At 72.6% G+C, this 56,146-nt stretch carries 55 protein-coding genes and 1 pseudogene (1 of these 56 running past the window's edge); 17 read left to right on the top strand and 39 right to left on the bottom strand.

Annotation, left to right across the window (positions count from 1 at the left end; translation table 11 throughout):
* Window positions 1–17: 17 nt before the first annotated feature.
* Window positions 18–920, bottom strand: a complete 903-nt coding sequence (locus AB0C01_RS30590) for an SDR family oxidoreductase (protein ID WP_357572783.1) — start codon at window positions 918–920, stop codon at window positions 18–20.
* Between the two features lie 185 nt (window positions 921–1,105).
* Here AB0C01_RS30590 and AB0C01_RS30585 point away from each other — a divergent pair, with 185 nt between their 5' ends.
* Window positions 1,106–2,896, top strand: a complete 1,791-nt coding sequence (locus AB0C01_RS30585; RefSeq protein ID WP_357572782.1) for a 5'-nucleotidase C-terminal domain-containing protein — start codon at window positions 1,106–1,108, stop codon at window positions 2,894–2,896.
* Between the two features lie 55 nt (window positions 2,897–2,951).
* Here the strand turns inward: AB0C01_RS30585 and AB0C01_RS30580 are convergent, their stop codons facing one another.
* Together AB0C01_RS30580 and AB0C01_RS30575 are read right to left on the bottom strand one after the other, a co-directional pair.
* On the bottom strand, window positions 2,952–3,122 hold the full coding sequence (locus tag AB0C01_RS30580; protein ID WP_357572781.1) for a hypothetical protein: 171 nt from the start codon (window positions 3,120–3,122) through the stop codon (window positions 2,952–2,954).
* Window positions 3,123–3,203: 81 nt separating this feature from the next.
* Entirely contained in the window at window positions 3,204–4,364 is a 1,161-nt protein-coding gene (locus tag AB0C01_RS30575) for a geranylgeranyl reductase family protein (protein WP_357572780.1), read from the bottom strand.
* Between the two features lie 141 nt (window positions 4,365–4,505).
* On the opposite strand from AB0C01_RS30575, the gene AB0C01_RS30570 reads away from it, so the two are divergent.
* The 3 genes from AB0C01_RS30570 to AB0C01_RS30560 all read left to right on the top strand — a co-directional run bounded on the left by AB0C01_RS30570 (window position 4,506) and on the right by AB0C01_RS30560 (window position 6,853).
* Window positions 4,506–4,682, top strand: coding sequence for an ATP-binding cassette domain-containing protein (locus AB0C01_RS30570; protein WP_357249101.1), 177 nt, complete (start codon window positions 4,506–4,508; stop codon window positions 4,680–4,682).
* 409 nt (window positions 4,683–5,091) lie between these two features.
* Window positions 5,092–5,328 (top strand): hypothetical protein, encoded by a 237-nt coding sequence (locus tag AB0C01_RS30565; RefSeq protein WP_030491902.1) that lies wholly within the window; start codon window positions 5,092–5,094, stop codon window positions 5,326–5,328.
* Window positions 5,329–5,383: 55 nt separating this feature from the next.
* A complete protein-coding gene (locus tag AB0C01_RS30560; RefSeq protein ID WP_357249095.1) occupies window positions 5,384–6,853 on the top strand; it encodes an MFS transporter in 1,470 nt (489 codons plus the stop codon).
* Between the two features lie 81 nt (window positions 6,854–6,934).
* On the opposite strand, the gene AB0C01_RS30555 is transcribed toward AB0C01_RS30560, so the two are convergent.
* The 4 genes from AB0C01_RS30555 to AB0C01_RS30540 form a co-directional block, all read right to left on the bottom strand.
* Entirely contained in the window at window positions 6,935–7,498 is a 564-nt protein-coding gene (locus tag AB0C01_RS30555) for a hypothetical protein (protein WP_357572779.1), read from the bottom strand.
* A gap of 741 nt (window positions 7,499–8,239) precedes the next feature.
* Window positions 8,240–8,878 (bottom strand): hypothetical protein, encoded by a 639-nt coding sequence (locus tag AB0C01_RS30550; RefSeq protein WP_357249087.1) that lies wholly within the window; start codon window positions 8,876–8,878, stop codon window positions 8,240–8,242.
* 13 nt (window positions 8,879–8,891) lie between these two features.
* Window positions 8,892–10,676, bottom strand: coding sequence for a DUF4012 domain-containing protein (locus AB0C01_RS30545; RefSeq protein ID WP_357249084.1), 1,785 nt, complete (start codon window positions 10,674–10,676; stop codon window positions 8,892–8,894).
* Between the two features lie 97 nt (window positions 10,677–10,773).
* The gene (locus AB0C01_RS30540; protein ID WP_357249081.1) at window positions 10,774–12,021 is read right to left on the bottom strand and encodes a glycosyltransferase family 4 protein; all 1,248 of its coding nucleotides are present in this window, start codon (window positions 12,019–12,021) and stop codon (window positions 10,774–10,776) included.
* A gap of 168 nt (window positions 12,022–12,189) precedes the next feature.
* Between AB0C01_RS30540 and AB0C01_RS30535 the strand changes: the two genes are divergently transcribed.
* Window positions 12,190–12,741, top strand: a complete 552-nt coding sequence (locus AB0C01_RS30535; protein WP_357249078.1) for a low molecular weight phosphatase family protein — start codon at window positions 12,190–12,192, stop codon at window positions 12,739–12,741.
* On the opposite strand, the gene AB0C01_RS30530 is transcribed toward AB0C01_RS30535, so the two are convergent.
* Window positions 12,722–14,185: a polysaccharide biosynthesis tyrosine autokinase gene (locus tag AB0C01_RS30530; protein WP_357249075.1), complete on the bottom strand. Its 1,464-nt coding sequence runs from the start codon at window positions 14,183–14,185 to the stop codon at window positions 12,722–12,724. The two genes, AB0C01_RS30535 and AB0C01_RS30530, sit on opposite strands and share 20 nt — an antisense overlap.
* A 264-nt stretch (window positions 14,186–14,449) precedes the next feature.
* Between AB0C01_RS30530 and nhaA the strand changes: the two are divergent.
* Window positions 14,450–15,691 (top strand): annotated as a pseudogene (nhaA, locus tag AB0C01_RS30525) (Na+/H+ antiporter NhaA); the annotation flags it as partial.
* 27 nt (window positions 15,692–15,718) lie between these two features.
* On the opposite strand, the gene AB0C01_RS30520 reads toward nhaA, so the two are convergent.
* The 10 genes from AB0C01_RS30520 to AB0C01_RS30475 all read right to left on the bottom strand — a co-directional run bounded on the left by AB0C01_RS30520 (window position 15,719) and on the right by AB0C01_RS30475 (window position 23,464).
* Window positions 15,719–15,916, bottom strand: a complete 198-nt coding sequence (locus AB0C01_RS30520; RefSeq protein WP_357249072.1) for a hypothetical protein — start codon at window positions 15,914–15,916, stop codon at window positions 15,719–15,721.
* Complete coding sequence (locus AB0C01_RS30515; RefSeq protein ID WP_357572778.1) at window positions 15,913–16,233, bottom strand: hypothetical protein; 321 nt, start codon at window positions 16,231–16,233, stop codon at window positions 15,913–15,915. The genes AB0C01_RS30520 and AB0C01_RS30515 overlap by 4 nt, the downstream gene beginning before the upstream one ends.
* Window positions 16,227–16,601: a DUF1622 domain-containing protein gene (locus AB0C01_RS30510; RefSeq protein WP_357572777.1), complete on the bottom strand. Its 375-nt coding sequence runs from the start codon at window positions 16,599–16,601 to the stop codon at window positions 16,227–16,229. Before AB0C01_RS30510 ends, AB0C01_RS30515 begins: the two co-directional genes overlap by 7 nt.
* 39 nt (window positions 16,602–16,640) lie before the next feature.
* Window positions 16,641–17,228 carry a TMEM165/GDT1 family protein gene (locus tag AB0C01_RS30505; protein WP_357572776.1) on the bottom strand — a complete coding sequence of 196 codons (588 nt, stop codon included), beginning with the start codon at window positions 17,226–17,228 and terminating at the stop codon, window positions 16,641–16,643.
* A gap of 218 nt (window positions 17,229–17,446) precedes the next feature.
* On the bottom strand, window positions 17,447–18,412 hold the full coding sequence (gene egtD, locus AB0C01_RS30500) for an L-histidine N(alpha)-methyltransferase (RefSeq protein ID WP_357249064.1): 966 nt from the start codon (window positions 18,410–18,412) through the stop codon (window positions 17,447–17,449).
* Between the two features lie 49 nt (window positions 18,413–18,461).
* Complete coding sequence (egtC, locus tag AB0C01_RS30495; protein ID WP_357249061.1) at window positions 18,462–19,208, bottom strand: ergothioneine biosynthesis protein EgtC; 747 nt, start codon at window positions 19,206–19,208, stop codon at window positions 18,462–18,464.
* A 40-nt stretch (window positions 19,209–19,248) separates the two neighbouring features.
* Window positions 19,249–20,586 carry an ergothioneine biosynthesis protein EgtB gene (gene egtB / locus AB0C01_RS30490; protein ID WP_357572775.1) on the bottom strand — a complete coding sequence of 446 codons (1,338 nt, stop codon included), beginning with the start codon at window positions 20,584–20,586 and terminating at the stop codon, window positions 19,249–19,251.
* A 41-nt stretch (window positions 20,587–20,627) separates the two neighbouring features.
* A complete protein-coding gene (gene egtA / locus AB0C01_RS30485; protein ID WP_357572774.1) occupies window positions 20,628–21,866 on the bottom strand; it encodes an ergothioneine biosynthesis glutamate--cysteine ligase EgtA in 1,239 nt (412 codons plus the stop codon).
* A gap of 157 nt (window positions 21,867–22,023) precedes the next feature.
* Complete coding sequence (locus tag AB0C01_RS30480) at window positions 22,024–22,815, bottom strand: hypothetical protein (RefSeq protein WP_357572773.1); 792 nt, start codon at window positions 22,813–22,815, stop codon at window positions 22,024–22,026.
* Window positions 22,816–22,831: 16 nt separating this feature from the next.
* Window positions 22,832–23,464, bottom strand: a complete 633-nt coding sequence (locus tag AB0C01_RS30475) for an RNA polymerase sigma factor (RefSeq protein ID WP_357249049.1) — start codon at window positions 23,462–23,464, stop codon at window positions 22,832–22,834.
* Window positions 23,465–24,004: 540 nt separating this feature from the next.
* Between AB0C01_RS30475 and AB0C01_RS30470 the strand changes: the two genes are divergently transcribed.
* Both AB0C01_RS30470 and AB0C01_RS30465 read left to right on the top strand, forming a co-directional pair.
* Window positions 24,005–25,378, top strand: a complete 1,374-nt coding sequence (locus AB0C01_RS30470) for a serine/threonine-protein kinase (protein WP_357249046.1) — start codon at window positions 24,005–24,007, stop codon at window positions 25,376–25,378.
* A 126-nt stretch (window positions 25,379–25,504) separates the two neighbouring features.
* Complete coding sequence (locus tag AB0C01_RS30465) at window positions 25,505–26,767, top strand: nucleotide sugar dehydrogenase (RefSeq protein ID WP_357249044.1); 1,263 nt, start codon at window positions 25,505–25,507, stop codon at window positions 26,765–26,767.
* A 172-nt stretch (window positions 26,768–26,939) separates the two neighbouring features.
* Here AB0C01_RS30465 and AB0C01_RS30460 read toward each other — a convergent pair whose 3' ends face one another.
* The 4 genes from AB0C01_RS30460 to AB0C01_RS30445 form a co-directional block, all read right to left on the bottom strand.
* Window positions 26,940–29,414 carry an FtsX-like permease family protein gene (locus AB0C01_RS30460; protein WP_357572772.1) on the bottom strand — a complete coding sequence of 825 codons (2,475 nt, stop codon included), beginning with the start codon at window positions 29,412–29,414 and terminating at the stop codon, window positions 26,940–26,942.
* A gap of 147 nt (window positions 29,415–29,561) precedes the next feature.
* On the bottom strand, window positions 29,562–30,227 hold the full coding sequence (locus AB0C01_RS30455) for a response regulator transcription factor (protein WP_357249038.1): 666 nt from the start codon (window positions 30,225–30,227) through the stop codon (window positions 29,562–29,564).
* Window positions 30,224–31,435 (bottom strand): sensor histidine kinase, encoded by a 1,212-nt coding sequence (locus AB0C01_RS30450; RefSeq protein ID WP_357572771.1) that lies wholly within the window; start codon window positions 31,433–31,435, stop codon window positions 30,224–30,226. Before AB0C01_RS30450 ends, AB0C01_RS30455 begins: the two co-directional genes overlap by 4 nt.
* 69 nt (window positions 31,436–31,504) lie before the next feature.
* A complete protein-coding gene (locus AB0C01_RS30445) occupies window positions 31,505–32,209 on the bottom strand; it encodes a DUF305 domain-containing protein (protein WP_357249033.1) in 705 nt (234 codons plus the stop codon).
* A gap of 138 nt (window positions 32,210–32,347) precedes the next feature.
* Between AB0C01_RS30445 and AB0C01_RS30440 the strand changes: the two genes are divergently transcribed.
* A complete protein-coding gene (locus AB0C01_RS30440; RefSeq protein WP_357572770.1) occupies window positions 32,348–33,784 on the top strand; it encodes a hypothetical protein in 1,437 nt (478 codons plus the stop codon).
* A gap of 76 nt (window positions 33,785–33,860) precedes the next feature.
* Here AB0C01_RS30440 and AB0C01_RS30435 read toward each other — a convergent pair whose 3' ends face one another.
* Complete coding sequence (locus AB0C01_RS30435; protein WP_357572769.1) at window positions 33,861–34,859, bottom strand: linear amide C-N hydrolase; 999 nt, start codon at window positions 34,857–34,859, stop codon at window positions 33,861–33,863.
* A 205-nt stretch (window positions 34,860–35,064) separates the two neighbouring features.
* Between AB0C01_RS30435 and AB0C01_RS30430 the strand changes: the two genes are divergently transcribed.
* The 6 genes from AB0C01_RS30430 (at window position 35,065) to AB0C01_RS30405 (ending at window position 39,491) form a co-directional block, all read left to right on the top strand.
* Window positions 35,065–36,276 carry an SLC13 family permease gene (locus AB0C01_RS30430; RefSeq protein WP_357572768.1) on the top strand — a complete coding sequence of 404 codons (1,212 nt, stop codon included), beginning with the start codon at window positions 35,065–35,067 and terminating at the stop codon, window positions 36,274–36,276.
* Between the two features lie 118 nt (window positions 36,277–36,394).
* A complete protein-coding gene (locus AB0C01_RS30425; RefSeq protein ID WP_357572767.1) occupies window positions 36,395–36,550 on the top strand; it encodes a lasso RiPP family leader peptide-containing protein in 156 nt (51 codons plus the stop codon).
* 19 nt (window positions 36,551–36,569) lie between these two features.
* Entirely contained in the window at window positions 36,570–37,199 is a 630-nt protein-coding gene (locus AB0C01_RS30420) for an ATP-binding cassette domain-containing protein (RefSeq protein ID WP_357572766.1), read from the top strand.
* Window positions 37,196–38,065 (top strand): ABC transporter permease, encoded by an 870-nt coding sequence (locus AB0C01_RS30415; RefSeq protein ID WP_357572765.1) that lies wholly within the window; start codon window positions 37,196–37,198, stop codon window positions 38,063–38,065. Before AB0C01_RS30420 ends, AB0C01_RS30415 begins: the two co-directional genes overlap by 4 nt.
* 8 nt (window positions 38,066–38,073) lie before the next feature.
* On the top strand, window positions 38,074–39,213 hold the full coding sequence (locus AB0C01_RS30410; protein ID WP_357572764.1) for an asparagine synthase-related protein: 1,140 nt from the start codon (window positions 38,074–38,076) through the stop codon (window positions 39,211–39,213).
* The gene (locus AB0C01_RS30405) at window positions 39,210–39,491 is read left to right on the top strand and encodes a PqqD family protein (RefSeq protein ID WP_357572763.1); all 282 of its coding nucleotides are present in this window, start codon (window positions 39,210–39,212) and stop codon (window positions 39,489–39,491) included. Before AB0C01_RS30410 ends, AB0C01_RS30405 begins: the two co-directional genes overlap by 4 nt.
* Window positions 39,492–39,557: 66 nt before the next feature.
* Here the strand turns inward: AB0C01_RS30405 and AB0C01_RS30400 are convergent, their stop codons facing one another.
* The 6 genes from AB0C01_RS30400 to AB0C01_RS30375 all read right to left on the bottom strand — a co-directional run bounded on the left by AB0C01_RS30400 (window position 39,558) and on the right by AB0C01_RS30375 (window position 47,875).
* On the bottom strand, window positions 39,558–40,484 hold the full coding sequence (locus AB0C01_RS30400; RefSeq protein WP_357572762.1) for a nucleotidyltransferase family protein: 927 nt from the start codon (window positions 40,482–40,484) through the stop codon (window positions 39,558–39,560).
* Window positions 40,481–41,359, bottom strand: a complete 879-nt coding sequence (locus AB0C01_RS30395; protein ID WP_357572761.1) for a hypothetical protein — start codon at window positions 41,357–41,359, stop codon at window positions 40,481–40,483. Before AB0C01_RS30395 ends, AB0C01_RS30400 begins: the two co-directional genes overlap by 4 nt.
* A 65-nt stretch (window positions 41,360–41,424) precedes the next feature.
* Window positions 41,425–44,118 (bottom strand): fibronectin type III domain-containing protein, encoded by a 2,694-nt coding sequence (locus tag AB0C01_RS30390; RefSeq protein WP_357572760.1) that lies wholly within the window; start codon window positions 44,116–44,118, stop codon window positions 41,425–41,427.
* Window positions 44,119–44,421: 303 nt separating this feature from the next.
* On the bottom strand, window positions 44,422–45,252 hold the full coding sequence (locus AB0C01_RS30385; RefSeq protein ID WP_357572759.1) for a MerR family transcriptional regulator: 831 nt from the start codon (window positions 45,250–45,252) through the stop codon (window positions 44,422–44,424).
* Between the two features lie 48 nt (window positions 45,253–45,300).
* Window positions 45,301–46,902, bottom strand: coding sequence for an asparagine synthase-related protein (locus AB0C01_RS30380; RefSeq protein ID WP_357248995.1), 1,602 nt, complete (start codon window positions 46,900–46,902; stop codon window positions 45,301–45,303).
* 4 nt (window positions 46,903–46,906) lie between these two features.
* A complete protein-coding gene (locus AB0C01_RS30375; RefSeq protein ID WP_357248992.1) occupies window positions 46,907–47,875 on the bottom strand; it encodes a DUF5715 family protein in 969 nt (322 codons plus the stop codon).
* Window positions 47,876–48,073: 198 nt separating this feature from the next.
* Between AB0C01_RS30375 and AB0C01_RS30370 the strand changes: the two genes are divergently transcribed.
* Window positions 48,074–48,787 carry a PIG-L family deacetylase gene (locus AB0C01_RS30370; RefSeq protein WP_357248989.1) on the top strand — a complete coding sequence of 238 codons (714 nt, stop codon included), beginning with the start codon at window positions 48,074–48,076 and terminating at the stop codon, window positions 48,785–48,787.
* Here AB0C01_RS30370 and AB0C01_RS30365 read toward each other — a convergent pair.
* The 3 genes from AB0C01_RS30365 to AB0C01_RS30355 all read right to left on the bottom strand — a co-directional run bounded on the left by AB0C01_RS30365 (window position 48,784) and on the right by AB0C01_RS30355 (window position 51,437).
* A complete protein-coding gene (locus AB0C01_RS30365; protein WP_357572758.1) occupies window positions 48,784–49,587 on the bottom strand; it encodes an isocitrate lyase/phosphoenolpyruvate mutase family protein in 804 nt (267 codons plus the stop codon). The genes AB0C01_RS30370 and AB0C01_RS30365 overlap by 4 nt on opposite strands.
* Window positions 49,584–50,618: a cytochrome P450 gene (locus tag AB0C01_RS30360; RefSeq protein WP_357572757.1), complete on the bottom strand. Its 1,035-nt coding sequence runs from the start codon at window positions 50,616–50,618 to the stop codon at window positions 49,584–49,586. The genes AB0C01_RS30365 and AB0C01_RS30360 overlap by 4 nt, the downstream gene beginning before the upstream one ends.
* Window positions 50,619–50,693: 75 nt before the next feature.
* Entirely contained in the window at window positions 50,694–51,437 is a 744-nt protein-coding gene (locus tag AB0C01_RS30355; RefSeq protein WP_357572756.1) for a winged helix-turn-helix domain-containing protein, read from the bottom strand.
* Between the two features lie 176 nt (window positions 51,438–51,613).
* On the opposite strand from AB0C01_RS30355, the gene AB0C01_RS30350 reads away from it, so the two are divergent.
* On the top strand, window positions 51,614–52,300 hold the full coding sequence (locus tag AB0C01_RS30350) for a hypothetical protein (protein ID WP_357248977.1): 687 nt from the start codon (window positions 51,614–51,616) through the stop codon (window positions 52,298–52,300).
* A 73-nt stretch (window positions 52,301–52,373) separates the two neighbouring features.
* On the opposite strand, the gene AB0C01_RS30345 is transcribed toward AB0C01_RS30350, so the two are convergent.
* The 7 genes from AB0C01_RS30345 to AB0C01_RS30315 all read right to left on the bottom strand — a co-directional run.
* Entirely contained in the window at window positions 52,374–52,577 is a 204-nt protein-coding gene (locus AB0C01_RS30345; RefSeq protein WP_357248974.1) for a hypothetical protein, read from the bottom strand.
* Between the two features lie 218 nt (window positions 52,578–52,795).
* On the bottom strand, window positions 52,796–53,497 hold the full coding sequence (locus AB0C01_RS30340; protein WP_357572755.1) for a hypothetical protein: 702 nt from the start codon (window positions 53,495–53,497) through the stop codon (window positions 52,796–52,798).
* Between the two features lie 64 nt (window positions 53,498–53,561).
* Window positions 53,562–54,080, bottom strand: a complete 519-nt coding sequence (locus AB0C01_RS30335; RefSeq protein WP_357572754.1) for a 2'-5' RNA ligase family protein — start codon at window positions 54,078–54,080, stop codon at window positions 53,562–53,564.
* 78 nt (window positions 54,081–54,158) lie between these two features.
* Complete coding sequence (locus AB0C01_RS30330; RefSeq protein WP_357572753.1) at window positions 54,159–54,614, bottom strand: hypothetical protein; 456 nt, start codon at window positions 54,612–54,614, stop codon at window positions 54,159–54,161.
* A gap of 295 nt (window positions 54,615–54,909) precedes the next feature.
* The gene (locus tag AB0C01_RS30325; RefSeq protein ID WP_357377721.1) at window positions 54,910–55,101 is read right to left on the bottom strand and encodes a DUF397 domain-containing protein; all 192 of its coding nucleotides are present in this window, start codon (window positions 55,099–55,101) and stop codon (window positions 54,910–54,912) included.
* Window positions 55,092–55,859 carry a DUF5753 domain-containing protein gene (locus AB0C01_RS30320; protein WP_357572791.1) on the bottom strand — a complete coding sequence of 256 codons (768 nt, stop codon included), beginning with the start codon at window positions 55,857–55,859 and terminating at the stop codon, window positions 55,092–55,094. The genes AB0C01_RS30325 and AB0C01_RS30320 overlap by 10 nt, the downstream gene beginning before the upstream one ends.
* Window positions 55,860–56,015: 156 nt before the next feature.
* Window positions 56,016–56,146: the 3' portion of a response regulator transcription factor gene (locus AB0C01_RS30315; protein WP_357248955.1), read on the bottom strand. 475 nt of this gene lie beyond the right edge of the window; 131 of the gene's 606 nt are visible here — the last part of the coding sequence; its start codon lies off the right edge, out of view; its stop codon occupies window positions 56,016–56,018.

Here is a 56,146-nt window from a genome sequence, read left to right as displayed (position 1 = left end):
ACCCACCCGGCGGCGGATCACTTGGTCGGTCGACCGCCCGTGACCCCCAGGATTTCGCCGGTGACGTAGCTGGACTCCTGCGACGCGAAGAAGACGTACGCCGGGGCGAGCTCGGCCGGCTGGCCGGGACGACCCTCCGGGGTGTCGGTGCCGAACTGCTTCACCTTCTCCTCCGGCATCGTGGCCGGGATCAGCGGCGTCCAGACCGGGCCGGGGGCGACCGCGTTGACCCGGATGCCCTGCTCGGCCAGGTCGGCGGCGAGGGCCTTGGTGAAGTTGGCGATCCCCGCCTTCGTGGTGGCGTAGTCGAGCAGCTGCGGCGACGGGTCGAACGCCTGGATCGACGCCGTGTTGATGATCGCCGACCCCTCGGCCAGGTGCGGGATGGCGGCCTTGCAGAGCCAGAACATCGCGTACAGGTTGGTCTTGAGCACCCGGTCGAACTGCTCGGTGCTGATTCCGAGGATCCCCTTGTCCTGCGACATCTGGTACGCCGCGTTGTTGACCAGGATGTCGATCCCGCCCAGGTCGCGGACCGCCCGATCGACCAACTCCTGGCAGTGCGCCTCGTCGGTGATGTCGCCGCGGACCGCGATGCCTCGCCGGCCGGCGTCCTCGACCAGGCGGATGGTCTCCCGCGCGTCGGCGTCCTCGTCCTCGCTCAGGTAGGAGATGAGCACGTCGGCGCCCTCACGCGCGTAGGCGATCGCGATGGCCCGGCCGATTCCCGAGTCACCGCCGGTGATCAGCGCCCGCTTGCCGTCGAGCTTGCCGCTGCCCCGGTACGACTCCTCCCCGTGGTCGGGCTTCGGGTTCATCGCCGCGGTCGAGCCAGGCGCCGACTGCTGTTGGGCGGGCTGACCGGACTGCTGGCCGTACTGGCTGGTCGGGTCCCGCTGGGTGTGCTGGTCCTCACTCACCGATGTCTCCTCGCGCCGCGCGGGAAGCGGGGGCTGTCCCGCGATTTCGTCCCTGACCGCCGTACCCCGCGTCGGTCTGCGGAAACCGTGACCACCGCCGGGGCTGGCGTGGCGGGAGTGACGGCTGCTGGTTATGGTGCGCAAGGCGCTCACGAGGCGCGTCCACCCCCATGGAAAGGCACGTCATGACCTCTCCCTCCGGCCCGTCGCGTCGTCAGGTGCTCGTCGCCGCGGCGGCGGCGACGGCCGCCCCGCTGATCGCCGCCGCGCCCGCGCAGGCGGCCGGCAGGCCCCGGCCGCGCACCTGGGACCTCACCCTCCTGGGCACGTCGGACACGCACGGCAACGTCTACAACTGGGACTACTACCGCGACGCCGAGTACGACGACAGCAAGCAGAACGACATCGGCGTCGCGAAGCTGGCGACCCTGATCAACCAGATCCGCCGGGAGCGGCGCGGCAAGGCGACGCTCGTGCTCGACGCCGGTGACACGATCCAGGGCACGCCGCTGGCCACGTACTACGCCAAGCAGGAGCCGATCACCGCCACCGGGGAGAAGCACCCGATGGCCCGCGCGATGAACGTCATCGACTACGACGCGGTGACGCTGGGCAACCACGAGTTCAACTACGGTCTGCCGTTGCTGGACCTGTGGATCCGCCAGCTCGGGTTCCCGGCCCTCGCCGCGAACGCCGTCAACGCGAAGACCGGCAAGCCGGCCTTCCTGCCGTACGTCATCAAGAAGGTCGCCCTCGGTCTCGCCGCGCCGACCCTGCGGGTCGGCATCCTGGGGCTGACCAACCCCGGTGTGGCCATCTGGGACAAGGGCAACGTCGAGGGCAAGCTGCGCTTCGACGACATGGTCGCGACCGCCGCGAAGTGGGTGCCGGTCATGCGGGCGCGTGGCGCGGACCTCGTGCTGATCTCCGCGCACGGCGGGGACAGCGGCACCTCCAGCTACGGCCCGGAACTGCCGAACGAGAACCCGGTCGCGCTGATCGCCCAGCAGGTGCCGGGGATCGACGCGATCCTCTTCGGTCACGCGCACAACGAGGTCGTCGAGCGGTTCGTCACCAACGAGCGCACCGGTACGCAGGTGTTGCTGTCCGAGCCGTCGAAGTGGGGCCAGCGACTCACCCGGATGGACTTCACCCTCACCCGCGAGCACGGCCGGTGGACGATCACCAAGAAGGCCGCCAGCATGCTGAACACCAACACGGTGGTCGAGGACCCGAAGGTGCTCGCCGCCGTGCGGGCCCAACACCAGAAGACCATCGCGTACGTCAACCAGGTGGTCGCGCAGTCCACCGTCGAGTTGTCGGCGGCGGAGTCTCGCTACAAGGACACGCCGATCCTGGACTTCATCAACCAGGTGCAGACCGAGGTGGTCGGCGCGGCGCTGACCGGCACCACGTACGCGGACCTACCGGTGCTGTCGATCGCGGCGCCGTTCAGCCGTACCGCGGTCTTCCCCGCCGGGGACGTGAAGATCCGCGACGTGGCCGGCCTGTACGTGTACGACAACACCCTCGAGGCCGTGGTGCTCAGCGGGGCCGAGGTGCGCGCGTACCTGGAGTACTCGGCGAAGTACTTCCGGACCGTCGCGCCGGGCGCCCCGGTCGACCCGGAGCAGATCAGTGACCCGGCCGTGCCGGACTACAACTACGACGTGTTCTCCGGCCTGGACTACGACATCGACATCTCCAAGCCGGTCGGGCAGCGGATCACCCGACTGGTGCTGACCGGCACCGACACCCCGGTGGCCGACAACGCGCAGTTCGTGGTGGCGGTGAACAACTACCGGCGCAGCGGCGGCGGCAACTTCCCCGGCATCGTGAAGACCCAGGTCTACAACGCGCAGCAGGAGATCCGGCAGCTGCTCATCGACTGGGCGCAGGCCAGGGGGACGATCGACCCGGCCGACTTCTTCCAGCCCAACTGGCGACTGGTCCGCGAGGGCGTGCCGGTCTTCTGATCCCCGATCGTCGGCGGGCCGTGGGTGGCGACACCCGCGGCCCGCCGCGCGTTCGTCAGCCCTGCACGTTCCAGCGGACCGGGTCCGCGGGCTCCGGCTGGTCCCGTCCGGGGTCGGTCTCGGTCAGGGCGACCCGCTCGTCGGGACGGACCGCGGGCGGCAACTCTCCGAAGCGCGCGTGCCGCAGGAACGCGTACTCGTCATCGGTGAACGGCTGCTCGGCCATCGGCACCTCCTGTTGCTTCCCTGCCATTGTCCGGCGTACGCGGGTTCGGCGCCAGGATGGCGTCACACCGCGTGAAGCATCCTAGGATCCTGGGTGAGCGATGGTGGGCTGTGGGCGCCGATCCGGCAGCCGGTCGAGCACCGCGAGAGCTGCCCGGATCGGCCGCCGTCGCAGCATCTCGGCGAAGCTCGCCCGGCCCTGGCAGAACTGGACGAACATCCGCCACCCCGGCGGGGTCGCCAACAGCGCGTGGAACACCTCCGGACGCCTGGTGAACACGTCGAGCAGCCGGAATCCCGCCCGCATCTCCGGCAGCAGGCGCTCGGCGACCGCCCGCTCGTACCCGGCCAGGTCACCACCGGCCACCGCCGCACCGGCCAACTCACCCGAGCGCAACGCGAAGCTGATGCCCTCCCGGCTCCACGGCTCCAGCAACCCGGCCGCGTCCCCCACGACGAGCACCCGACCGTTGCGCAACGGCGAATCCTCCTCGCGGCACCGGGTCAGGTGACCGGAGTCGTGCTCCGCCGGCAACCCGGTCAGCCCCAACCGGTCGACGAACCGCCGCAGGTAGTCCCGGGTCCCCTCCCCCGCTCCCCGAGCGGCGATCACACCCACGGTCAACGTGTCGTTCTTGGGAAAGACCCAGGCGTACGAGCCCGGCATCGCACCCCAGTCCAGCAGCAGCCGCCCCCGCCACCGCTCCTGCTCCGCGGGCGGCACCGGGATCTCCAGCTCCAGACCCAGGTCCACCTGCCGGTAGCGCACTCCCACGTGCCGGGCGGTCACCCCCGAGGAACCATCCGCCCCGATCACCGCACGGGCCGCGATCGTCGTACCGTCGGCCAACCGCAGGCGTACCCCCTCGGGGTCCTGCTCGATCGCGCGGACCGCGACCCGCTCGCGCACCTGCGCGCCGGCGTCCACCGCCGCCGTGCGAAGCCGGTCGTCGAACTCCTCGCGGCGCACCATGGTCACCACCGGGCTGTCGTTGCGGCGGGTGAACTCCCGACGGCCGTCGCGGGTGAACGTGACCCGGTCCACCCGGTCGTGCGCCGGCACCTCGATCCGACCCTGGACCGCCGCCAGCGAGGTGCCGATCAGGCCACCACCGCAGGTCTTGTACCGCGGGTGCGCGGCCCGCTCGACAACCAGGGTGGACACACCCGCGCGGGCAGCGACGTAGGCCGCGGACAACCCGGCGGGGCCGGCGCCGACGACAACGAGATCCCACATGATCACGAAAGCAGCCTAGGGGATGGCGAGGGTCCCGCCGAGCCGCGCGACCGCGCACCGTCGACGTGTTCCCGCACGGCTATCCTCGGTCGGTCCGCGCCCGCATCCCTTCGCCGGACCGACCGCCATCCGGACCGGGAGTCGTACGTGGTCATCAGCATCGACGGGCTCACCCTGGGGTACGGCGACCACGTCGTGGTGGCCAGCTTCGGGCTCGACGTCCACCCGCGGGAGGCGGTGGCCCTGCGCGGCCCCAACGGCGCGGGAAAGTCCACCCTGCTGCGGTGCGTGGCTGGTCTGCACACACCGGGCGCGGGAACCTGACGGTGGCCGGATCCCCGGTGGACGAGCGGGACGCGGGGTTCCGCCGCGCCGTGGTGGCGATGCTCGACGTGGCGCTGATCGGCACCCTGCCGGCCCTGGCCGCCATCACCGCCGACGGCTTCGGCGGCACCGCCCGTGGTCATTCAGGCTGTCGTGTCCCTTGTCGTGCTGACCGCGTTCCTCACCGCGTCCGCGACGCGCCGGACCCGTGGACGTCTTGGTCGCTCCGCCCGCGCGGCCGTCACCCGAGCGGTGACCGTGGTGTGGCGGCTCTGAGCCGCCCGCTGCCGTCGCCCGCCGGCCGCGCCTGATCCCGCACCGCCCGATCGGGTGTGCATCTTCGGTCAGCCAGGGGGTAACCGGCGCACGGCAACCGCCGCACGATGGCGGACGAGTGAAGGAGGAACCCATGCAGCAGGTGCAACTGTCGGAGGCCGAGCAACGCGTGTACCAGGCGGTCACCACTCTTGAGGCACGCGGACAGGTGCCCTATCCGGACCTGATCGCCGAGGAGTCCGGGCTGACCGAGGAACAGGTCGGCAGCCCCCTGCACCTGCTCACCGAAAAGGGCCTGCTGCACCGCGAGGACTCACCGATGGCGGGTCTCGACTTCGGTCCCCGGTTCTGCGCCCGCCAGATGGCGTGACCGGCAGAACAAGCCGGGACGATTCGCCCCCCGGTGACCCGGGTAGGGGTCAACAATGCCTGATCAACGGTCAACGGGGGGCACGATGAGTGCGGCGCAACCGCCGCAGCCGGTGGACGCGGCCGCGAACCGACGACGCTGGCAGGCCGTCGGCGTCGGGCTGGTCGCCGCGTTCATGACGTTGCTCGACGTCAGCATCGTCAACGTCGCGGTGCCCTCCATCGACCGGGCGCTGCACGCCTCGCCCAGTGACCTCCAGTGGATCCTCTCCGGATACGCGCTCACCTTCGGCCTGGCGCTGGTGCCCGCCGGTCGCTTCGGTGACGCCCGCGGCCGGCGCAACGCGTTCGTCTTCGGCATCGCACTGTTCACCCTGACCAGTGCGCTCGCCGGTCTCGCCACCTCCCCGACCTGGTTGGTCATCACCCGCCTGCTCCAGGGTGCCGCCGCCGGCATCGTCAACCCGCAGGTCATCGGACTGATCCAACAACTCTTCCGCGGGCCGGAACGGGCCCGTCCGTTCGGGCTGCTCGGCGCCACCATCGGTATCTCCACCGCGGTCGGGCCACTGCTCGGCGGGCTGCTCATCGCCATCGGCGGCGAGGAACACGGATGGCGGTGGGTCTTCTTCGTCAACGTGCCGGTCGGCGTCCTCGCGGTGATCCTCGGCTGGCGCCTCCTGCCCGGCCGCCCCGCCGGTCAGCCCGGCTGGCGCCAACTCGACCCCGTCGGCGTCCTGCTGCTCGGTGTCGGCGTGGTCCTCGTCCTGCTTCCGCTCGTGCAGGAGCAGCAGTGGCGGACCCCCTGGAAATGGGCGCTCATCCCGGCCGGACTCGCGGTGCTGGGCGCCTTCGGGCTGTGGGAACGGCGATACGCGCGCCAGCACCAACCACTGTTCGACCTCCGCCTGTTCGGCCTCCGGTCGTACACCCTGGGGTCGCTCATCGCGCTGGTCTACTTCGGCGGCTTCACCGCGATCTTCTTCATCTTCACGCTGTTCCTGCAGATGGGTCTCGGCTACAGCGCGCTCGTCGCGGGCCTGGCGATCACCCCGTTCGCCCTGGGTTCGGCCGCCGCCGCCGTGCTGGGTGGCCGCATCGTCAACCGCATCGGCCGACCTCTGGTCGCCATCGGTCTGCTCACCATCGTGGTCGGTCTGGCCGCGACGGTTGTCGCGTTGCGCCTCGCCCCGGACGACCCCGCCCCCTGGGTCACCGCCGGTCCGCTGCTCGTCGCCGGCATCGGCAGCGGGTTGGTGATCGCACCCAACCAGACGATCACCCTCGCCGACGTCCCGGTAGCGCAGGCGGGCAGTGGCGCGGGCATGCTCCAGACCGGTCAGCGGATCGGCGCCGCCGCCGGCATCGCCGCCGTCGGCTCGGTGTTCTTCTCGTCGCTGGCCGACAGCCGCGGCAACTGGACCACGTCCTTCGAACGGTCGCTCATGCTGGCCACCGGCATCATCGCACTCGCGCTGGTCTGCGCGCTTATCGACATCCTCCGCACCCGCCGCCAAAAGACCTGACAACACCAGGGGTACGCCGCTGGCCGGCACCCGGGTTGCGGGTGCCGGCCAGCGGTCGGTGTCGTGCGTGTGGTGCTGGTGTCAGCTGTTCCAGTGCTGGGCGACGAGGTCGGTGGCCTGCTGCTCCCACTGGGCGTAGGCGTCGGGGTAGGCGGAGACCTGGACGGTCTGTGCGGCCTCGGTCAGGGGCATGTCCTGCCAGCCGTCGACCTGCTTGAGGCCCTTGAGGAACGCGGTGGTGGAGTAGGCCGGGTCGGTGATCTGCTCCGGCGTGCCCCAACCGCTGGACGGGCGCTGTTGGAACAGGCCCAGCGAGTCGTGGTCGTTCATGTCGCCCAGGTGGCCGAGGTTGTCCAGCTTCGACTCCTGCAGGCTCGTCGCGATCGAGATCACCGCGGCGCGCTCCGGGAGGCCGGCCTTCTTCGTGGCGGCGATGATCGCCTTGACGTTGGCGGTCTTCTCGTCGTTGAGGTCGATGTGCGACTGCTCGCCCTGCGGCTTCGGGGCGGTGGTCTGCACGGCGGCCGCGACGGGCTTGCCCTCGACCGGGGTGGCGGCGTGGGCGGCGATCGGGCCGGCGAACACACCACCGGCGAACGCCAGACCAGCAACGGACAGGACGCTCTTACGCATGATCGTGTTCATGGGGGTAGCTCCTTCGGGGGTAGGAAACACCCCGACCGCCAAAAGGGGGGAACGGCGGCAGGGTGTGAGCACCTCGTCCGGCGCTGCACAAACGGGGAAAAGTCTGAAGGGGTGACACCGTGTCGGGCGTCGGCGTCGGCGACCTACCGAGCGGGGGACTCGGGGCGCCGGGGTCCAGATGTAACGACCGGGGGGCCAGGGTCATTCCGGGGGGCGGCCCATCCATCGGCACCCACGTGAAGGCGGCGCCTACGGTCGTTCGTGGGGACTGCAACGACCCGACCGGGTCCCGCATTCCCACCCCCGGCGTGCCGGGCGGCGGGGCGGTGGTGCTGCGATCGTCAGGGTGTGTAACGACCCCGACCCCGCCATCATTCCGGCCCACGGGTGCCGCCGGTCACCGGTCGTCAGAGCCCGGGGCCGGACAAACCGCCCAACGCGGCCCACCGTCGGCGACCTGCCGGCCCCACACCAGGCTCAGACACGCTCAGACAGCGGCCCCGGGCATGACCCACTTGACTTCACGGATATCGCGGTATTCGTGACGGTCCGACACCCCGACACCAGGAAGCCCGAGTCGATCAAGAACGGCGACGGACGGGTGCGGGGGTGCCGGCGAGGCCGCCTCGAACGGCACACGGACGGGCTCACCAGACGGCCAACAGACGCTGGCGCCCGTCGGATCACTCCGACGGGCGCCAGCTTCAGGTGCGGTCCGGGCAGTGCCCGGTGGTGTGCGGACTAGTGCGCGGCCCCACCGAGGCGCTGGCGGCGACGCCAGGCCAGGGTCAGCAGCAGCATGACCGCTCCGGCGCCGACCAGGCCGCCGCCGAGCTTCATGGGCGTGCCGATGCTGTCACCGGTGACCGGCAGCGGCTGCTTCTTGTGCAGCACCCGCAACTCGGCGCTGGCGGTACGGCCGGACTCCCGACCCGTGGCGGTGAAGGTCAGCAGACCCGTCACCGACGGCTTGTAGCTCTTGGTGAACCGTCCCTGGGCGTCGGTGTACGCCGTGAAGTTCAGCGGCGCGCTCGCCTGGTAGGCCACCGGTGCCATCGCCACGGTGGTGCCGTCGCTGCGGCGGGCCGGAGCCTGGCCGCCGGCCGGAGCGGCCAGCGGGGCCACCGTCACCGCGATGTCGACAGTCTCGTTCGGACCGAACCCGGTGCCGGTCAGGATGACCGTCTCACCGATGAAGATCGTCGTCCGGTTGACGGTCAGCGATGGGTTGGCCGGCGGGTACGGCGGGTACGGCGGCGGCTGGGTCGGGTCGGTGGTGGCGCTGGGCGTCGGCTGCGGCTGTGCCGCCCCCGCTGCCGTCGGCACGGCCACCACGGCCAGGCCGACCGTGAGCGCCATGATGATGCGGGAAAGCCGCATGATTGGTTCCCTCCTACTGGTCACAGCTTGGTGCGGAATGAACTTGGGTGATCCAGGGGTTGGCGGTGGGGGTCAGCCACAACTCGGCCTGCCCGACTCCGGTCTTGGCCGTCAGCACGGTGGCCTCCAGCACCTTCTCGGCGCCGGGGCCGACGTCGACACTGGCGGTCGCCACGTGACGGCGGCGTTCGGTGCCGCTGCCAAGCGCCGCCTCGGCCCCGTTGAGCCGGGCCTCGACCACCGCGCCACCAGTCGGGCTGAAGATCGACACCAGGGTGCGAACGGTGTACGGGTCGCCAGCCAGACCGAGGCCGAGGACGGATTCGCTAAGTCCGGACTTCGGCGCCGTCGAGCGCAGGGTCACCCGCAGCCGTAGCTCGCGGCGACCGTCGGGCCGGCACTCGCCGACCGTCAGGTTTGCCGTCGGCCGCAGGTAGTAGCCGAGCTTCGCGCCGCTGCCGTCGTTGAAGAACACGCCGACCGTTGGCACGGTGTCCTGTTCCGGAAGCGTCCCGGCCATCCGGCTCGCGCCGAATGTCCGCTGTTCCTCAGGTCGGGCACTCCAGAACAATATCCGTCGTTCAGTGATAGCACGGTCAAATGCGGACAACAACACACGCGGGTTGACATTCTTCTTGAAAAAGGCGTCGAACACCGACGCGGCGGAGGCCGCGAAGAACTCGTCCTGCTGCCGCAGGTCCAGCCGCTGGTAGCTGTCATTGAGCAGGGTCTGCACGACCTTCTCGCTGGCCAGCGGGACACCTCCGGGCACCAGCACCGGTCCGGTCGCCTTGAGCAGGTACGACAGCACCACCGGGTCGACGGCGAGCACCCCGTCGACGGTGATGTTCGTCGAGCGCCGGAACATCTCGCGGTACAGCGCGGCGGCGCTCGGGAAGTGCGGTGACAGGTTGACGTCGGCGGGATAGATGCCGGGCAGGTCGGTCCAGATCGCCCGGATCTCGGCGGGCACCTTCAGCGGCGGGGTGAACCGGCCGAGCGAGGCACTGCTGCCCTGCTTGCCCATCTTCACCGCGCCGTTCTGGGCCTCGATCATGGCGTACGCGCCGAACATGCCGCCGGTGGCGCGCAGCTCGGCGAGGTTCTGTGAGACCAGCAGGTATCGTCGCGGCCCGTTCGCGCCGAGCAGCGGCGGCAGCAGGCGGGCTCCCTGGTCGGCGGCCGTGGTGAGGCTGGCCAGACGGTCGATCTCGTCGCGCAGGTCCGTCAACGCCTGCCGGACCTGGGTGACCAGGCGGTCGGCCGGCACCGCACCCAGGTCTCGGCGGGTCCGCTGCACCGACTCGTTGACCCGGGTCAGCTCGGTGGACACCGCGGTGAGCTGAGCGAGGTCCAGCCGTCCGCCGCTCGGCACCAGTCGGGTCAGGTCCGTGCGCAGCAGCGTCGGAAACGCCTCCCGGGCCAGTTGGTCGATGGCGACGGCGATCCGGCGGACGGCGTCGAGATCGTCACCCGCGAGCGGTGTTCGCCGACCGAGTCGCCAACTCGGATCAGCCGTCGCCGCCCGAGCGGCACCGGACTGTTCCTGCAGGGCGGCGAGCGTCCGCTGGGCACGGTCGGCGTCCCCACCCACCACCTGGGCGCTCAACTCGCGGGCCAGCCCGGCGGCGTTGAGTAGATGGGTACGCGCCTGCCAGCCACGGAAGCCGATCCAGCCGCCGGTCGCCAGTAGCAACGAGCCGACGACCAGGGCGCCGAGGAGGGCACGTCGCAGTCGGGCACGCCGACGACGTCGGGACCGGCTCCGCCGTCGGGTCGGCCGTTCGCTCTCCGTCACACCACACTCCCGTTCGCGGAACCGGACAGAAGGTCGGTTCCCTGACGTTCTTAGCACGTGTCGGGGAACTTCGTACCCTTATCGACTTCTTCGCCCTTTAAGCGAATTTCCTTCGCAGATCACCGGCGGGCTCCGTGACTCGTCCCGCCGCCTCGTGCAGCAGCCGCTCGATCCGGTCCACACCAGCGGGCAGCGACATCTCCCGCAGGTACGCCGCCCGCCCCCGGCGACCCATCTCGGTACGCGCCGGCGGCGGGATGGTGGCGGCCAACCAGAACCGGTCGGCCAGCGCAGCCCAGTCCTCCGGTGGGCAGGACAGCCCCGCCCTGACTCGTTCGACCAGGTCGGCAGTGTCGCCGCCGGCCGACGCGACCACCGGTGCGGCGCAGGAGAGCGCCGCCTGCACCTTGCCGGGCACCGTGCCCCGCAGTTCCGGCAGGTCGCGCAGCATGACCAACTGATAGTCGGCGGCGGCGTACAGCTCGGGCATGTCGACAGGCGACCGACGCTCCACGAAGCGGACGTTGTCCGCGCCCAACTCGGCGGCGAGCCCCCGGACCCGCCGCTCGGCCGAGCCCGAACCGACAAGCACCAGGTCCATCGTCCGGTCCAGCGCCGCGGCCGCCCGGACGGCGGTCTCCAGCCCCTGCCGTGGGCCGATCGTGCCCGCGTGCATGACCACGCACCGACCGTCCCGGCGGACCAACTGGCGGGCCGCCGCACCGGGCGTCGCCGGATAGAAGATCCGCTCGTCGGTCCAGTTGAGCACCAGCCGGACCCGATCCGGCTCGGCACCGGCGGCGACGACCAGATCCCGCATCGACGGCGCCGCGACCGCGATCCGCGCGGCGGACCGGTAGATCCGGGTCATCGCGCTGCCCATCCGCGCCACCCAACGCCCCTCGCCCGCCTCGTCGGCGCCGTCGCGGGTCCAGACGTCCTGCACGTGCAGCACCGTCGGCACCCTCCCGAGCAGCCGGAGCACCCCGGCGGCGGCGAACGTCGTGGCCGGGAGTTGAAAGACGTACAGCGCGTCGAGGTCGCTGAAGTACCGGCGGGCGGTCAACGTCGCGCTGCCGGCGAAGGACAGGTAGCTGGCCATCCGGGCGCCGGTGGACGTGGCACCTCCGGGGTAGCGGGGCACCCTCCGCACGGTCAGCCGTTCACTGTGCGTCTCGTGGTGCCACCGCTGTCTCCAGCCGGGATAGACGTGCCCGCCCGGGTAGTCCGGAAACCCGGTGAGCACGCGGACCTCGTGCCCCCGCGCGGCCAACTCCTCGGCGAGGCTGCCGGGGATGAACGCGGGCTCGGGCGGAAAGTGGTAGGACAGAATTCCGATCTTCATCGCCGTGCCCCCGTCGGCCGCGAATCGGCGGCGATCGGCGCGGCACCCGGACCGACGGGTGGACGGCCCGCGTACGATTCCGACAACCCCTCCCCGCGCGGCCGCCGGCACCGACGCACCGTTCGCACGGTGCGCCCGCCCGCGTCCGCACCGACGAGAGGGGCACCGATGGCTGATCGCGTGTTGTTCGTCTGCCACGCCAACCTGTGCCGATCACCGATGGCCGAGCACCTGGCCCGCCGGCTGCTGGCCGAACATGTCACGGTGGCCAGCGCCGGCACCGACGCGATCGACGGGCTGTCCATGCATCCGTACGCCCTGGAGGTCGCGACCGAGAGCGGCGCGGACCCGTCGGCGTTCCGGACCCGCGGTTTGCGGCCCGAATACCTCATCGACGCGACGCTGGTGCTGACCGCCACCCGACGCCAGCGCTCGATCTGCACCGCGCTGGCGCCCAGCGCGCTGCACCGGACGTTCACCCTGCGCCAGTTCGGTCGGCTGGCCGCGGCAGCCGAGCCGCCCGCCGAGCCGGCGGACGACCCGTTGCGGGCGGCGATCGCCGCCGTCGCCCAGGCCCGGGGACGGCTGCAACCCGCCGCCCCGGACGCGGACGACCTTCGGGACCCGATCGGCGGTACGTCCGCCGACTTCCGACGCTGCGCCGAGGAGATCGAACGGTCGCTGCGACCCCTCGCCGCGCTCATCGGGGCAGCCGGGTGAGTTCCTGGGTGTGGTCGGCGACGCCGTTGACCCCGGTGGTGGTGTCGCTGTGCCGGCCGGCCATCGTCCGGTCCGCCGGCACCGCCGCCGGAGGTGTCGAGGCGACCACCCGGTAGGCCTCGTACTGGTACGCCTCGGCCTTGGCCACCTTGGCCATGTTCAGCACGCAGCCGAGCAGGCGGACCGAGACCGAGTGCAGCGCGCGGGACGCCGCGGCGACCTGGGTCCGGGAGGTACGGCCCTGCTGGCTCACCAGCAGCGCGCCGTCGGCCTGCACGGCCACGACCACGCCGTCGGTCACCGCGAGCAGCGGAGCGGTGTCGATGATCACGATGTCCGCCGATTCCCGCAGCGCCAGCAGCAGGTCCGACATCGCCTTGGAGCCGAGCAGCTCGCTCGGGTTCGGTGGGGCGGAACCGCTGGGTAGCACGAGCATCGACTTGTCGCCCCAGCGCTGCACCACGTCGCCGACCTTCACATCGCCGACGAGCACGTCGGTGAGGCCGACACCGGCGTCCAGCCCCAGGTACTCGTCGACCTTCGGCCGGCGCAGGTCCGCGTCGACGAGCAGCACCCGCCAGCCCGCCTCGGCCAGCGCGATGGCCAGGTTGCAGGAGAGCGTGGTCTTGCCCTCGCCCTGCAGCGCGCTGGTCACGGCGATGACCCGGGCCGGCTCGTGGACATCCACGAAGCGCAGGTTCGTCCGCAGCTTGCGCACCGCCTCGGCGCGGGCCGAGGTCGCGGCGTCGCCGATGATCAGCGGCTCGGTGCGGGCGCTGCTCTCGTAGGGGATCTCGCCGAGCAGCGGACTGCCGGTGGCGCGTTGCAGGCCGGCGGAGTCCCGCAGTCGGACGTCGGCGACGCCGCGCAGGATCGCCAGGCCGACGCCGAGCACCAGGCCGATCAGTCCGCCGAGGGTGAGGTTGCGGGTGGGCTGCGGTGAGACCGGGTTGGCGGTGACCCGTGGGCCGCTGACCACCTCGATCTTGATCGGCGCCTTGCCCTCGGATGTCGTCTCGACCTTCTGCACCAGGTCGACGAACTTCGCCGCGAGCGACTCCGTCACCCGCAGCGCCCGAGCCTGGTCGGTGTCGGTGACCGAGGCGCGCAGCAGGACGGTGCCGGTCTCGGTGGAGGTGCTGACCCGGCTCCGCACCTCGTCCGCGGTGAGGCCCACCGGGGTCTCGGCCACCACGCTCTGCGCCAGCCGGTCGCTGGTGAGCAGGTCGGCGTAGGACTTGACGCGCTGTTGGAGGAAGAGCCCACCCTGGTAGGCATCGCTGACGCCGGAGTTGGGGGTGGTGACGAAGAAGGTCACCGAGGCGACGTACCGGGGTTGTGCCCGTACGGTCAGGAACGCCGAGGCGCCCAGGGCCACCATGACCGTGACCAGCACGACCCACCAGTGCCGACGCACGTGGCGCAATTGGCGGAGCAGGTCCATCAGGTGCGCCTCCGCGTCGGTCCGGTTACGCCAAAAAACTTCACGAAAACCCCCAAGGTCGTCTGTCAACTCGTGAAACCATTAAAGCGGCTCTTACGGCTTATGTCCGGAGTTAGGTGGTTCTGACTTCGACACGTGCGCCCGCATAACCAACCGGGCAAAGGGGCATTCGGCTGCGGCGAGACCCGGGGAAAAAGTCGGCTGCCGATCGGATACCGACCGAACGACCCCTGCGGTCGCCACCGCACCCGAGCCCGGATAAGGACGGTCGGTGGCGCGCTGCTGCTGCTCGGCGCCGTGACGGCGCTGCTCTGGGCCAACTCGCCCTGGTCCGACTCGTACACCCGGCTCGGCGGTTGGGTGCCCTGGCCCGGCGGCGCGCCCTGGCACCTCGACCTGGACGTGGCCACCTGGGCGGCGGACGGCCTGCTGGCCGTCTTCTTCTTCGTGGTGGGCCTGGAACTCAAGCGGGAGTTCGTCGCCGGGGAACTCCGCGACCCGCGCCGGGCCGCGCTGCCCGTGGTGGCCGCCCTCGGCGGGATGCTGCTGCCGGCGCTGATCTACGTGGCTGTCGTCGTGGCCGGGGGTGGGCCGGGGCTGCGCGGCTGGGCGATTCCGACCGCCACCGACATCGCCTTCGCGCTCGCCGTGCTCGCACTGGTCAGCTCACACCTGCCCCAGGGCCTCCGCGCCTTTCTGCTCACCCTCGCCGTGGTCGACGACCTGTTCGCCATCACCATCATCGCGGTCTTCTACACCGCCGACTTCCATCCCGTCCCGCTGCTCGCGGCGCTGGCGCCGATCGGGGTGTTCGCGGTGCTGGTGCGACGCGGCCACACGTGGTGGTGGGCGCTGATCCCCCTCGCGGCGGCGGCCTGGGCACTCGTGCACGCCTCCGGCGTGCACGCCACAGTGGCCGGTGTCCTGCTCGGCTTCACCGTCCCGGTGCTCGCCCGCCACCGGACGGCGGGCACCAGCGGCACGGAGACGGACGACGGCGGGCTCGCGGCGCGCCTGGAGCACCGGTGGCGGCCGGTGTCGGCAGGCATCGCGGTGCCGATCTTCGCCCTGTTCGCCGCCGGGGTCACCCTGCGCGGCACCGACCTGGGCGCCCTGCTGACCGACCCGGTGGTGCTCGCCATCGTCGCCGGACTCGTACTCGGCAAGAGCATCGGCATCTTCGGCTCGACGTACCTGCTGGCCCGGTTCACCCGGGCCGAGCTCGACGAGGACATCACCTGGGCGGACCTGGGCGGAATCGCCCTGCTGGCCGGCGTCGGGTTCACCGTGTCGCTGCTCATCGGCGACCTGGCCTTCGGCGCAGGTAGCACGGCCGACGACCGGGTCAAGGTGGCCGTGCTGCTCGGCTCGGTGCTCTCCGCCGGGCTGGCCGCCGCGGTGCTGACCCGCCGCAACGCCGCGTACCGCCGGGTGGCGCAGCGGGAGCGGCTCGACGCCGACGGCGACGGCGTTCCCGACGTCTACCAGCGGCCCACCGACCGTTGAGCGACGCCCGGCCGGGTCACCCGGCGGTCAGCGGTGACGCTCGGCGGGCGGCAGGTCCTCGGTCTCCTCGGCCAGCGCCTCCGTGGCCGGTGCGGTGAGGTCGTCGCCCGGCACCGCGACCGCCTCGACACGATCCTGCTCGTCGGCCTTGCCACCGGGCGGCGGCTCGGGAGCGGTGCCCTCGCCGGCGAAGCCGTACTCGTTCGGTTCGTCGTGCCGGCTCATGTGGTTTTCCTCCCGCTTTCCCCGGTTTCACCTCTCACCGCCAACGGTAGGCGGTGATCGTCCTCGGCGCAGGGCGCCGGGGATTGTCGGGACCAGGGCGGTGGGGTGCTCAGCGCCGCCCCGAGCAGTTGGCGCAGGGCGATGATCGCCACCGCGCCGGCCAGACCCTTCCACCCCGGATCACCGGCCAGCCGCAGCAGGCCGGCCGCGGTCAGCAGATCCAGCAGTACCCGGACGCCGCTGCGCAACGCCCCGGTGAAGAGCGTGGTGAGCACCCCGGCGACCAGTGCCAGGGCGGTGACCGCCGTGATCAGCACGCCCGTTCCGTGCGTCGCTCACCCTCGGCCACCTGCCGCTGCTCCTGACGAATCTCCCGACCCAGGAAGTAGTTGAGCGCCGTTCGGATCGTCGCGATCGCGGCCAGTTGGCCGATCTGGTCGAACGACGGGGACACCGCCGTCCGCAGGACGTCGGCCGCCAACTGGAATTCGAGGCCGAGGGTCAGGAAGCGACCCAGGGAGAGCCGGATCGGCGTGAAGCGGGCGGCGCTGCGGTGTCGTAGCCCTTCGACCACGAACCGCACCGCCGCCCAGACCGCCCCGACGAAGATGACAAGCGCGCCGGCGACCTCCACGACGGCAACCAGCACCTGGTCGCCCTGGCGCAACAGCTCGGCCGCCTCCACCGGAGGCCGTTACCCGCCCTCGGGCCAGCTAGTCGACACTCAGGTCAGCTCGTTGACCGCCTCCAGGATCAGCCAGAGACCGGAGATGGCGAACAGGATCGCGGCGCCGTACTTGATGGTCTTCTCCGGCAACCTCTTACCGAGCATCCGGCCGACCAGGATGGCCAGCGCGTCCGCGGCCACCATGCCGATGGTGGAGCCGAGCCAGGTGCCGAACCAGCCGTACTTGGTGGCGAGCGTGATCGTGGCGAGCATCGTCTTGTCGCCCAACTCGGCCAGGAAGAACGCCACCGACACCGCCACGATCGCGGTCTTGCTCGTCTTCTCCGCCTTGCGCTTCTCCTCCTCGGTGAGCTTGTCACCGCGCAACGTCCACGCGCCGAAGCCGAGGAACGCCACACCGGCCACCAGGGAGATCCACTCGGTCGGCAACACCGCCCCGAGACCCACGCCGATGGCCACCGACGCCAGGTGCACCACCGCCGTGGCGACCGTGATGCCGATCAGCACCGGGATCGGCTTGAACCGCGTGGCGAAGGTCAGCGCCATCAACTGGGACTTGTCCCCCAGCTCGGCGACGAAGATGACGCCGAAGCTGATCACCAGCGCGGCGAAAAATCCCTCCATGACATCCTTCCCGTTCACGCCGGGAGGAGGTACAGGGGCGCCCTCGACCCGGCTGCAACAGCCTGAGTCGAAGGTCTCGCCCGCCCCGGAAAGGACCGGGGCCGCGTGGCCGGATGCGGAACGCACCAGTATGTCGACCACGACATTGGGGGCTACTCCCCTTCGCGGGATCAGCCTAGCCGATCACCACCGGACCGGGCCGGGGTGGGTGAACCGGCTCACCGTGCCCGCGCCAGCGTGACCCCGAAGAGCCCGTCCGGGTCGGTCCAGAACTCCGTCGTGGCGAAGCCCGCCGTGGCCAACTCCCCGGCGATCCCCTCCGGGCGGAACTTCGCCGAGACCTCGGTACGCAGTTCCTCCCCGGCGGCGAAGTCCACGATCAGGTCCAGCACCCGTACCCGCATCGGCCGGGTTGCCCGCAACCGCATCTCGATCCACTCGTTTGTCGGGTCCCAGTGGGCCACGTGCGCGAACGCCTCCGGATCGAAGTCGGCGCCCAACTCCCGGTTGATCACCCGCAACACGTTGCGGTTGAACTCGGCGGTGACCCCGGCGGCGTCGTCGTACGCGGGCACGACCACCGACGGGTCCTTCACCAGGTCGGTGCCGAGCAGCAGCCAGTCGCCGACCTCCAGCGCGCCGCGCATCGCCGTCAGGAACTCGGCCCGCTCGGCGGGCAGCAGATTGCCGATGGTGCCGCCCAGGAACGCCACCAACCGACGGCCGCCGGTGGGCAGCCGGTCCAATTGCCGGGTGAAGTCGCCCACGATGCCCCGGACCCGCAGGCGGGGAAAGTCCGCGGCGATCTGGGCCGTGGAACTCGTCAACGCGCTCACCGACACGTCGAGCGGGACGAACGTGCCCAGCCCGCCGCGCCGGCTGAAGGCGTCCAACAGCAGCCGGGTCTTCTCCGACGAGCCGGAGCCCAACTCGATCAGGGTCTTGGCCCCGGTCAACGCCGCGATCGCGGGAGCGCGCTCGGCGAGCACCGCCCGCTCGGCCCGGGTCGGGTAGTACTCGGGTAGCCGGGTGATCTCCTCGAACAACTCACTGCCCCGGGCGTCGTAGAACCACTTCGGCGGCAGCCATTTCTGCCCGGCGCTCAGCCCGGCCCGGACGTCGTCGCGCAGGCCGCGCTCCAGGTCGCCCTCTTCGAGGTAGATCTCCAGCGGATCCGCGGTCATCGGTTCGCCTCTCTCTTGGACCAACAGGTGGTGCCTCGATCGGTGCGGTTCACCGGATCGCCAACGGGCGTACCCGCACCTCGCCCGCCGTGGCCAGGACCAGGTGCCCCTCCGGCACCGCCCGCCACCCCGGGTCGTCGTCGTGCGGCTCGGAGGCGAGCAGCACCGAGCCCGGCGTCGCACGGACGGACAACGCGTGCCCGTACACACTGGCGACCGCCCGGCGGCCGTCGGTGAGCAGCAGGTTGAGCCGCGACCCGGGAGCCGCCGCGGCCACGTCCGTCACCGTCCGCCCGACCGCCTCGGACGGGTCCTCGCCGGCGCGCAGCCGATGCCGCACCAGCGCCCAGAGCAACGCCGAGTCGGTGGCGGCGTCCAGCGTGAGCAGGTCACGCACCGGCAGCCCGGCGGCGAGCGGCACCACCGCGTCCGGCCAGCCGCGGACCACGCCGTTGTGGCTGAACAACCACCGCCCCTCGGCGAACGGCGCGGCCGCGCCGTCGACCACCGCCATCCCGACGGTGGCCGAGCGCACCGCCGCGAGCAACGCGCCGGAGGAGGTGACCGCGGCGAGCTGGGCGATCGTCGGGTCGCTCCAGATCGGCTGCGCCCGCCGGTAGCGCACCGGCTCGCCGTCGCCCGGATACCAGCCGACCCCGAACCCGTCGGCGTTGATGGTGCCGCCGCCACGCATGTCACGCGGCGCCCAGGACTGCCGCACCAGCGAGTGCGCCGGGTCGAAGAGCACCTCGGCCAGGGTGACCGGCGGCCCCAGGTAGGCCAGGTGACGACACATCAGCGCCCCGCCCGCGCCGGGCCGCCGACCGCACGGTGGATCACCGGTACGACTCCTCCGGTCGGACGTCGCGGGCGCAGCGGAAACCACTGAAGATCTGCCGGCGGATCGGATAGTCCCAGTTGCGGAAGGTGCCCCGACAGGCCGAGCGGTCGGTGCCGAACGAGCCGCCGCGCAGCACCCGGTAGTCGCCGCCGAAGAAGACCTCCGAGTATTCGCGGTAGGGAAACGCGGTGAAGCCGGGATGCCCGTCGAACGCGGTCGAGGTCCACTCCCAGACGTCACCGATGAGCTGGTGCACACCCAACGGCGAGGCGCCACCCGGGTACGCGCCCACCGGCGCCGGCCGCAGATGACGTTGGTCGAGGTTGGCGTGGGCCTCGGTGGGGTCGTCATCCCCCCAGGGATAACGGCGCGACCGCCCGGTCGCCGGGTCCCACCGGGCCGCCTTCTCCCACTCCGCCTCGGTCGGCAGCCGCTTGCCGGCCCACGCCGCGTACGCCTGCGCCTCGTACCAGCACACGTGCACCACCGGCTCGTCGGCGCGGACCCGGCTCCACCGGCCGAAGCGCCGGTACGACCAGTCGTCACCGTCGCGGCGCCAGTGCAGCGGCGCGCCGAGCTGCTCCCGAACCCGGTGCGACCAGCCCGCCGCGCTCCACCACCGCGGATCGGTGTAACCGCCGTCGTCGATGAACGCCGCGTACTGCCCGTTGGTGACCGGGGCGGCGTCGATGACGTACGCGGGCAGGTCGACGCGGTGGGCCGGGCGCTCGTTGTCCAGCGCCCACGGGTCGCTGTCGGTGCCCATGGTGAACTCGCCGGCCGGCACCAGCACCTCGCCACCAACCCCGACGGTGGGCTCGGGCGGCGGCGGGGCGTGCAGCACCGCCGACCCCGATCGCAGTTGGTGGGTGGCGAGCATGGTCTCGTCGTGCTGCTGCTCGTGCTGCACGATCATGCCGAAGGCGAACCCGTCGGCGACCAACGGCCGCTCGGTGAACGACACCCGGTCGAGCAGGTCGTGCACCTTGTCCCGGACGGTGGCCAGGTAGGCGCGCGCCTCGGCGGGCGGTAGCAGCGGCAGCGTGGGACGGTCCCGTCGCGGCTGCTTGAACGCGTCGTACAGGTCGTCGATGTCGCACCGGACCGGCTCGCGGCCCCCGACGTCACGGACCAGCCACAGCTCCTCCTGATTGCCCACGTGGGCGAGATCCCAGACCAGCGGCGACATCAGCGGTGAGTGTTGGCGCAGCAGATCCGCCTCGTCGACCACCTCGGTCAGCAGCGTCGTGCGGGCGCGGGCCCGCGCCAACTCTCCCGCGATCCGGTCGCGCAACCGCTCCCCGTCGGTGTGTCCCGTCGTGCTCGCGCTCACCACGCCGCCCTTCGCTCGCGTCCCCGGCGCACTCCTCGTGGTCACCTGTGCCGCCCTCCCGTCGCGGCGGACAGCCGCCGTCGTAGTCCGTGCTGGATCTCGTCGTGGATGCCCGCCGCCAGGTCCAGCCGGGGCAGTGTGCGCAGGGCCAGGTCGAGCAGCGCCGCCGCCGCGGCGGCGAGCGCGGGGTCGGCCAGGCCGTGTCGGGCGGCGGCCGACCAGCGGTGCGCCACCGGCGCGGCGACCTCGTGTGCCGCGCGCACCGTGCCCGGATCGGTGAAGAGGGCGGCCAGCACCGCCAGCGGTAGTCGCCAGTCCCGGTCGGACTGGGCGTCCAGGTAGCGCAGCTCCAGATAGCCGCGCGGGCGCACCGGCGGAAAGAGGGTGCTGACGTGGTAGTCGAGGTCGTCGGTGGTGGGCGGTCGGGGCAACGCGCCGTCGAGCCAGTCGGCGAAGGTCACGCCGGGCGGCGCGGTCCAGTTCGTGCCCTGCCGGCGCAGACAGAGCAGGGGCGCGGCCAGCACGTACCGGATCCAGCTGGCGGTCGGGTCGTCGTCGGCGTGGCCGGGCGTCCAGACCGGGCGGGTGCGGGCCGGGTCGATGGCCAGCCAGGCGGCCATCCGCGCGGAAGCCCAGCCGGTGCGCCGCCCGGCGTGCCGGTTGGCCGACGCGAACACCGCGAGCAGCGGCGGCCCGACCGCGTGGGCGGCCGCCCAGCGAGCCGCGACCTGGTCCGGCTCACCGGCGTCGAGGCAGATTTGCAGGCCGGCGGTGCTGTACATCATCGTGCGGCCGGCTGCGCCGTGCCTGTCGAAGGCGTCGCGCATCGCGCGGTAGCGGGGAGTTTCCACCACCGGGCGGGGCCGTCGGTGGGGGTCGATGCCGCTGCGGCCGAGGATCAGCCCGGCGGCGGCCAGCAGGTCGGTGACCTGGGCGATGTCGGCCTCGGTGGCCTGGATCAATGCGGTGACCGAGGGGCGGGGCGGGGTGGATATTTCCAACTGGCCACCCGGCTCGAGGGTCACCAGGCCGCCGTGTCGCAGCGGCTCGGCCGGGCTGGTGGCATCCAGCGTGGCGGGGCTGTGCCGCCCCAACGCCGCCCGTAGCCGCGTCGGGTCGACGGGGCGGGCGGGATCGGCGGCGTCGTGCACGGTCCATTCCAGTTCGACGCCGGTGAGTGTCGGTGGGCCGGTCTTGAAGCAGATCCGGGCGAGGTGGTGGCCTGCGGCTCCGGACTCGCGCAGGATGGCGCTGCGATCCAACTCGGGTGACGTCACCAACGGTAGGGACCCCTCTCCGTGTGCCGACTCCGGGACACGGGTGCCACCGTAAACCCACCCACCGACACCGTCGGGGACGTACGAGCGCCACCCACCCCTGTCTAACAGACGATTTTCCCACGCAGGGCGGAACGGAAACGCGGCTGCCACCGGCCGTTCACGGACGGGCGGGGTGGCCCGTCGGTGACGGTGGCGCCTTGGGCTTCGCCGGCTCGGACGGTCGGGACTCGGGCACCAACCGCTGGCAGTACGCCTCGACTTCGGCCACGCCGCCGGCGGCAGCGACCAACCGCTCGAAAGCCGGCGTCCGTAGTGCCTGCTCCCGTTGTTCGGGCTTCTTGGCCTGCCAGGCACGGCACAGGCCGTGCAACTGGCCGGCCGGCGCGCCAGGGGTCGACGGCGTGCCCGGTGACGGCGGGCCGGGCACCGGCGGCCGGTCCGACACCGGCGCGCTGGGAGACGGTTGGCCCGACGTCGGTGGGGCGGGCGGGGTCGATCGACCGGGCTCGCCGGACGTGGGTGCGCTCCGGTCGGGGCTCGCCGACGTCCGCGACGGCGTCGGTACGACCGGCTCCGGTGTCCGGTCGAGATTGACCGCGGCGAAGGCGGCGCCCGCCGTGGCGGTGGCCGCGACCGCGCCGATCCAGATCAACGCGCCGGTGGTCAGGCGGCGACGGCCGGGTCGGTGGGGCACGGACGGCGCCGGCGCGGCCCGGGCGGCCCGGAACGCGGCCAGCGCGGCCTCCTCGCCGGCCAACTCTTCGGGCCGGGCCGGGCCGGAGGCCGCGGCGAGCACGCCGGCCACCGGGTCCGCCGGGGGTACGCGGGCCGGCTCCCCTCCGGGCGACGTGGCCCGTCGTGCCTGGTCCGACGACGCGTCCACGTCGGCGCGGGCCGAGTCGAGCAGCCGTTCGGTCTCGGCGTGGTCGACGCGCCGGAACGGGTTCATCCAGAATCCCCTCACGTCAGCCGTCCGCCGGCTCGGCGTGCGGTGCCCGCAGGGATGCGCTGCCGCCCGTGCGGGGTGGTGGCACCCCGTCGACCTCGACGGACGGCTCGGCCGCGCGCTGCGTCTCCAGCACGGCCGCGAGCCGCCGCAGACCGCGGTGGGCGGCCGTGCGGACGGCACCGGCCCGGCGGCCCAGGACCCGACCGGCGGATCCCGCGTCCAGCCCGATCACGGCCCGCAGCAGGACCGCTTCGGCTTCCCGGGGAGGCAGGGTGGCGATCAGCGCCAGGGCCGTCTCGGTGCCGATCGTCTCGCTGGCGCCCTCGGCGGTGTCCGCCGTGCTGGCCAGGTCGACGAGCGCGTGCACCGGGACCGGCAGGGACGGTCGACGGCGCAGCCGGCGCAGGTGGTCCATCGCCCGGTTGCGGGCGATCGTGACGGCCCAGGCGCGGAACTCGCCACCGGTGAAGGTGGGCAGGTCGCGGGAGATCTGCAACCAGGTCTCGGAGGCGACGTCCTCCGCGTCCGGGCCGACCAGGGCGGTCAGGTAGCGCAGCAGGCCCGGTTGGAGACTGCGGTAGAGCAGGCGGAACGCGTCCTCGTCCCCCGCCTGCGCCGCGCTGACCGCCTCGGACAGTTCGCCGGTCATCCGCGCCCCGTGGCGTGTAAGGCTCGGGCCGCCCTGCTCCGCCGCGACGGAGCAGACCACGCGGTACGCATCGTCCGACCGCTCACCACCCGCCCCGCCGCCCTCCGCCGATCTGGTCCCACCCGTGACCGAGGTCGTCGGTCCGGGGTGTCTGTGGGCCGACGCCAGGGTCGTCAGCTCGGCGCGCCGACGGCCGAGGTGACCGGGGGCGGCTCGAGCCGGGCTAACGCTAGGACGGGGCCAACGACGCGACAAGCCGGGACGTTGTCACGGAAGAGTGACAATAATCAACCCGGCGAGCCGGCGTGTCGTCATCACTGCCCGTGAGCAGAGCGCGCAAACCTGGCCGCTTCCCACCCTTTCGGCCAGCGTCGATCACACCGACGTGCCGAGATATGTCACCTTTCGTCACAACACGTTGCCGCACCGTCACGGGGCGGCGGTGTCCATCCAGGTCAGAGCGGATACGCCGCGGTTGTCACTCGTTCGGCGGACAGCCCGTGTCGCGCCGCCGCGCGCCACTCTGGGTACGGTATTGCGGTGTTGTCATCGGGGGTCGTGCTCAGCGGTCGGTACCGCCTGGACGAACGTGTCGCCACGGGCGGCATGGGCGACGTCTGGCTTGCCGCGGACCTGATCCTCGGCCGGCAGGTCGCGGTCAAGGTGTTGCTGCCGACGCTGGTCTCCGACCCCGACTTCATCGCCCGGTTCCGAGCCGAGGCCCGGATCATGGCGGCGCTGCGGCACCCCGGCATCGTGCAGGTCTTCGACTGCGGCGCCGACGACCTGCCCGACGGCGCCGGTCGGGCGGACTACCTGGTCATGGAGTTCGTCGCCGGCGAGCCGTTGTCCAAGCGGATCGAGACGGCCGGCCGCCTCGACGTGGGCGAGACGATGTCGATCGTGGCCCAGGCCGCCGCGGCGCTGAACGCGGCGCACCGCGGCGGCATCGTGCACCGCGACGTCAAGCCCAGCAATCTGCTCGTGCTCGAGGACGGCTCGGTCGTCCTGGTGGACTTCGGCGTGGCGCGTTCGCTCGACATCACCAGCATCACCAGCACCAACGCGGTGCCCGGCACCGCCCTCTACATGGCCCCCGAGCAGGCCGCCGGGCGACCGGTCACCGGCGCGACAGACATCTACGCGCTGGGCGCGGTCACCTACTGCTGCCTCACCGGGAGTCCGCCGTTCACCGGCGACAACCCCCTCCAGGTTGCCGTGCGACACCTCGACGACGAGCCGCCGGAGCTGCCGCACGAGATTCCGGAGGCGGTCCGCGCCCTGGTGTCCCGGGCCCTGGCCAAGGACCCGCTGGACCGTTTCACCAGCGGCGCGGCGATGTCCGAGGCCGCCCGGACCGCGGTGACCGGCGGCGAGCCGCCCACCGCGATGGTGGCAGCCGCTCCGCTGCGCGACGCCGGGCCGGGCGCCCGCGGCGACGGGCCGGTTGGCGCGGCGGTGGCGGGTGGGGCTCGGGACGCGCGTCAGCGACGCCGGGGTCCGCTGGTCGGCGCGGCGGTGGCCGTGCTCGTCGCGGTGGTCGGGCTCGGGGTGGCACTGGCCACGGCGCGCAAGCCCAACGACCCGGCGGTCAACCTGCCGTCCAGCTCGCCGACGGCGGCGCCGAGCGGCCCGTTGGATCTGCCAGCGGGCAACGAGCAGATCGCTACCGGTGGCCCGACCCGGCCCGACCGGTCGGTGGTGCCCGGCAACTCCCCGTCGGCGTCGATCTCCGTCACGCCGAGCACGCGCCCCAGTCAGACGGTCAACCCGCCGACACCTTCGGTGACGCCGACGATGACCACCCCGCCGACCACCACCGCGCCGAGCACCCCGCCGACCCCGTCTTCCGTGCCCACTCCGACGGCCACGGACAGCCCGCCGGCCGTTCCGGAGGGACCGGAGGTCAACTGAACGCGCCGGCTTCGCCGGGCGCCGACAGTCCCACCAGCACCGATATCCCCAAAACGGACTTGAACCGCCGAACACCCCTCTAGGCTCCTCAGCAGGTCATATCCACCATCTGCTGCGGGAGCCTGGGTGAAGGCTGAAAAGCTGGTCGTGATCGGTCAGGGGTACGTCGGGCTGCCGCTGGCGATGCGCGCGGTGGAGGCGGGGCTGGACGTCGTCGGCCTCGACGTCGACGCCGACCGGGTGAAGCGTCTCGCCTCGGGCGAGTCGTTCATCGAGGACATCCCGACCGACCGGCTGGGCCGCGCGTTGGGGAGCGGCCGGTACCACCCCAGCACGGAATACACGGATGCCGAAGGCTTCGACATCTGTGTCATCACCGTGCCGACCCCGCTGCGCGACGGCACCCCCGACCTGAGCTTCGTCGAGCAGGCCGGTGTCGGCATCGGCCCGTACGTCCGCCCGGGGTGCACGGTGATCCTGGAGTCGACCACGTACCCGGGCACCACCGAGGAGTTGCTGCGCCCCCTGTTGGAGTCGGCCAGTGAGCTGCGCAGCCCCGGGGACTTCCATCTCGGCTACAGCCCGGAGCGGATCGACCCGGGCAACCCGACGTGGCGGTTGGAGAACACGCCGAAGGTGGTCTCCGGTGTGGACGCGGCGTCGCTGGCCAGGGTGGACGAGTTCTACCAGCGCCTCGTGGAACGCACCGTGCCGGTGGGCTCGACCCAGGTGGCCGAGCTGACCAAGCTGATCGAGAACACCTTCCGCCAGGTCAACATCGCGCTGATCAACGAGCTGACCATGCTCTCGCACCACCTCGACATCGACGTCTGGCAGGCGATCGACGCCGCCGAGACCAAACCGTTCGGATTCCTGCCGTTCCGGCCCGGTCCCGGAGTCGGCGGACACTGCCTGCCGATCGACCCGTGTTACCTGTCCTGGCAGGTCAAGCGGCGCCTCGGCCGGCAGTTCCGGTTCATCGAGCTGGCCAACGACATCAACCACGAGATGCCCGAGCACGTCGCGCAGCGGATCATGGCGGGACTGAACCGGGACAGCCGGGCCGTCAGCGGCGCCCGGCTGCTGCTGCTCGGTCTGGCGTACAAGAAGAACACCGGCGACATGCGCGACTCCCCCGCGGTCGACGTGGCCCTCCGGCTCCGGTCGCTGGGCGCCGAGGTGCACGCGGTCGAGCCCTACGCCGAGGCGCACCAGATCCCGGCCGGGGTGACCGTGGTCGGGCTCACCGAGCAGGAGATCCGCGCCGCCGACGCGGTGGTGGTGGTCACCGACCACGACAGCTTCGACTACGACCTGGTGGTCCGGCACGCGCGCTACGTCTTCGACACCCGCAACCGGTGCGTCGGCCCGATGGTCGAGCGCCTGTAGACCCGGCACCGCTGGCCGGTCCCGCCGCCGGGGAAGACGGCGGGACCGGCCGGCGGATGTCCGTTCCCGCCCCCGGACGGCCGGCCCCGTCGACGGAGCCGGCCGGCCGCAGCGGGCGGCGGCAACCGCTGGACGCAGCGGACGGCGGCACCGCCGGCGGGTCCAGCGTCGGTCACTGGTCGGCGAGCGCCTCGACGACCGGGCGGGACAGCGCCCGGCGGGCCGGCAGGACCGAGGCGAGCAGGGCGGCCAGCACCGCGACGCCGAGGATCAGCCCGAGCTGGCCGAACGGCAGCACCAGGTGGAAGTCCCCGCCGAGGCGGGTCAACAGGGCCATCGCGGAGGCGCTGACGCCGGTGCCCAGCCCGACGCCGAGCACCGCACCGACCAGTGCCATCAGCACCGCCTCGACGGCGAGCACCGCCCGCATCCGTCCTCGGGTGAGCCCGACCGCCCGCAGCACGGCGTTCTCCCTGGTCCGCTCGACCACCGACAGGCTCAGCGTGTTCGCCACGCCGACCAGGGCGATCACCACGGCCAGGCCGAGCAGCGCGGTGATGAAGCCGAGCACCATGTCCACCGTGCCGGTGAGCATCTTCTTGTACGCGCCCTGGTCCATCAGGTTCACCGTCGGGTAGCTGGCCAGCACCGCCTCGACCACGTCCCGGGCCCGCTCGGCGCTCACCCCGGCGGCGGGGTCGATCTCGGCCAGGAAGCCGCGCTGACCGGGGAAGAGCGCGGCGAAGTCCGCGTCGGCCATGTCGATGACGTGACCCGCGGGCGCGCCGTCGGCGGGTGTGTCGTCGGTGACCACCGCCGCCACCCGGAACGACCGGTCCGCGACGGTCACCGGGGAGCCGACCTCCAGGCCGCGTGCCTGCGCCAACTCCCGGTGGACAAGCACCTGCCCGGGACCCACCCGGGTGGCGTCGCCGGTCAGCACCCCGCCCAGTGTCCGGCTGACCAGCGCCGGGTGGGCCGCCCGGATCTCGACGCCGGCGACGACGGTGTGGCGCTGCTCGTGCACCACCCCCAACTCGGGTCGGGCGGCAAGCTCGCCGGTGAGCGCGGCCGGGAGTTCCTGGCCGATTCCGCTGACCACGAAGTCCGTCCCGATCTGGGCGTCCACGCTGCGCTCGATGCCGTCCTTGGTGCTACGCGCGCCGACCACGAAGGCCGACACCAGTCCGATCCCGATCACCAGGGCGGTGGCGGTCGCGGCGACCCGCCGCGGATTGCGGACCGTGTTGGCCACCGCCAGCGCGCCGGTCGCCCCCAGGACGCGACGGGCCGGCCAGCCGAACACCCGGGCCAGCGCCGGGACGAGCACCGGCCCGAACAGCACGATCCCGAAGAAGGTCAGCACCCCGCCGGCCGCCACCAGCACCAACTGGCCGGCGCTGGCGGCACCGGCCAGCGCGGCGACACCGACGGCCAGCAGCACCGCGCCGAAGGCCAACCGAACCCGGCCGGCGCCCCGGCTCGGCTGCACCGCGGCGTCGGTGAGCGCGGCCACCGGCGCGATCCGGGTGCCCCGCCAGGCCGGGAACAGGGCGGCGCACACGGTGAGCGCGGTGCCCAACAGCAGGCCGGTCAGCACCGTCGAACCGGTCACGGTCAGACCACCGGTGCCCGGCACGTCCAGATGGGACATCAGCAGCCGCAGTCCGGCGGCGAGGGCCACCCCGAGCAGCACCCCGAGTGCGGAGGCGGCCAGCCCGAGCACCGCCGACTCCAGCAGGGCGGCCCGGAACACCTGCCCCCGGGTGGCGCCGATCAGGCGCAACAGGGCGGTGCGCCGGGTGCGCTGTGCCAGCACGATCGCGAAGGTGTTGGCGATCACGAAGCCGGCCACCACCACCGCGACCCCCACAAAGATCAACAGCAGCATCCGGAACTGGTCCACATTGCGGACCGACTCCTCGACGGCCTCGTCGAGGATCCGCTGGCGACTCTTCACGGTGGTGTCGCCGCCGGCCACGGCACGGACCCGCTCGGTCACCGCCGCGACGGAGGCGCCCGGTCGGGCCGCCACCATGATGCGGCCGTACCCCCGCTGGCCGGTGAGGGCCAACGCGTCCGGCCCGACCAGGCCGACGAACGGGCCTCCCACGTCGCGCACGGTGCCGGCCACGTCGACGGTGCCCACCAGGGTGTACGGGCGGGCCGCGCCGCCACTGCCGCCGACGCGAACCTCGTCGCCGAGGGCGAAGCCCTCCTCGGTCGCCGTCGGCGCGTCGAGCACCACCTCCCCGGCCCGGTCGGGCAGCCGGCCGGCGACCACGTCGTACGAGCGCAGAGCCTGCTCGGTGGGGATGGCCACGAGCATGGTGAAGCCGAGCACCGGACGGCCGTCGGAGCCGACGATCCCGGCGGTGTTGGTCAGCTCACCGGCCGCGGCGGCCACCCCGTCGACCGCCCGCACCTCATCGACGAGGGCCGGCGGCAGCAACTCCGCGCCTGTCGCGTAGACCCCCAGGTCGGTGTGCCGGTCGAAGGTGCCGGCCCGCTCGTACGCCCCGGTCCGCATCCCGTCTACGAAGATCATCGTGCCGGCGACGAACGCGACACCGAGCACGACGGCCAGCGCGGAGAGCAGCATGCGCAGCGCCTCGGCACGCAACGAGCGCAGGGTCAGGCGGATCATGCGGGGCTCCCGGTGCAGGTGGCGGATCGGACCCCTCCGACGCTATGGTCGCCGCCGGTCGGTGGATCTCCACCTGCACTCTCGACCTGCGTGCGTCCCGGGTCGCGGTGCGCCCACCGCCCCCTACGCCCCAGGTCGTACGCGGCGTCATCCGCCGGGTGTCACCAGCCCGCTCTCGTACGCCAGGACCACCGCCTGGACCCGGTCGCGCAGCTGGAGCTTCGCCAGGATCCGACCGACGTGGGTCTTCACCGTCGCCTCGGCCACGTGCACCCGGGCGGCGATCTCCGCGTTGGACAGGCCCTGTGCGACAAGCAGCAGCACCTCCCGCTCCCGCTCGGTGAGCTGCGTGAGGCGCGGGTCCGCGCTCGGGGCGGCGCCGAGCTGCCCGGCGAACCGGTCCAGCAACCGCCGGGTGATCGACGGGGCCACCACCGAGTCGCCCTGGGCCACCACCCGGATCGCGGCCAGCAGCTCCTCCGGCGGGACGTTCTTGAGCAGGAACCCGCTCGCCCCGGCCTGGAGGGCGGCGAACGCGTCCGCCTCGGTGTCGAAGGTGGTCAGCACCAACACCCGGGGCGGGCCCGCGGGCCGGCCGGCGCAGAGCTGCCGGGTCGCCTCCACGCCGTCCATGGTGGGCATCCGGATGTCCATCACGACCACGTCGGCCTCGGTGCGGGCGAGCACCCGCAGGGCGTCCGCGCCGTCGATCGCCTCCCCGACCACCTCCAGGTCGGGCTGGGAGCCCAGCACCATCCGGAACCCGGCGCGCACCAGCGCCTGGTCGTCCACGATCACCACCCGGACCGTCATGCCGCGATCACCTCCGTTGCCGGCTCCGACGGTAGCGGTAGCCGGACCTCGAGCTGCCAGCCCCCGGCCGGCCGGGGGCCGGCGGTGAGGCTGCCGTCGTACACCGTCACCCGCTCCCGCATGCCGAGCAGACCGTGACCGCCGGACGGCGCCGGGCTGACCAGCGGGCGACCCCGGCCGTCGTCGCGCACCCGGACCACGACGGCCTCGGCGGTGTGGGTCAGGGCGACCTCGACGACGGCGCCGACGCCGGCGTGCTTGAGCGCGTTCGTCAGCGCCTCCTGCACCACCCGGTAGACGGTCAGCTCCAACCCCGGAGGCAGGGCCGGCTGTTCGCCGGTGACGGTGCTGCGGATGTGCAGCCCGGCGTCACCGAAGCGGGCCAGCAGGTCGGGCAGCTCGGCCAGCGCCAGGCGCCGGTGCTCCGGGTCGGCGGCCGCCACGAGCCCGTCGCCGCCGGACGGGCCGGCGTCGCGCAGGACGCCGACCAACCGGCGCATCTCCTCCAGCGCCGACCGGCCGGTGTCCGCGACCACCTTCACGGCGGTGCGGGCCTGCGCGGGGTCACGGTCGAGCATGAACCGGGCGCCGTCGGCCTGGACGATCATCACCGCCAGGCTGTGGGCGACGACGTCGTGCAGCTCACGAGCGATCCGGGTGCGCTCCTCGGCGACCGCCGCCCGGGACTCGGCCTCCCGTTCGCGTTCCAGGGTGGTGGCTCGTTCCTCCAGGCTGAGCACGTAGAGCCGGCGGGTCCGCACGTTCAGCGCGACCAGCCACACCGCGCCGGTGACCAGCGCGTACCACAGCGCGGTCACCCACCAGCTGATCACGCCCGGCGTCTGCACGGCGGCGAGCACCACTCCCACGGCGGCGACCGCACCGGCGAGCACCGCCGCGCGCAGCCGCTCGCCGTACTTCACCACGCTGTAGAGCGCGATCAGGACGGCGACGTCGAACGGCAGCGGACCCCACCGGGCGATCACCTGCACCAGGCCGAGCGCGGCGATCACCACGGTCACCGCGCCCGGGTGCGCGCGGCGGAACAGCAGCGCCACGGCCATCCCCAGACAGACCAGCGCGGCCGCCCAACCGCCCGCCAGGTTCGCCGCGCCGGCCAGGCCGATGAGGGCCACCACGACGGAAACGGACACGTCGAAGGCGACGCCGCGCAGCGGGCGACCGAACATCGTGCGTTCCACGGTCACCCAGCGTACGTACCGGTCGACGGGTCCTCGCGCCTTGGCCGGACCGGTTCGCGCGCGGTCCGGCGCGGGTCAGCGGCCGAGGACCTCGCGCATGCGGTCGATCTCGACGGTCTGCTCGGTGGCGACCGAGGTGGCGAACTCGTTGAGCGTGAGGTCGGAACCGACGGTCAGCAGGTTGGTGGCCATCTCGATGGCACCCTCGTGGTGCGCGGTCATCATCTGGACGAAGAGCCGGTCGAAGTCGGGGCCACGGCTGGCGGTGAGCTGCCGCATCGCCTCGGGTGACTGCATGCCGCGCATGGCGCCGTGGTCGTGCCCCTCGACCTCCGCCGGGAGGCCGCGGGTCTGCAACCAGCCCCGCATCATGCCCATCTCCGGTCCCTGGCTGGCCCTGATGCGCTCGGCGAGGGCGCGGATGTCGGGGTCGGCCGCGCGGTCCGGGGCGAGTTCCGCCATCGCGAGGGCCTGCGCGTGGTGCGGGATCATCATCCGGACGAACAACACGTCCAGCGAGTTGTGCGGTGCGGGACCCGCGTCGCGGACCTCGTGGGCCGCGCGGGTGGCCGCGGCCTCACCCGGGCGGCCGGGCGCGATGACGGTCAGGTCGGTGGGGACCGGGCTGACCGTCGGCGAGGCGGAGGTGGCGGGCGCGGATGCGGACTGGGCGGCGCCGGTCGGGGCGTCGCCGCCGGCGCGGCTCACGACGACTGTCACAAGCGCGAGCAGGAACGCCAGTGTGACGATCGCCAGGGTTCGTGCGCGCCGATCGGTCATGGGCCACTCCCTGGAGTCGAGGTCATCGCGATGCTATCCATTGACGCAGGCACTTTGATGTGACCCGCATCACATCGACGTTCTTCGTCGGACGGTAAGGTGTCGACAATCATCTCCCCCTTGCGAAGGGCCTCGCCGATGATCAGACTCCACATGCCACGGCCACGACAACTCCGCATCGTGGCGCTCGCCACAACCGGGCTCCTCGTCGCCAGCGCGCTCGTCGCCCCGCCCGGCAACGCCCAGGTGGCACCGCCGTCGGCCCCCACCACCAACGCGATCCCCGGCGTCGACGAGATCGTCAGCAGCCCCAACCTGCGGCAGATCGCCAACGTGCCAAAGGTCGCCCCACTGGACGCGACGAACAGCGACATCGCCTTCCAGGGCAAGTACGCGTTCGCCGGCAACTACAACGGCTTCGTCATCTACGACATCTCGCGGCCCAGCGCCCCGACGGTCACGGCCCGGGTGCTCTGCCCGGGGTCGCAGAACGACATCTCCGTGCACGGTGACCTGCTCTTCCTCTCCACCGACTCGTCGCGCAGCGACGACTCCTGCAACAGCACCACGCAGGGGGCGGACGTGAAGGGGTCCTGGGAGGGCATCAAGGTCTTCGACATCAAGGACAAGGCCAACCCCCGCTACATCAAGTCCGTCGAGACGGCCTGCGGCTCGCACACCCACACCCTGGTGCCGGGCAAGGACCGCAAGGCCATCTACCTGTACGTCTCGTCGTACAGCCCGCGGGCCGAGTTCCCGGACTGCCAACCGCCGCACGACTCCATCTCGATCATCAAGGTGCCGCTGAAGAAGCCCACCGACGCCGCCGTGGTGGCGACGCCGAACCTCTTCCCGGACGGCGGCTTCCCCGGCAGCGGGACCGGCTCGGCAACGACCGGTTGCCACGACATCACCGCCTACCCGTCGAAGGACCTGGCCGCCGGCGCCTGCATGGGTGACGGCATCCTGCTCGACATCAAGAACCGGGAGGCGCCCCGGGTCATCAACCGGGTCCGGGACACCGTCAACTTCGCGTTCTGGCACTCCGCCACGTTCAACAACTCCGGCACCAAGGTGATCTTCACCGACGAGCTGGGTGGCGGCGGGGCGGCGACCTGCAACGAGGCCATCGGACCGAACCGGGGCGCGGACGCCATCTACGACATCGCCGGCCGCGGCGACGCCCGGACGATGACCTTCCGCAGCTACTACAAGATCCCGCGGGTCAACGCGGCCACCGAGAACTGCGTGGCACACAACGGCTCGTTGGTGCCGGTGCTCGGTCGCGACATCATGGTCCAGGCGTGGTACCAGGGCGGCATCTCGGTCTGGGACTTCACCGACTCGGCCAACCCGAAGGAGATCGCCTTCTGGGAGCGTGGCCCGCTCTCGGCAACCCTGCCCGTCGGTGGTGGCACCTGGTCGGCGTACTACTACAACGGCCACATCTACTCCAACGACATGGTGAAGGGCCTGGACGTCCTGGAGCTGAACGACTGGCGGACCTGGACGGCCAAGCTGACCCGTTACAACGAGCTCAACGTGCAGACCCAGCCCAGCTTCCTCGGCTGGTAGGCACCAAGCACGACACCGGGCCCGGCCCTCGAATCCGCAGGGCCGGGCCCGTCCACGTTCCCAGGGGGTACGCGCGTCAGCGCACGGCCAACTGGTAACGGCGCTCGCCACCGCCCGCGGTGATCAGTCGAACCTCACCGCTGCGCAGGCCGTACGTCACCGACCAACGGGTATGCCCCTGCCGAACGGCGGCGAGGATGCGGTGCGCCGCGTCGGCGTCCACCACCGCGCCCGCGTCGGTGAGCACGGCGGCGATCTGCCCGTACCGGCGGTCCTCCCGGCGGCGCTGCTCGGGCACCCCTGCGACCGGCACGTTCGTGAGCGCCTGCCAGCCGCCCGTGCCCCGCTCCACCCGCATCTCCCCGTCCACGAACTCGACCACGGCGGATGCGCCGGACGCGTCGCCCAGCAGGTAGTGCAGCGGCGGCCCTCCGTCGAAGTCGAGGTTGTGCCGGGTGAACACGGCAACGGCCTCGTCGACCGTCGCGGCCCGGTCCAGCACCAACCGCAGGATCCGCACCGAACCGACAGTGGGTCTGCCCGCGACCGGGCGGGCGGTCGCCGCGTCGTCCGCCGCCAACCCCACGGCGAGGCCCCGCTCGTTCATGCCGTCGAAGGGCAGCAGCGGCGCGTCGAGCAGCCGACGGTCACCGGCCGGGTCCGCGCCGACCCCGAGGTAGGAGATGTCGACGAGCGACACGGCCGCGTAGCCGTCCGGCGGGTCGGTCCGCAGCACCAGCGCCGGGTTGGCGTCCCAGTCGAAGTTGCGGGCGAACAACGGCCGCGCCAGGTCACCGGCGGCGACGAACAGCGAGCAGCCGAACGGACTGGGCGGGGCCGCGTCGGTCCCCACCGTCGGGTCGTATGCCCCGACGTACGTCATCTCGTACAGCGGCAGGTCGTCGACCCGGCGCAGGCTGGCCATAGTCTGCTCGGCCTGGGCGGCGTCCTGGCGGGAAGCGGCCGGGGTGGCGGCCGGCGACCCGACGCGCGACGGGCCCGCCGGCCCGGATGTGGCACAGGACGTCAGGGCGAGCAACAGGGCCGTCGCAACGGCCGGCAGGGTCCTCCGCATACCCGTTGGACGCTATGGCAGCGGTAGACGGTTGTCCACCGCGCTGTTTCACCCCGGCGCATCGCCCACCCCGGCCGCCCCGAGTTCACCTTTGCTCTGCTTCAACGGGCGAATCAGCAGGGCGACGGGCCGCCAACGGTGCGGCTCGTCACCCCAGTGGGGGCGGCGACGCCGCCGGCCGGACGCTGTGCGAACGTGGTCAGACGTGACGACCGCAGCCCCGCCCGAGCCGACCACGCGCTGGCGACCCCACCCGCTGGACGCGGTGGCGGTCGTCCTCGCCGTCCTCGGCCTCACCTGCGCGCTGAGCGGGCTGCTGCCACGGGCGGAGACCACCGCCACCCTGCACCGGATCCTGCCGCTGCTGCTCTTCCTCGGCACCGTGATCGTGCTCGCCGAGCTGACCGCCGTGGCCGGCGTCTTCGACGTGCTGGCCAGCCGACTGGCCATCGCCTCCCGGGGCAGGTGGGCGGCGCTGTTCCTGCTCTGTGGTGGCCTGGCCACGCTGACCACCCTCGTGCTCAACCTCGACACCACCGCCGTGCTGCTCACCCCGGTGCTGCTCGCGTTGGCCCGCAACCTGGGCGTCCCGGCCGGCCCGCTCGCGGTGACCACGGTCTGGCTGGCGAACACCGCGAGTTTGCTGCTGCCGGTGTCGAACCTGACAAACCTGCTGGCCGCCGACCGGGTCGGGTTGTCCCCGTTGGCCTACGCCGAGCGGATGGCGCTGCCGCAACTCGCCGCCGTGGCGGTCACCATGGCGCTGCTGTGGTACGCGTGGTGGCGGCGGGACCAACCGGTCGGCGGGCGTTTCGTACCGCCGGCCCGGCACGTGCCGCCGGATCCGGTGCTGCACCGCGTCGCGCTCGCCGGCTGTCTGCTCTTCGTCGCCGGCATCCTCGCCGGGGTGGAAATCGGTCTGGCCTCCACGGTCGCGCTCGCGCTGGTGCTCGTCGGGTTCGTCGTACGCTCCCCCGCCACGCTGCGCCTGAAGCTGGTGCCGGTGCGGCTGCTGCTCTTCGTCGTCGGTCTGTTCCTGGTGGTGCAGACCCTCGGGCAGCACGGGTTGGACGACCTGGTCGGCGGCCTGCTCGGCAGCCACGGTGGAACGCTCGGCGAGCTGCGCGCGGGCGGCACGGGGGCGTTGCTGGCCAACCTGGTCAACAACCTGCCGGCCTACCTGGCCGGCGAGTCGGTGTTGCCGCCCAGCGAGCACACCCGTCTGCTGGCGCTGCTGATCGGCACCAACGTCGGCCCGCTGGCCGTCCCCTGGGCGTCGCTGGCCACCCTGCTGTGGTTCGAGCGGTGCCGGGCGGCCGGGGTGACGGTGCCGATGCGGCGGTTCGTGCTGACCAGCGCCCTGCTCGCGGTGACCGGCACGGTCGCGGCGGTCGGCGCGCTCCTGCTGGCTAGTTGAGCCCCTATTGAAGGGTTCTCACTCTGTTGCGGTGTTTGACCCACCGATACGTGTTATCGACCAGAAGCGCGAGATGACCGTTTATGCTGGTTCGACACCGATACGAGTAGGAGAACCGATGACAGCGCAGCACGAGCTGGACACAGCCCAGACGATTCCTTCGGACTACCGCCCGCCGACGATCCAGCGCCTGGGCACTCTCGCCGAGTTGACCAAGGGCGGCACCGTCGGCCCGGACGACGGCCTGGGCGGCGGCGGCGACGGTTCGCTCTGACCCGTCACCGCCCGCCATCGTGGGAGGACCGCCGCTGCTCACGATCCGCCGGGCACAGCGCCGGTTCGGTCGCCGGGTGATCTTCACCGACCTGGACCTCGACGTCCCGGTCGGTGCCCGGCTGTTCCTGGGCGGCAACAACGGCTCCGGCAAGACCACGCTGCTGCGGTGCCTGTCCGGCACGCTGACCCTCAGCGCCGGACAGGCCACCGTCGGCGGCCATCCGGTCGGCTCACTGCCCGCCCGGCGCCTGACCGCTGTCTGCCTCGCCCCGGAACAGGGCCTCTACGAGCAACTGTCGGCACGGGAGAACGTCACCCTCGTGGCCCGACTCCGGCTGCCCCGGCGAGCCGTCCGCGCGGCCGTCGCCCGGGTCGAAGCCGAGCTGGACCTGGCCGGCTACGCGACCGTGCCCGTGCAACGGTGCTCGGCGGGGATGCGGGCCCGGGTCAGCATCGCGCGGGCTCTCGTCGCCGAGCCCGCGCTGCTGCTGCTCGACGAGCCGGGCCGCTCCCTCGACGAGCCGTCGCGGCTGCTGTTGTGGCAGGCCCTCGACCGGAGGCCCGAGCTGACCTGCGTGATCGCGTCGCACCTCGCCGACGACCGCGACCGGTGCCGGTCCGCCCTGACCCTCCCGTCCCGCCGATGACGACGCCGACCACGCCAGCCGTCGCGGCCGCGACCACCAGCCGACCGGTCGGTCGCCGGGCCGCCGGCGCCGGGCCGGTCGCGATGGTCCTCGCCCTGGTCCGCCGTGATCTCGGCGACCCCCGGCAGTTCCGGCTGCCGCTGCTGCTGGACCTCGCCTTCGGGGTGGTGAACCTGGTCGTCTTCCTGTTCATCTCCCGGGTGCTCACCCCGTCGGCGGGCACCGACCTCACCCACGCGCCCAGCTACTTCGACTTCGTCGCGGTCGGCATCACCTTCCTGCTCGTCCTCCAGGCCGCCACCACGCAGCTGACCGGCCGGGTGATCCGGGAACAGCGCAGCGGGACCCTGGAGGTGCTGGCCGCCCAACCCGTGCCGGTCACCGCGCTGGCCATCGGGACGGCCGGCTACCCGTTCCTGTTCGCCCTGCTGCGCTCCTGCGTCTACCTGGCCATCCTCGGCACCGTGCTCGGCCTGCACACCGACCGGGCCGACTGGTGGGGAGTCGCGGTGCTGCTGGTCGCCGGCACCGCGTCGCTGCTGGGCATCGGCATCGCGCTCGCGGCGTTCACCGTCGCCGTCGGGCACGGCGACGCCGCCGCCCGGCTGTTCGTCGTCGGGCTCACCTTCGTGTCCGGCACGTACTTCCCGGTCTCCGAACTTCCCGGCCCCCTGCCGGAGCTGACCGCGGTGCTGCCCAGCCGGATCGCTCTGGACGGCCTGCGCGCCGCGCTGGCCGGCGGCGACTGGGCCTGGTCGGCAGTCGCGCTGCTCGGTGCCACCGCGCTCCTGCTGCCGCTGTCGAGCTGGGTCTTCGCGGGGGCGCTGCGGGTCGCCGCCGGCCGCGGCGCCCTGAAACGCGATTGAGGTACGACATGCTCCGTCCCACACCGTTCGACCTCGCCACCGGCACGCTGCTCGGCGTCGGCCCGCCGCGTCGACCCGTGGCGGCCGGCGTACCGGACCCGTTGGGTGCGCTCGACGCGGCCGTGCTGGCCGGTCTGAACCGCCCACCGTGTGTGGTGAGCTTCTCCGGTGGGCTGGACTCGTCGCTGATCCTGGCGGTGGCCGTCCGGGCGGCCCGCCGGGAGGGGCTGCCGGACCCGGTCCCGGTGACCTGGCGGTTCGGCGGGGCTCCCCGGGCGGACGAGTCGCACTGGCAGCAGCGGGTGATCGGGGCGCTGGGGATCGGGAGGTCCTGGCAGATCCTGCGGGCCGACGACGACCTAGACCTGGTCGGGCCGGTGGCCCGCCGGCTGCTGCACCGCCACGGGGTGGTCCATCCGGTCAACCTGCACCTGCACCTGCCCATCGCCGAGTTGGCCACCGGCGGCTCGCTGCTCACCGGTGCGGGCGGCGACCAGATCCTGGCCGGGTGGCGTCGCCCACCGGCGACCTCGCTGCGCGGCCGGCTGTGGTGGCTGCGGCACGCCGCGCGTACCCGGCGGGGGCCGGCGGAGATGTTTCCGTGGCTGCGGGCGGCTGTCGCCCGGGAGGCGCACCGCGCACAGCGCGCGGAGCAGCGCGCGGAACCGCGTCGCCTGGGACAGCGGATCGCCTGGCACACCCGGCGGCGAGACCTGCTGACGACCTGCTCGGCCCTGGCCGCGCTGGCCGCCGAGCACCGGGCGGCCGCGATCCAGCCGCTGCTCGACGAGGGATTCCTGGCCGCGCTGACGACGCGGTACGGCGACCACCGGAACATCGGCCGCGACCGGCTGCTGACGGAGATCGCTCGGGGGGCCCTACCGGCCGAGGTCACCGCGCCGCGCCGCAAGGCCCGCTTTCTCGAGGTGTTCTTCCGGACGCCGACCCGCGAGTTCGTCAGCTCCTGGGACGGCGCCGGCGCCGAGGAGGAGTTGGTGGACACGGAGGCGCTCCGGGCGCTCTGGTCGCACTGGCCGATCCCCGGTGGCACCGCCAGCCTGGTCCAACAGCTCTGGCTGGCCGCCAACCCGCCCGACTCCGCCCGCCGGCCGGAGCGTTCCGACATCGACGTGGAGGTCACACCGTGACAGAGCAGGAGATCGTGCACCGGGTCGACCCGGACCGGGTGGCCTGGCGGGTCGCCGGTGACGAGGTGGTCGTGCTGGACACCCGCAACTCGGTCTACTTCGGGCTGGACGCCACCGGCGCGTTGCTGTGGCGACGACTGGCGACCGGCGCCACAAGTGCCGAGCTGGTCACGGCACTCGTGGAGACCGCCCCGGTGGACCGGGAGCGAGCCCGCGCCGACGTGGCCGCGTTCCTGGCGGACCTGCGCAGGCACGGGTTGCTGGTCGAGCGGCCCTGACCGACCCCGTCGGCCGGACGGGACGACAGGCGTCACCGGGTGGGTCGACGGTGAACCCGCCAGCGGTCAGCCGCGACCGCCGCGCCGGGCCGCGCGGACCTCGCCCAGCGCGGCCGGTAGCCGTCCGGCGTTTCGGGCCAGCCGGCCCAGGTGCGCCAGCAGCAACCCGACCGGGCCACGTCGGGCCAGCGGACTGGCGTGCCGCATCGACGCCGGTGTCGGGAACAGCCGCGGGCCGAGGTGCCGCAGCCGGTCGACCACGGTGGGCAGTTCGGCGAGCTGCGCGATCGTCAGGGCAGCGGGTGAGGCGCGGTGGGCGCGCAGCCACAGCGCGGGCGTGCCCTGCCGGGGCAGGGCCAGCGTGCCGGCCAGGGTCGCGCCGGCCGGCGTCAGGCGCAGGCCGAACGCGAACGACGGCAGCGCGCCGGTCCGCGCGGCGAGGTCGGCCGCCGCCCGCCAGGTGTCGACGGGAAAGATCTCGAGCGCCCGCAGCAGGTCGGCATGCGGCCGGTCGGAGCGACCCGGTGCGGCGGCGTGCAGGGCGACCAGCAGGGCAGCGCCCGCCTCGTCCGGCACGGTGACCAGGCCGCCGGCCAATCTGATCCATTCCGCCGAGCCCCACAGCGCGGTCCACAACGCCTCCGCGTCGGCGACCCCGTGGAACCCGCGGTGCAGGTCGACGGTGAGCGCCAGCGGGCCGGGCATCCGCCAGGGGCGCTCGTACCAGTGCGACCGGTGGTCGGGCCGCCCCTCGGGGAGCGCGCTGACACAGCCGAGGTCGGCGAGCGCCCGCTGCGCGAGGTCGAACGAGGCCGGGGCGACCAGCAGGTCGACGTCGGTGTAGACCCGGTGCCCCTCCTGGCCCAGCCGGCGGGCCAGCCCGGCCCCCTTGAGCAGGACGGCCTCCACCCCCCGGTCGGCGAGTGCGGCGGTGACGCCGACCGCGGCCGTGTCGAGACTCAGGCAGCGGACCGCTGACGGTAGGTCGTTCACCGCGTCGCTCCCACGGCCGAGGCGGCGACGACGGCGGCGGCGAGCAGCCGGTGGGTGTCGTCGAGGGCGGCCCAGTCGCGCGGACGGGTCAACTCCCACGCCGGCAGGGCGGCGAGCGACAGCAGAGCGGCCGGATCGGAGGGCAACTGCCCGAACGATCGCTGGCCGGCGAGCCGGGCCAGCAGGGCGGCGCCGGACAGCCGGGTCAGGGTGAGCGCGGCGCCCCAGCGCGGGAACAACCAACCGCCCAGCCGGACGCGGGGCGCGATCGGCGGCAGCCCCACCCGCAGCAGGGTGCCGGCCCGGACCGGCCGGGTGGGCAGGCCCACTCCGGGCACCGGCTGCCGCAGGTCGACACAGCGCGGGCCGGCGAAGGCGTCGACGCCGTCGACGACCAGGATGTCGTCGGTCAGGATCGGCAGACCCCGGGCGGCCAGGGCGGCGAGCAGGCTGCTCTTGCCGGCGGTACGCGGGCCGAGCACCGCCCAGGCCCGGCCGGCGAGCACGAACGCGCCACTGTGGAACGTCTCCCGCCCGGCCCACCTGCTGACCGTCGTCGCCACCGGCGCGAGGTACGGGTGGGCCAGCACGTCCGGGGCGAGCGGTGGCCCGTAGAAGGTGGCGGTGCCCCGCAGCCGGTCCACGGAGAGGGTTCGCCCATCGGCGAGGATCCGGGTGCCCCGCGCGTCGTTCAGGGGCACGGGTGCTGGTGGCGGTGCGTCCACCTGGCAGACCCGCACGGCGGGCCACCCGAGGGTCGCGCCGTCGGCCGGGGGCAACTCGGACGCCTCGTCCACACCGTGGACCAGAAGCCCGTAGACAGCTCGTCCGGGTGTGGGCATGTTCTCCCCGCTCATCGTCTGCTCAACGATCATGGACAGCGACGCGATGCGGGTGGCGCTCGTGGAGACGCGCCACCCGCACTATCCAGCGACGAGCGTCAGCGGATCGTGCCTCTGTCGACTGTCACCTTCTGCGACTCCTTCAGCCGCTTGGCGTCCGCCGCGCGCTGCTTGGTCGCCTTGGCGCTCTTCGCCGACGGCGCGATCGTGGGGACGACGCCCCCGCCGAGCGCGTCGACGTCGTACGCCACCCAGAACGATCCGGGGGTGTCCACCGCGAAGCTCAACGCGACGTGGATCGACGCGCCCGGTGCGAGCCCACCCAGGTCGATGGGGATCGTCAGGGTGGTGCCCAGCCCACCGCCCGGTGGGCTGGTCGCCGGAGTGTCCATGGACAGGTTGCGCACCAGCAACGTGCGGCCATCACTGATGGTGATCGACGTGGTCGGGTTGGCCGGGTTGACCAACCGCAGGTTGGAGTGCACCTGCGGCGACGACCCACCGGGATACGGTGCGCCGTTCTCCGCGCTCAGCGACGTGATCCGGATCCGCGCCTGGGTGATCGGCGCGGACGACCGGTTGGTCAGCGTCCGGCGAATCACCAGGCTGTTCGGCGTGCGGACCCGGTTCGGCGCGACCGACGCCGCCACGTTCGGATCGAACAGCGTCGACTGGACGGCCGCGTTCTGCTGGTAGGTGCCCAGCGTGTTCTGCGGTGAGGGGCTGCCGAGTGTGGACGGCACCCCGTTGATCGGCCCGAGCACGGTGGCGACCAGCCGGAAGTCGGCCACGTTGTTGGCGGTGTCCTTCAGATTGCCCCCGATCCGCAGGCGGTTCCAGGCGTAGGGGACGAACGGCGGCGAGTTGAAGGCAGGCAGAGGCGGGCCCTCGGAGAAGCCCGGCGTCGACCCGGCCCGGTCGGTGACCGTCTTCGCCGCGTCCGGTGCGACGAGCCGGAAGCCGCCCTGGCCGAGGCTGGGGACGACGAGGTCAGGTTGGATGTTGTACAGGGAGTAGTTGGTGGCCGCGATCAGATAACCCCGCTTGGGCGGCAGCGGCCGCGCGCTGCCCGGGATGGTGATGGACAGTCCGCCGGGCGCCTCCACCTTGAAACCGGCGATCGGCAGGTTGATCGCCGTGCCGTTGACGATCGAGACGAACTGGTCGGCGAGGCCGCTGATGCCGGACTGCGCGAACTGGTCGATGACCACCTGGCGGGGTGCCGCCGAGACCTCGATGGCGACCTCGTTGGACACCGCCTCGCCCAGCGGGCCGGTCCCGTCGTACTGCGCCCGGAACTGGTTGTGCCCGAACGCCGGCACGTAGACCTGGAAGGTGGCCACGTTGAGCGACAGCGGGAAGGTGCCCAGTGGGGTCTCCACCCCGTTGGGCAACTCGTCGATGAGTGTCACGCTACCCTCGGCGACGCCGGGACCGACGATGACCTGGAACTGCACCGAGCTGCCGAAGTTGATGGCATTTGTGGACACGCTCAACGTGGCCACGCTCTTGGGCTGGATCAGGATTCGGATCGGTCGGTTGGCGGCGAAGCCGTTGGCGTCGGTCACCCGGACCGTCGACGGGTACGCGCCGACAGCTGTCGGCCGGCCGGACAGCAGGCCGGTCGTCGGGTCGAGGGTCAGGCCGGGCGGAAGCGAACCGGCCGGCAGCGACCAGGTGAACGGCCCGGTGCCGCCGATCACGTTGAGCTGCTCGGAGTAGGGGGCGTCGACCTCACCCAGTGGCGGCGCCGGGAAGCTCAGGAGGGGCGCCTTGTTGACCACCAGGGTGATCAACCGGGTGCCGGTCTCGCCGTCGGCGTCGATGACCCGGATCACCACCGGGTAGGTCCCCGCGGTGGTCGGCACGCCGGAGATGCCGTTGGTGACGGGATTCAGCGAGATGCCGGGCGGCAGGGTGCCCGAGTCGACGCTCCAGAGGTACGGCGGCACGCCGTGCGTGATGTTCAGGGTTGCGGTGTACGCGATGCCGACAGTCGCGTCGTTCGGGTGGTTGAACAGCAACGTCGGCGAGACGTTGGCGATCACCTCGTCCGACGGGGCGGACTCGGGGCCGGTGCCCTGGGAGGTGCGGGCCGCCACCGTGAACCGGTAGGCGGTGGTGGGGAACAGACCGGTGACCGTGTTGGTGGTGGCCGCCCCGAAGGTCTGGGCGGGCTGGCGCACGCCGTTGACCCAGGGGGTGACGATGTAGCCGGTGATGGGTGAGCCGCCGTTGGGGCCAGGCGTCCAGCTCAGCAGGGCCGTGGCGGTGTCGGCGGTGACCGCGATGATGGTCGGCGCGCCGGGCAGCGCCATGATCTTGGCAGCCGTGGAGGGCTTGCTGGCCGGGCCGACGCCCTCGGCGTTCTTCGCGGCGACCGTGAAGGTGTAGGTGGCCTTGGCGGTCAGACCCTCGATCTTCTGGGTGGTCGTCGACGCGTCGAAGGTGGCAGTTTTCGCCTTCTTGCCGTTGCGGTACGCGGTGACCAGGTAGCCGGTGAGGGCCGAGCCGCGGTCAGCCGGCGCCTTCCAGTTCACCGTGGCCGTCCCGGCACGCCAGGACGCGGTCGGCTTGGCCGGGGCGGCCGGTGGCTGCGCCGGGGCGGCTGCCTCGGCGATCTGCTGCATGGCGACGGCCGGCGCGGCCGCCGGCGCGGACACGGGTGTGGGGGTGCGACTCGGGGCGCGGGCCGAGGCCGCCGTGGGTGCGACGAGCAGGCTGACGAGCAGCGCCAGGATTGCGGCGCAGGCCGTGACGGCCCGTGGACGGGCACGGAGCACTGGGGACATGGATGTTTTCTCCCTCTCCCGGGGATGAGGGCCACCGCGGGCGGGGAAAGGACCAGGCGACCGGCTCATCGTGCGTGGCGGCCACGCGCCTGATCCCCCCGGCCGCAGGGCGACTGGCGGAAATTCGACCGTCACGCACGGAATGGCTTTCACGTGTTGAGTGACGGATCTCTATCTACTCCTACCAGTTTTCCCAGGTCAGGCCATTTTCGGGCGGGTAAAGTGTCCAGCCTTGGGCGGAGGCTGTCCGAATTCCGACTGCCGTCGCGTCCTTTTGCGGCGGGCACGACGGCAGGGTCGCGATCAGTCCCGGCGCACCGCGAGCTGAAGCTCGGTGACGCCCTTCTCCGGCTGCTCCGGGCAGTAGTCCAGGTACACCTCGCGGGCGAAGCCGTCGGCGCGGTAGCCGTTGTCGTCGATCCAGCGGGCGAGCACCTGCATGCTCTGCTCGACGTCGTCCATCGCCCCATGGTGGACGATCGTCGCGGCGGCGCCCAGCGCGGGCAGGTCGCGTACCTCGACGTCGGGAACGCTCGCCGCGCCGACGGCGACGGTCACCCCGGCGTGCACCAGCACCGCGTCGCCGTCGCCAGGCGCGGCCGGCTCGTACCAGGCGATCGTCGGTCCGGTCGGGGTGATCCCGGCGTCGGCCAGTCGGCGGAACAACTCCGGGTAGAGCGGCCCGATCACCGGGCCGATGTCCTGGCTCTGGTAACTCGGCGCGAGCGCGGTCAGCTCCGCGACACGCACCGGTGCGACCTCCTTCAGGACGACGTCCTGCGTACTCATGGTGCCCTCCGACTCGATCATCCGGAGCCTCGCCTCGACCGCCGCCAGCCGGGCGGCGTCCGCGGCCAGTTGATCCTCCAACTGGGTACGCCGCAGCCGCAGCATGCCGCGCAGCTCCACCACGTCGACCACGTCGTCGACGATGACCCGCACCTGCTCGAGGGTGAGGCCCAGCTCCTTCAGGGCGATCACCCGGTTGAGCCGGCGCAGCTGGTCCGCGCGGTAGAACCGGTATCCGGTGTGGGCGTCGACGGCGGCCGGACGCAGCAGCCCGATGCTGTCGTAGTGCCGCAGCATCCGCACCGACACCCGGCCCAGTCGGGCGAAGTCTCCGATGGTGAACATGGTCCCCTCACGCTCGTCCCTGACACGGTGTCAGAGTCAAGCGGGGGGTCAACCGACCGACGAGCGCCGGGCCGGGCGCGGGCCGACCAACCGGCGCACCATCGGCGCGGCGTTCCACGTGGCGGCGCCGACCAGGTCACGGGCGTGCTCCAGGACCGTGTAGTCGGGCCGGTCCAGCCCGTCGGCGATGGCCCGGTCGAGGTCGTTGCCACACCGGCTCAGCACGGTGTCGAAGTCGCGGCGCACCGGCTCCTGGAGGTCGTAGCCGAAGGAGCGGTGCAGCCGGGCGAAGAGCGGCTTGTAGAGCCGGACCCGCTCGTGCAACCCCGACGAGTACGACATCGGGTTCTTCGGCCGCCGCAGGATGTAGTCGGGCAGCACGTCGGCGAACGCCCGCCGGACGATCCACTTCTCCTGCCCGTCGCGCAGTTTCAGGTGCAGCGGCAGCCGCATGGCCAGCTCCACCACGCTCAGGTCGAGGAAGGGCACCCGGGCCTCCACCCCGTACGCCATGGCGGCCCGGTCGACCCGCTGCAACTCGGTGCGGCACAGGTTGCGGATCCGGTGCAGGAACAGCCGGCGCGCCGCGGCCGGGCCGACCTGGTGGTACATCGGGTACCCACCGAACAACTCGTCGGAGCCGTCGCCGGTCAGCACCACCTTGATGCCCAGGTCCCGCAGGCGCCGGAAGATGGGGACCGACACGACGGCGTTGATGATGTCGCCGTACTCGGTCAACTCGGAGATGCGGATCGCCTCGCGCACGTCGGCGAGCCGGATGTCGCGCGGGCGCAGCTCGACCACGACGTGCGGCACGTCGAGGTCGGCGGCGAGCCGCCGGGCGTACGCGACGTCGGGGCTGTCCGCGACGCCGACCGTCACCGCGACGCAGTCCGGGTGGATGTCGCGCACCTGCCGCAGCATCAGCGAGCTGTCCAGCCCACCGGAGAGCACCACCCCGACGGTCAGGTCGGTCTCCACCCGCATCCGGATGGCGTCGCTGAGCGCGGCACGGACGAGCAGGGCGGCCTCCTCCGGGTCGTCGATGACCGGCAGGCCCGCGCCGATGGTGAGCAGGTCGACGTACGGGCTGAGGCGGACGTGCCCGTCCGCCTCCACCCACCCGTGGTGCCCGGGCGGCACCTCGACGATCGGCGCGCCGTGTCCGACGAGCGCCTTGACCTCGGAGGCGAGGTGCAGGCAGCCGGGCCGACGGGACCAGTACAGCGGTTTGACCCCGAGTGGGTCGCGGGCCAGGTAGGCCCGGCCGGTGCTGCGCTCCACGGCCGCGAACGCGTACTCGCCGCGCAGTCGGGTCACCGCCGCCTCGCCCCACTGCTGGAACGCGGCGAGCAGCACCTCGGTGTCACCCTCGGTGCGGAACGCCTGACCCAGGCGGGTCAGTTGCGCGCGCAGCTCCCGGTAGTTGAAGATCTCGCCGTTGAAGCAGAGCAGCCAGCGCTCGTCGGTCGAGGTCCACGGTTGCACCGCCCGGTCCCGGTCGACGACGCGCAGGCGGCGGGTGCCGGCGAGCAGCCCGCGCTCGGAGCGGGTTTCGGTGACCTCGCCGCGCGGGGCGAGGACGGCGAGCATCCGCCGGAAGGTGGCCGGGTCGGCCTCGGGGCCGATGCTCAGGGCGATGCCGCACACCGGCTCAGACCCCCATCTCGGCCTCGTACGCGCGGCGGAGGCGACGCCGGGCGGCGGGCGCGAGGCACAGGTGCCACGCCTGCCCCTCGTCGATCACGTTGAGCTCACCGGCCTCCTGCCGGGCCAGCAGCAGGTCCGCCAGCGCCTGGCGCGCGCCGAACCGTTCGAACCAGCTCAGCTCGACGTCGACGGAGTAGCCGAGGCAGTGCCCGCTGGGCAGCATGGCGGCGTAACCCAGCCGGCGCAGCCGGTACTGGTGTTCGGCGCTGCGGACCAGGCTGGTCACCCACAGCGGCGGGGTGTTCGGCGGTGCGGCGGCGGCGAACTCCCGCGCGAGGTCGTTGAGCAGCGCCACCACCTCCCGGCGGGCGCGCCGGAACAGCAGCCCGGCGGTCTGCGGGGCGGCGTCCGGGCGCAGTCGACGTCGCAGCCCGCGGGCGGCGCGGCCCAGCAGGGTCGCGGGTTGCTCCTGGTAGCGGAACCGCAGCAGGTCGCGGCGGCGCAGCCACTCCAGGTCGACCAGCTCCGCGCTGCCGTTGACCTGGTCGTCGGTGACGAACGTCGGGGCGTCCTGCCACCACAGCACGTCGATGCGGGAGAGCAGGTAGATCCGCACCAGCGCGCTGAGGTCGCGCGCCGAGGTGCGCTCGTTGGGCTGGTAGCGGGCCATCTCCAGCAGCAGCGTCTCGCGCGCCCCGAGCAGCCCCTGGGGGGTGGCGTCGAGGACGGCGGCGAGCGCCGGCTCCCGCAACCGTTCGTCGACGAGCACCTGGCGGGCCCGGGTGCTCGCCGCGTCGGCCAGGGCGCCCACCTCGATCAGCAGCTCGGCGACGGCGGCCCGGTAGGCGGCCAGGTCGGGCTCGGCGGCGGACCGGCGGCGCGGGGTGATGCCGGAGGGCCGGCGGCGGGGCGGCGCGGTGGGTGAGACGGGCGAACCAGGTTGCTGTCCCGGACTACGGCTGGGCACTCGCATGACGGGGGTCCCTTCTCCGCTCGCGGCACTGGGTGGATCGCCCTGAAACCACCGTAATCAGCCGGACCGGGATGGATCGAACAATCCTCCGATTCACCCCTAACGGAGCTGACCTCGCGCTGGCCGCTACGCCGAACGGCGGCACCTGGCATACCAGCGAGTGATCAGACGCTGACGGAATGCCGCCATACTTCGTCAATGGCTGACGACATCGCACCGGCACGATGGGCGGGGGAGGCTTCCACCTCGATGACGGCGAACGACCCGGTTGGCGAGGTGAATCCCTTCGCGACGACCGCACTGCGGACCGCTCTGGTGATCGTCGCGCACCCGGACGACGAGGCACTGCTGTGCGGCGGCACCATCGCCCGCATGACCCAGGCCGGGATGGACGTCCACGTCGCCTCCCTGTCGCGCGGGAGTCAGGGCCGGGACAAGGCGTTCGACGCCTGCTGCGAGATCCTCGGGGCAACCGGCGAGGTGGGCGACCTGGCCTCCAACGACCTGCGTACCGGCGGGGACCTGGTCACCATCACGGACGCGTTGATCGATGCCCGCCGCCCGGACGTGGTGATCACCCACGGTCCGGGCGCCGGGCAGAACCAGGACCACAACGCGATCTGCCACGCCGTGCGGATCACCGTCAGCCGCAGCCGTCACCCGACGATGCTCCTGCTCGGCCACCCGACCTTCGCCACGACCGACTTCCGCCCGACCTTCTTCGTGGACGTCACGAACGTCTGGTGCGCCAAGATGAAGGCGCTCGCCGCGTACCGGCAGATCCTCGACCGGGACTACATGACCGAGGAGTACCTGCGAGTCAAGAGTCGGTGGTGGGCACAGGTGGCCGGCCGCGACCGAGGGCTGTGCGAGGCCTTCGAGGTCGGCCTGTGGCGTCCCGCGCCGGCCTAGCCCCGGTCCCGCTGGTCAGGTGCCAGGCCCTGCACCTCGGCGTACGACGGCAGCCCCGACAGGTTGACCGGCGCGCCCGCGCGGGCCGCGTCGGCGGCGGCGACGGCCGCGGCGAGCGCGGCCCGAAACAGCAGGGAGCCGGTGCTGACCCGGGCGACGCCGGCCCCGCCCAGCTCGTCCAGGGACGGCCCGCCCGGCTGGTACAGCGCGTTCAGCGGAGCGTCGATCCGCTCGCCGAGCACACGCAGCGTCCCCAGGTCGACGGTGCCGGGCACGAAGATCCCGTCCGCCCCGGCGGCCCGGTAGGCACGGGCGCGGGCCAGGGTCCGCGGCAACGGGTCCGGCACCCCGAGCCACCACGTGTCGACGCGGGCGTTGACGAACAGGTCCGGCACCGCCGCCTTCACGGCCGCGACCTTCTCGGCGACGCCCGCCGGATCGGCAAGGGTGCCGTCGGCGCACCCGTCCTCCAGGTTGATCCCGACCACGCCCAGCCCGGCCAGCTCCGCCACGTACCCGGCGACCGCCGCCGGGTCGTCGTCGAACCCGGCCTCGACGTCGACGCTGAGCAGCACCGGCAGGCGGGCCAGCCGGCGGGCCAGGGCCAGGGTCTCCCCCGCGGTGGCCGCGGCGCCGTCGGGTCGCCCGGCGGCCGCGGCGACCCCGAGGCTGGTGGTGCCGATCGCCAGGTGCCCGCGCGCCGCGAGGGCCGCCGCCGACGCGTGGTCCCAGGCGTTCGGCAGCAGCAGGGGCCGGCCGCCGTGATGCAGGGCGCGGAACTCCGCACGCCGATCGGTCATCGGACGCTCACCTCCAGGGTCGTCGCCACCGCCAGGGTCGGGTGCGGCTCGTGGCACAGCGGGACCCGGGTGCGCTGGCAGCGTTCGCGCAGCACGTCGAGCACCCCGGTGGCGAGGGCCAGGGCGTGCCGGTCGCCGGGGCAGCCGCGCTCCCCCGCCCCGAAGGTCAGCAGACCGGCGCCGGGCCGGCCCGGTCGGAACGCCGCCGGCTCGGCGAACACCGCCGGGTCCCGGTTCGCCGCGTCGAAGCGGAGCAGCACCGGGCTGTCCGCCGGCAGTTCCCGCCCGCCCAGTCGCACCGCGCTCGCGGTGACCCGTCGCGTGGCCCGTACCGGCGGGTCGAGCCGCAGCACCTCGGCCAGCAACTCCGCCGTCCGCACCGCGCCCGCACCGTCGCCGCCCGGCAGAGGCAGCAGGTGGTGGGCGGCGGCGCCGATCAGACCGGCGGTCGCGTCGCACGCCTGGACCAGCAGGCCGATCACGTTCGCGCGTACCTCCGGCGCCGCCGGCGGCACCTCCGCCAGCAGCGTCGCCACCGCCCGGTCGGCCCGCCGGACCAGTGCCACGTCAACCCCCGGGTGGTACGCCGCAGCGACGACCGCGACCGCCGTCCCGGCGGCTGCCGGATCGGCGAGACCGAGACGCCCGGCCAGCACCCGCGACGGCACCGACCGGGCCAGTTCACGCATGACGTCGAGGCGGTCACCGGCGCGGTCCAGGACGGCGCCGGTCAGCCGGGCCGCCTCCTGCCGCAGCTCGTCCGGGTCGAGCGCGTCCAGCGCGGCGACCACGATCGAGCGGCGCTCGGCGTGCCGTCGCGGCGAGCTGAACCTGCTCACCGAGGCGCGCAGCCAGGCGAGCGTGCCGGGCGGGCCGCTCTCGACCGCCGGAACCCGGAAGGCCGGGTCGGTCAGCGCCGCCCGTACGTCGGCGTGCCGCGTCACCCACCAGCCGCGCTCCGGCGCGAACGAGGGCGGGCCGCACGCCGGCGTTCCGGCGGCGGGTGCGATGTCGGGCCAGGTGTCAGTCACCGCCCGACGGTAGAACCCGAACCCTTCGGCCCCCGCCGAACGATCCCGCCCGGCCCGCGTACCAGGGCGGGCGGGTCAGGCGCGGCCGCTACCGGGCGCCGGGGGCGGGGTGGGCGCGAGGGTCGACACGGGGACGGCAAGGGTCTCGGCGAGCGCGGTGCGGCCGGTCGGGGTGAGTCGGACCGCGCGACCGGCGCCCGCGGTGATCCAGCCCAGGTCGGTGAATCGGCCGCGCAACGCCGCGCCGAGCGCTCCGGCCAGGTGCGGGCGACGCTCGGTCCAGTCCAGACAGTCGCGGACCACCGGGCGTCGAGCGGTGCGCAGGACATCCACCGGTACGCCCAACCCGGCCGCCCACGCCCAGCCCTCGGCGGTCACCGTCAGGCCGCTGGAGCGGTCCAGTCGTCCGGCGGCCACCAACGCGTCGTACATCAGCACGCCCACCCGTCCGGCCAGGTGGTCGTAGCAGGTCCGGGCGTACGCCAGTGCGGCGCTGGTGGTGGCCGCGCGCAACGACCCGGCGGGCGCCGGTGGTGCCGGAGCGTGCCCGGCCAGATCCTCGATCAGCTGGGCCACCGACGGCCCGGCCAGCCGCAGGTAGCGATGCCGGCCCTGCCGCTCCTCGACCAGCAGGCCGCCGTGAACCAGCCGGGTGAGGTGGTCGCTGGCTGTCGACGGCGCGACACCGGCTCGCCGGGCCAGCTCGCCGGCCGTCCAGGCCCGACCGTCGAGCAACGCCACACAGATGCCGGCCCGGGTGCCGTCGGCCAGCAGGGCCGCCAACTCGGCCATGCCGCGGCCCTCGGTGCCACCACTCATGCCGCCATCATCGCCCCGACGAGCGCCGCACCGACCACCCGGGTCCGACGCGGTCCGCCCGGGGTGGTCGGACGAACCGACGCGCTTGCCTGCCGCCCTACTCTGAAGGAGCCACGACGCCACTTCGGCAAGTCGGGGCCCTAGCGCCCGCAGCCCGGGCGGATGGAAGCAGCCGCATGAACTGGACGACGTTCAGAAGCGCCCGCACCCCTCGCCGACTCCGCGCCGTGGCCGACCTGCGTTTTCCGGCCAGCGCGCGCGAGCATCTCCGGAACCGGTACCCCCATCTCAGCGACGACGACATCGCCGTCGTCGAATCCGCGACCCGGCAGTGGTTCCGGCTCGCCGTCCGCCAGAGCGGTGCGCAGCTGGCGATGCCGTCGGTGGCCGCGGGCGAGCTGTGGCAGGCGTTGACGCTGCACACGCAGGACTACGCCACCTTCTGCGAGGCGGCGTTCGGGCGACCTCTGAAGCACGAGCCGAGGTTCGCGGCGAGCGGTGACCCGACCGACGCCGGTCACCGCACCCTGCTGCTCGCCACGCTGAACCACGCACGCCGCGACGAGGGAGGTGACCCGGCCAGCCTTCCCCTGCTGTTCCGGGTCGACCACGAGCTTCGGATCCCGGGCGGCAGTCGCTACCTGGCCGACTGCGGAGGCCGAGGTGAATGCTTCCCGGTTGCCGAACGGGTCTGCCTGCAACACCTCGGCGGGCTCGGCAAGCGACCCAAGCCACGCGGCATCCGCGGCGATCTGCCCTTCCTCGACGGCCGCCACGGCTACGCCGGCGGTTCCGGCGGCGTGGGTGGCGGTGACTTCGACGGCGGGAGCGGCGGGGGCGGCGACGGCGGGGGCAGCAACTGACCCCGGCCATCCGCCGAGCCCGCTCGCCCCAAGGGCCTGCGCCGACGCACCCGGGACGGTCCGCGCCGCGGGCCTAGTGGGCGCGGCGCTCCGCGTCCGCGTGCCACCAGGCGGGTGGGCTGGGGTTGGTGGCCGTAGCGGTCGGCTGGTCCGGGTGCAGGCCGAGTCCGCGCAGCGCGGCAGCCTGGACACGGATGCCGACCCAGCCGTGCCAGCGACCGTCAGCGCCAACGCCACAGGCCAGGTCGACGCGGATCGCGTCGGCCTCGAGGGGCATCCAGTCGATGCCCCGATCACGTAGTCAAGCGCGGACGGCGGCCATCGGCTGCGGGCAACCCCGGGTGTTCGGATAGGCCGCGACGGTGACCCACTCAGTGTCCGGAACGTTCATGGCGACCATGATCCCTGCTGTCGTCGGGCTCCGGAAGTGCGATCCATGCGCAGTATCCCCCGGACATGGTCGCGGACCACCGGCCCACGGCCCGTGGTGACCGGTTACCGTCGCCGTCGCCGCTGCCGCCAGCCCGCCGAGGCGCGTACGGCCAGCCGGCAGGCGTCGACCAGATCCGCGTCGAGTTCGACGGCGTGCCGAGCCTGGTACTCGGCCGGCAGCGACACCTTGCGGTCCTCGGACGCGACCCGCTCGACCCAGCCGCCCCGGAGCACGTGCGGCGTGAGCACCCGGTCCGCGCTGTCCAGGTCGGCAAGGAGCGTCGGCAGGTCGATCCGGTCCGGTGGAGCGCCGCCGAGCCCCGCGAAGATCCTCTCGTACGGGCCGCCCTCGTACCCCACCGTGGACGAGACGCCCAGCAGCACCCGACCCTCGGCCGGCGGGCCGACCGCCGGTGGCACCTCGCCGGCCCGCAGGGCGTGGAACGGAAGCATGGCGAACCACCCGTGCGCCGACCAGAGGATGAGCGTCCTGGCGGGCGGGCTGACGTGCACCCGCCACGCGTCGCCGCGCACACCCGTCCAGTCCGGCCACCGCCGGCAGAAGTAGTCACCGACACCACTCGCCCAGCGGCAAGCCAGACCCGACTCCCGCAGGCACCTGAGGTGGCACTGGCCGTACCGGTCGTCGGTCCCGGACCGATCCGGACCGAGGAAGTACGGCGCCAGGTAGAAGTCCTGACCCGACAGCCCCAGCGACAGCCGACCGCAGAAGCAGCACTGCTCAGGGACACCCGCGTCGCGCACCTGAACGTCGTGGGAACCGATATCCCGCACCCGGAACCCCCGCTCCGACGACTGGGCGCTGACCCTAGCGGAGCCGGGTCAGCGGTGTCACCGTCCGGTCCGACCCGTCGTAGCTGCGGGCGGCGTCGAAGTCCCCCGTCGGGCGCTGCCCGCCCGCGACGCCCCGGGCCACCCGCAGGTCCGCGTCGCGGAACCGCAGGGCCAGGCTCAGGTGCGGCACCCACGCCCCCGGGGCGTGCCACGGGCGGTGCCCGTCGGCCTCGGCGAGGACGTCCCAGACGGCGGCGTGCAGCCTGGTCAGCGCCGACGTCGGCCGGACGAGCCAGACCAGCGGGGCGCTGCCGTCGAGGACGACGACGCGGTCGAGTGCGACCGGCACCGGCAGCGCGGCGTCGAACACCTCGGCCAGGTGGTACTCGACCCCGGGCGGAAACTCGTCGACGGCGGCGAGGGTCAGGTGCGGCCGGTTGGTCGGATGGATGTTGCGCGCCAGGCTGGGCAACCCGGCGGCCGCCAACCGCTGCCAGACCGCCCGGACCGCGACCTCCAGGCCAGGCGAGCAGACCAGTTCCACCGTACGCACGCGCCCACGCTAGCCGGACCGTCCCCGTCATCCGGACGGATCGGCGTCCCGGTTCGTGAGCGCCGCCGGATTGTTCGCTCAGGCAAAGAAGATCTCGTCGGGACCCGCGGCGTCTGCACGCTCCCCCAGCAGCGGGGACGGATCAGCCGGCGAGATACCGACCTCGGCCCAGTAGACCCGGCCGGCCACGACATAGTCCGTGGCCCGGTCGCGGTCGAGGAGGAACATCGTCCCGTACGGCCAGCGCATCCCGACCCGTTCCTCTTCGGCGGCCTTCTGCTCGGCGGACGCAACCCGGAGCTCGAACCGGCGGCACACGTCCGGAACGCAGATCCGCGAGACGTCGTGGAACACCAGGTCCAGCACCCGGAGGCCGTCGTCGCCCTCCTGGTCGCCGATGATGCCCCGCAGGTGCAGCTTGCTGTGACCGACGTCCATCGACCACGGCTTGACCACTCCCTCGATCCGCAGGGGCAGATCACCATGGACGATCCGGGGCCCGCCGAACTGCCGCCGCCAGTCCGCGGCGTTCACCGCGCGCCCCTCGCCGTCTCGTCAGTCGTCCAGTTGTCGCCGCACGGACCTGCCCGCCCGCCTCGCGCGGCGGGGCAGCCAGAGCCCGCCGACAACCAGCAGGACAATGAGAAGGAGGAGCAGCCAGCGCATCTCGGCCTCCGATTCAGGACTCCCAGGACACCTCGGATGTCGCTCCTGATTGCCCGGTCACCGGCCACCCCTAAACCGGCACGCCATCGGACGACGCCCGACGGGGCGAAGGCCGCCAGTGATCAGGGCCAGGGGTGGCGCGATCCCACGCCACGACGCACACCTAGCGCTGGGCTCGCGTGAAAGCGACGAAGCCTCGCCACGCCTCCGGCGCGAAGGCCAACGTCGCGCCGTCACGGTCCTTCGTGTCCCGAACCAGGACGACGCCCGGAAGGTTGTCGGCGACCTCCACGCACGAGCCCCCGTTGTTGCCGCTCTTGGTGCTCTTGCGCCAGCGCGCACCGGTCACGTCCATGAGGATGCCGCTTCCCTGAGCAGGTCTAGGGACTGTCCGCGAGAGAGGGTTTCCCCGCGAATGCGTTCCCATCGTCGGTCCAGGGTAGCAATTTCTGCCTGCTGCTCGGTTATCTGCGCCTGCGCCTGGCCATCGATGTGGGCGACGCGCCCGCCGCCCTCCAACTCGGCGACGATGAACGGCCCACCCAGGCCCGGGTACATGCCGACTGCGGTCGGCACGACGTAGACCTGCACCGACGGCAGTTGCGCACACGCGACGAGATGCTCGCACTGCTCGCGCATGAGATCTCGATCGCCGTACGCCGAACGCCGCACCACGGCCTCGTCCAGCACGGCGATCAGGAGTGGGGGCTGGTCACGGTGGAGGACGGCCTGCCGTCCGATGCGTGCCTGCACGAGACGATCGACGTCCTCACCGGACAGCGACTCCCCCGCCAGCGTCGCCCGCGCGTACGCCTCGGTCTGCAGGAGACCAGGCACCCAGGCCAGCTCGAACCACCGCAGCGCCACCGCTTCCCGTTCCCAGTCGACCCACGCCCGCAGCCAGATCGGATCGCGCCGCTTCAGGACGTCCGGCCACAGGTCGATCACCTCCCGGCCGAGGATCGCCGCGACCTGGGCACGGTGTCGTGTCTGCGGAATCCGTCCCGGGTTTGCCCAACGGGCCGCCGTCTTCGGATCGACACCGGTCTGAGCGGCGAGAGAGTCGGCGGTCTCACCACGTTGGGTCATGGCTTCCACGACGGCGTGATTCATCCTCTGTCCTCCCGGGATATCCCGAACACCCACTGACCATAGTGCGACGCAGCGTGATGACGTCGCAACGCTCGGCGGGGTGTTGGTTGACGGCGTGGTCGTCACCGCGGCACGCCCGCACCAGGACACGGCGGTGGCGGGTCGCCACGCAAGCGGTCAGAGCCAGCCGTTGTCCCGGGCGGCGCGGACCGCCTCGGCCCGGTCGGCCGCGCCGAGCTTCTGCACCGCGGCGGACAGGTGGTTGCGGACGGTGCCGATGGACAGGTGCACCCGGCGGGCGATCACCG

Source organism: Micromonospora sp. NPDC048905, assembly GCF_040649655.1.
Classification (GTDB): Bacteria; Actinomycetota; Actinomycetes; order Mycobacteriales; family Micromonosporaceae; genus Micromonospora.
The sequence above is the reverse complement of the archived record's forward strand: the minus strand, read 5'-3'. Positions and strand labels throughout refer to the sequence as shown.

Excerpts from the sequence above, each read along its gene's own strand:
- AB0C01_RS30585 (WP_357572782.1), top strand. The coding sequence starts at position 1,106 with ATGACCTCTCCCTCCGGCCCGTCGCGTCGTCAGGTGCTCGTCGCCGCG.
- AB0C01_RS30580 (WP_357572781.1), bottom strand. The coding sequence starts at position 3,122 with ATGGCCGAGCAGCCGTTCACCGATGACGAGTACGCGTTCCTGCGGCAC.
- AB0C01_RS30565 (WP_030491902.1), top strand. The coding sequence starts at position 5,092 with ATGCAGCAGGTGCAACTGTCGGAGGCCGAGCAACGCGTGTACCAGGCG.
- AB0C01_RS30560 (WP_357249095.1), top strand. The coding sequence starts at position 5,384 with ATGCCTGATCAACGGTCAACGGGGGGCACGATGAGTGCGGCGCAACCG.
- AB0C01_RS30555 (WP_357572779.1), bottom strand. The coding sequence starts at position 7,498 with ATGAACACGATCATGCGTAAGAGCGTCCTGTCCGTTGCTGGTCTGGCG.
- AB0C01_RS30550 (WP_357249087.1), bottom strand. The coding sequence starts at position 8,878 with ATGCGGCTTTCCCGCATCATCATGGCGCTCACGGTCGGCCTGGCCGTG.
- AB0C01_RS30540 (WP_357249081.1), bottom strand. The coding sequence starts at position 12,021 with ATGAAGATCGGAATTCTGTCCTACCACTTTCCGCCCGAGCCCGCGTTC.
- AB0C01_RS30535 (WP_357249078.1), top strand. The coding sequence starts at position 12,190 with ATGGCTGATCGCGTGTTGTTCGTCTGCCACGCCAACCTGTGCCGATCA.
- AB0C01_RS30530 (WP_357249075.1), bottom strand. The coding sequence starts at position 14,185 with ATGGACCTGCTCCGCCAATTGCGCCACGTGCGTCGGCACTGGTGGGTC.
- AB0C01_RS30520 (WP_357249072.1), bottom strand. The coding sequence starts at position 15,916 with ATGAGCCGGCACGACGAACCGAACGAGTACGGCTTCGCCGGCGAGGGC.
- AB0C01_RS30505 (WP_357572776.1), bottom strand. The coding sequence starts at position 17,228 with ATGGAGGGATTTTTCGCCGCGCTGGTGATCAGCTTCGGCGTCATCTTC.
- egtD (WP_357249064.1), bottom strand. The coding sequence starts at position 18,412 with ATGACCGCGGATCCGCTGGAGATCTACCTCGAAGAGGGCGACCTGGAG.
- egtC (WP_357249061.1), bottom strand. The coding sequence starts at position 19,208 with ATGTGTCGTCACCTGGCCTACCTGGGGCCGCCGGTCACCCTGGCCGAG.
- AB0C01_RS30480 (WP_357572773.1), bottom strand. The coding sequence starts at position 22,815 with ATGAACCCGTTCCGGCGCGTCGACCACGCCGAGACCGAACGGCTGCTC.
- AB0C01_RS30475 (WP_357249049.1), bottom strand. The coding sequence starts at position 23,464 with ATGACCGGCGAACTGTCCGAGGCGGTCAGCGCGGCGCAGGCGGGGGAC.
- AB0C01_RS30460 (WP_357572772.1), bottom strand. The coding sequence starts at position 29,414 with ATGATCCGCCTGACCCTGCGCTCGTTGCGTGCCGAGGCGCTGCGCATG.
- AB0C01_RS30455 (WP_357249038.1), bottom strand. The coding sequence starts at position 30,227 with ATGACGGTCCGGGTGGTGATCGTGGACGACCAGGCGCTGGTGCGCGCC.
- AB0C01_RS30445 (WP_357249033.1), bottom strand. The coding sequence starts at position 32,209 with ATGACCGATCGGCGCGCACGAACCCTGGCGATCGTCACACTGGCGTTC.
- AB0C01_RS30440 (WP_357572770.1), top strand. The coding sequence starts at position 32,348 with ATGATCAGACTCCACATGCCACGGCCACGACAACTCCGCATCGTGGCG.
- AB0C01_RS30435 (WP_357572769.1), bottom strand. The coding sequence starts at position 34,859 with ATGCGGAGGACCCTGCCGGCCGTTGCGACGGCCCTGTTGCTCGCCCTG.
- AB0C01_RS30425 (WP_357572767.1), top strand. The coding sequence starts at position 36,395 with ATGACAGCGCAGCACGAGCTGGACACAGCCCAGACGATTCCTTCGGAC.
- AB0C01_RS30415 (WP_357572765.1), top strand. The coding sequence starts at position 37,196 with ATGACGACGCCGACCACGCCAGCCGTCGCGGCCGCGACCACCAGCCGA.
- AB0C01_RS30410 (WP_357572764.1), top strand. The coding sequence starts at position 38,074 with ATGCTCCGTCCCACACCGTTCGACCTCGCCACCGGCACGCTGCTCGGC.
- AB0C01_RS30395 (WP_357572761.1), bottom strand. The coding sequence starts at position 41,359 with ATGATCGTTGAGCAGACGATGAGCGGGGAGAACATGCCCACACCCGGA.
- AB0C01_RS30390 (WP_357572760.1), bottom strand. The coding sequence starts at position 44,118 with ATGTCCCCAGTGCTCCGTGCCCGTCCACGGGCCGTCACGGCCTGCGCC.
- AB0C01_RS30385 (WP_357572759.1), bottom strand. The coding sequence starts at position 45,252 with ATGTTCACCATCGGAGACTTCGCCCGACTGGGCCGGGTGTCGGTGCGG.
- AB0C01_RS30375 (WP_357248992.1), bottom strand. The coding sequence starts at position 47,875 with ATGCGAGTGCCCAGCCGTAGTCCGGGACAGCAACCTGGTTCGCCCGTC.
- AB0C01_RS30370 (WP_357248989.1), top strand. The coding sequence starts at position 48,074 with ATGGCTGACGACATCGCACCGGCACGATGGGCGGGGGAGGCTTCCACC.
- AB0C01_RS30365 (WP_357572758.1), bottom strand. The coding sequence starts at position 49,587 with ATGACCGATCGGCGTGCGGAGTTCCGCGCCCTGCATCACGGCGGCCGG.
- AB0C01_RS30355 (WP_357572756.1), bottom strand. The coding sequence starts at position 51,437 with ATGAGTGGTGGCACCGAGGGCCGCGGCATGGCCGAGTTGGCGGCCCTG.
- AB0C01_RS30350 (WP_357248977.1), top strand. The coding sequence starts at position 51,614 with ATGAACTGGACGACGTTCAGAAGCGCCCGCACCCCTCGCCGACTCCGC.
- AB0C01_RS30345 (WP_357248974.1), bottom strand. The coding sequence starts at position 52,577 with ATGCCCCTCGAGGCCGACGCGATCCGCGTCGACCTGGCCTGTGGCGTT.
- AB0C01_RS30325 (WP_357377721.1), bottom strand. The coding sequence starts at position 55,101 with ATGGACGTGACCGGTGCGCGCTGGCGCAAGAGCACCAAGAGCGGCAAC.
- AB0C01_RS30320 (WP_357572791.1), bottom strand. The coding sequence starts at position 55,859 with ATGAATCACGCCGTCGTGGAAGCCATGACCCAACGTGGTGAGACCGCC.